Raw genomic sequence first — 53,859 nt, 5'->3', positions numbered from 1 at the left:
CGATACTAATTGCCCGTGCGGCTTGATCCTATAAGTCGAGACATTCGGCTGTGTGAGCGAGCGATACGCAAAATCTGACTTGAAGTTGTTGCTTCTTCTGTTTCTGGTTGTTGGGATAAGTCCCGGCGACCAACCTTTTACCCTGGCGGCCATAGCGAGCGGGAACCACCCCTTCCCATCCCGAACAGGACCGTGAAACTGCTTTGCGCCGATGATAGTGTGGCACTTGCCCATGCGAAAGTAGGTCACCGCCAGGTCCTATACTGAAGCCCTCGTACCCTGTACGAGGGCTTCTTTCATTGGTGCGTGGCGATCGTGACGGATACGCAAAGAAGCCCCCGTGCCATGCACGGGGGCTTCTTTCATGGCTCGCTGCCTGTCAGGATGAGATGAATGCCCAATACCGGTTAGCGGCTGCCGGGCATTCTCAGACCAGCCCGACGCCGGACAATTGCCGCGCCAGCCGCGCCGCATGGTTGTCGGTCATGCCGCCGATGAAATCGAGGATCTTCATGTAGGCCTGATACAGCGAATCATCCGCTTCCAGCCTTGGCGTCAGCAGCGCCAGGTGGGTCGCGTCGCGCGGGCTGAGTGTCCGCTGGGGATGGCTGATATACGCATGGGCGGACGGGACAAGAATATCCAGCAGGGTGGCCAGGCACGGGTAGGCGGCAATTTCGGTGACCAGTTTGCTCGGGTGGCGGTAGACCTTGCGGCTGGCCAGTTCCTTGGCTGCACTCAGCGCATCGCTGACCCGCCCGGTGCAGACCGCCAGCAGGTCCTTGGCCGCGAATTCACCGTCGAGCAGCGCATCGTGGTGGGCCATGAAGCGGTCGGCGACATTGCTGACGCACTTGCCGACGGCCATGCCGCGCAGCATCGCGCACTTCTGCCGCGGGTCGTCGGTGCTCCAGACACGGTCGATTTCGGCCAGTGGCGTCAGCAGCGCTTCGAATTCCCGCACATCGATGATGTCGATTTCGACGGCGTCTTCCAGGTCGAGAATCGCGTAGCAGATGTCGTCCGCCGCTTCCATCAGGTAGACCAGCGGATGGCGTGCCCAGTGATGCTGCCCGTGCCGGGGCAGCCCGAGTTCGGTGGCCACGGCCGCGAAGTAATCGAGTTCGGAGCGATACAGGTTGAACTTGCCGCGTGCCGGAAAGGTGTCCGAGGTCCACGGATACTTGGTCAGTGCGCCGAGTGAGGCCGAAGTCAGGCGCATGCCGCCTTCACGGCCGTACATCTCCAGTGACGACACCATGCGCAGGCTGTGCGCATTGCCCTCGAAGGTCTGGATGTCCTGGCGCTCGGCATCGCTGAGCCCGACCAGATAGCGCGCATGGTCCGGATGGCGGAACCAGACCCGCAGTGCATCCTCGCCGGTATGGCCGAATGGCGGATTGCCGATGTCGTGGGCGAGGCAGGCGACCTGGACGATGGCGCCGATATCGAAGGCCGAGTAGCCGGCCGGCAGCCGGTTGTCCATGGCCAGCATGGCGCCGACGCGGTTGCCGAGGCTGCGGCCGACGCAGGCGACTTCGACGCTGTGCGTCAGCCGGTTATGGGTATGGTCGTTCTGGGCCAGCGGGTGAACCTGGGTCTTGCGTCCCAGCCGGCGGAAGGCGCTCGAGAACACCACCCGGTCGTGGTCGACATGGAAGTCGCTGCGCAGCCCGGCATCCGGCTCGCCCGGCAGGGACCGGCTGGGCTCGATGCGACCGTCGACATGCTTGAAACGGCGGGTGGAGAGCAGTTGCTCCCATTGCATGACGGTTGCCATCTGATCGGGCCTGACAGGGAATGACGATGGTTCCGATCATAGGCGGTGCGTGACGAGCGGGCAAAAAAAGAGCGCCGCAGCAAGGGGGACTGCAACGCTCCAATGCAATGACGTCTGGAGATGGCGGATCCCGGTGCCGGCCGTGCCGGTGACGGGCAGGGCCGGGGCGGATCCGGATCCACCAGCATCAAAGTTAGACCATGGCGGACGGAAGTCGAGCGAAACGCCGCACCGTCCGTCGCGCCGATGCCGCTCAGGGGCGCGGCAGGGTCACGCCGTGCTGGCCCATGTACTTGCCGTCGCGGTCCTTGTACGACACTTCGCACTCTTCGTCGCTCTCGAAGAACAGCACCTGGGCGATGCCTTCGTTGGCGTAGATCTTGGCCGGCAGCGGCGTGGTGTTGGAGAACTCCAGCGTCACATAGCCTTCCCATTCCGGCTCGAACGGCGTCACGTTGACCACGATGCCGCAGCGCGCATAGGTCGATTTGCCGAGGCAGACCGTCAGCACCTTGCGCGGAATGCGGAAGTACTCGACCGTGCGCGCCAGCGCAAACGAGTTCGGCGGGATGATGCAGTAGTCGCCCTTGATGTCGACGAAGCATTTTTCGTCGAAGTTCTTCGGATCGACCACGGTCGAATTGATATTGGTGAAGACCTTGAATTCGTCGGCGCAGCGGATGTCGTAGCCGTAGCTGGACGTCCCGAAAGAGATGACCTTCTGCCCGTTCACCTGACGGACCAGGTCCGGCTCGAACGGGGAGATCATGTCGTGCTCTTCCGCCATCCGGCGAATCCACTTGTCCGATTTGATGCTCATGGCGGGCCTCTGGCTGAAAATTGTGCCGGATTTTACACCATTGCGGCTGGGGGATCATTGTCCGCACCCGGCCAGGGGTACCGGCGGCGTCGAATAGCTCCAAAGGAGTATATATAACTAGCCCGAATTCACTGTCTGTCACACCTTCCGGGGAATGGGGGCCGATCTGGTGCAGGCATAGACTCGCTCAGGTCAAAAACCCCATTCCCGGTAGGGAGAGGCCCAGAAATGGCTTCGCAACGATACAAGCAATATGCGGTACTGGCGTCGAGCACCTGGTCGTTTACCGTCTGTTTCATGGTGTGGATGATGCTGGGTGTGGTCGGCATTCCGTTGAAGCAGCAGCTCGGGCTCAACGAGACCGAGTTCGGCATTCTGGCGGCCACGCCGGTCCTGTCCGGTTCCCTGATCCGCGTGCCGCTCGGCATGTGGACCGACCGCTTTGGCGGTCGCATCGTCATGTTCATCCTGATGCTGTCCACGGTCATCCCCATCTACGTGATGGAGTATGCGACCGCCTACTGGCATTTCATCGTGATCGGCCTGTTCATCGGTCTGGCCGGCGGCACGTTCTCGGTTGGCACTCCGTATGTTGCGCGCTGGTTCCGCCGCGACCAGCAGGGGCTGGCCATGGGGGTGTTCGGGGCCGGCAACTCCGGTGCCGCCGTCAACAAATTCGTGGCACCGGCCCTGATCGCCGCTGCCGGCTGGACCCTGGTGCCGAAGGTGTACGCCGGCGTGATGCTGGTAACGGCGCTCCTGTTCTGGTGCTTCAGCTTCCATGATCCGAAGCACGTGGTCGGCAAGGGCGTAACGGTGGCCGAACAGCTGAAAGTGCTGAAGGACCCGCGCGTCTGGCGCTACAGCCAGTACTACTCGGTGGTGTTCGGCGGCTATGTCGGTCTGTCGCTGTGGATGACCAAGTACTACGTCGGCGAGTACGGCTTCGATATCAAGCACGCGGCCTTCCTCGCCGCCTGCTTCTCGCTGCCGGGCGGTGTGCTGCGTGCCATCGGCGGCTGGATGAGCGACCGCATCGGGGCCTACAAGACCACCTGGTGGGTGATGTGGGTGCTGCTGGCGTGCTTCTTCATCCTGTCCTATCCGCAGACGGAGATGGTGATCGCCACCATCAACGGCCCGCAGTCGCTGCATATCGGCCTGAATTCGTGGCTGTTCACCGGCGTGATGTTCGTGGCCGGGATCGCCATGGCCGTCGGCAAGGCGTCGGTGTTCAAGTTCATCTCCGATGATTTCACCGACAACATCGGCGCCGTTTCCGGCGTGGTCGGGCTGGCCGGCGGTCTCGGCGGCTTCATCCTGCCGATCCTGTTCGGTGCGCTGGTCGACCTGACCGGCATTCGCTCCAGCTGCTTCATGCTGCTGTACGGCACCGCTGCCGTGTCACTGGTCTGGATGCACTACTCGTTCAAACCGCTCGCCCGCGAGCTGGAAGCCGCCCGCGCCGCTGCCTGATCGCCCCATTGAAGAGAGATTTGCCATGGCTGAATACGTACTGAAGCGCTGGGAGCCGGAAAACACCGACTTCTGGCAGTCCACCGGCAAGGCGGTTGCCCGCCGCAATCTGTGGATCTCCATTCCCGCCCTGCTGCTGGCGTTCGCCATCTGGGTACTGTGGAGCATCCTGGTGGTCAACCTGCCGAATATCGGCTTCAACTACTCGCAGAACCAGCTGTTCTGGCTGGCGGCGCTGCCGTCGCTGTCCGGTGCCACACTGCGGATTTTCTACTCGTTCATGGTGCCGGTGTTCGGCGGCCGGCGCTGGACCGCGCTGTCCACCGCGACGCTGCTGATTCCGGCCATCGGCATCGGTTATGCGGTGCAGGATGCCAGCACCAGCTACACCACGATGCTGGTACTGGCGCTGCTGTGCGGCTTTGGCGGCGGCAACTTCAGCTCGTCGATGGCCAATATCAGCTTCTTCTTCCCCAAGGCGGAAAAGGGCACGGCGCTGGGCCTGAACGCCGGTCTCGGCAACCTTGGCGTGTCGGTGATGCAGTTCATCGTGCCGCTGGTGATGACCGTCGGTGTGTTCGGCGCCCTGGGCGGCGAAGGGCAGACCTGGATCAAGGGCGACGTCAGCAAGATGGTCTGGCTGCAGAATGCCGGCTTTATCTGGGTGCCGTTCATCGTGCTGTCGACGCTGGCATCGTGGTTCGGCATGAATGACATCGCCGACGCCAAGGCTTCGTTCTCCGACCAGGCTGTGATTTTCCGCCGCAAGCACAACTGGCTGATGTGCTGGCTGTATGTCGGTACCTTCGGCTCGTTCATCGGTTTCTCGGCCGGTTTCCCGCTGCTGATCAAGGGCCAGTTCCCTGATGTCGACCCGACCCGCTTCGCCTTCCTCGGCCCGCTGGTCGGCGCACTGGCCCGTCCGCTTGGCGGCTGGATCTCGGACAAGCTCGGCGGTGCGCGGGTCACGCAGTGGACCTTTGTGCTGATGATTGTTGCCGTGTTCGGTGTGCTGGCGGCGTTGCCTCAGCATGGTGCCGGCGGCAGCTTCAGCCTGTTCCTCGGCAGCTTCCTGGCGCTGTTCGCGCTGACCGGTGTCGGCAACGGTTCGACCTTCATGCAGGTGCCGGTGATCTTCCAGACCTTCCATGAGCGGCGGACGCCGTCGTCGGTTACCGCTGCCCGTGCCGAAGCCACTAAGGAATCGGCTGCGGTGCTGGGCTTCTCGGCAGCGGTTGGCGCCTATGGCGGCTTCTTCATCCCGAAGAGCTTTGGTACCTCGATCGCGATGACCGGCGGGGTCGATGCGGCGCTGTACGCGTTCATCGGCTTCTACCTGAGCTGCCTGCTGGTCAACTGGTGGTACTACGCGCGTCGCAATGCGGATGTGCCGTGCTGATGGCAGGAAACTGAAAATGCAAAAAGGGGGGAGGCTTGCGGGCCTCCCCCCTTTTTTGTCTGCAGGTGTCAGACGTCCTGCCCTTCACTGATGCCTTCGTGGCTTTTCGCCGACGGCAGGATCCAGTTCAGCAGGATGGCCAGGACCGAGCACAGGCCGACGCCGACCAGGGTGAAGCTGCCGAGCTTGAGTTCGAGCGCGCCGATACCGCAGGTCAGCACCACCGACACGATGACCAGGTTCTTCGGCGCCATCAGGTCGACCTTGGATTCGATCAGCGTCTTCAGGCCGATGCTGGCGATGGTGCCGAACAGCAGCACCATGATGCCGCCCATGACCGGCATCGGAATCGACTGCAGCAGCGCATTGAACTTGCCGAAGAAGGCCAGCACGATGGCGAACAGCGCCGCCCAGGTCATGATGACCGGATTGAAGTTGCGGGTGATCATCACCGCGCCGGTAACTTCGGCATAGGTGGTGACCGGCGGGCCGCCGATCAGACCGGCGAGACAGACGCCCAGCCCGTCGCCTGCCAGCGTGCGGTGCAGGCCCGGGGTCTTGGTGTAGTCGGTTCCGGTCACGCCGCCAATGGCCATGACGCCGCCGATATGCTCGATGGCCGGCGCGATGGCGACCGGCAGCATGAACAGCGCCGCGGCCCAGTTCACTTCCGGGGTGATGAAGTGCGGCATGGCGAACCACGGCGCATCGGCGATCTTGCCGAAGTCGACCAGTCCCATGAACGAGGCGACGACATAGCCGACGATCACGCCGGACAGGATCGGTACCAGACGGAAGATGCCGCGGGCGAAGATCGCCACGACAATGGTGGTGGCCAGCGACACGGCAGCCAGCAGCAGGGCGTCAGCGTACGGGATCACCTGCTCGCCACCGGCGCGACCCATGGCCATGTTGCTGGCCACGGTGGCGACCGACAGGCCGATGATCATGATGACCGGACCGATGACCACCGGCGGCAGCAGCTTGTTCACGGCGCCGACGCCGCGCCAGCGCACCAGCGCGGCGAACACGAAGTACATGAAGCCGGCAGCGAACAGGCCGAACATGGTCGACGGCAGGCCCCAGGTCTGGGTCGCATAGATGATGGGGGCAATAAAGGCGAACGAGGAACCGAGGAAGATCGGCACCTTGCGGCCGGTACACAGTTGGAACAGCAGGGTGCCAATGCCGCCGCCCAGCAGCGCCATGGCAGGGTTCAGGCCGGTCAGCAGCGGGACCAGCACCAGCGCCCCGAATGCGACGAACAGGATTTGTGCGCCTGCCACCGCTTGTTTCAGGTGTTGAATCATGGAATTCTCCGTGGAAGAGCAATCGTGGGGCCGAAAACAGGGCTCTCATAAAAAAGGCGACCTGTAGAGGTCGCCTTTTCGGGATTCATGTCACTCAGCCCTTGGTGCCGAAGATCTTGTCGCCAGCGTCGCCGAGGCCGGGGATGATGTAGCCATGTTCGTTCAGATGGCTGTCGAGCGACGCGGTGAAGATCTGCACGTCCGGATGCACGGCCGTGACGGCCTTGATGCCTTCGGGCGCGGCGACCATGACGATGGCCTTGATCGACTTGCAGCCCTTGCGCTTCAGCAGGTCGATGGTGGCGACCATCGAGCCGCCGGTAGCGAGCATCGGGTCGATGATCAGGGCGATGCGTTCGTCGAGGCCGTCGACGAACTTGTCGAAGTACGGCACCGGTTCGAGGGTTTCCTCGTTGCGGTACAGGCCGACGACGCTGATCTTGGCGCTGGGCACCAGGTCGAGCACGCCATCGAGCATGCCGAGACCGGCGCGCAGGATCGGTACGACCGTGACTTTCTTGCCCTTGATCTGTTCGACCTCGATCGGGCCGTTCCAGCCGTCGATGGTGATCGTTTCGAGCTCGAAATCGCGCGTGGCCTCATAAGCCAGCAGACGGGCGAGTTCGTGCGTCAGCGTGCGGAATTTGTTGGTACTGATATTGCCTTCGCGCAGCAAGCCGAGCTTGTGCTGCACCAGCGGATGTTTGACGATGGTCAGATTCATGATTTCCTTGCCCCGGATACAACACCGGCAGCGCGGTGCGCTGCCGGACGACAGGTGTATTTTGGCTTGGGGCAGGATTCTACAGCCAAACCCGGCTGCCTAGCGAGCTTGTAGTCAAACTCTGGTGGAATGGGGACGAAAGGTATTGACTCTCGCCCCTTCCGCCCGGGTCAGGCGGCGGCGCCGATCATTTTTTGCAGTTCGCCGGACTGGAACAGCTCGGTCATGATGTCCGAGCCGCCGACGAACTCGCCGTTCACGTACAGCTGCGGGATGGTCGGCCAGTTCGAGAAGTCCTTGATGCCCTGACGGACTTCCGGGTCTTCCAGCACGTTGACGGTGGCCGGGCGGTCGACACCACAGGCCTTGACGATCTGCACCGCCTTGGCGGAGAAGCCGCACTGCGGGAACTGGGCGGTGCCCTTCATGAACAGGACCACCGGATGTTCGGTGATGACCTGGCGGATTTCGGCTTGCACGTCGCGCATGGTGCGGTGTCCTGAAGAATGGTTGACTGATTCAGTCGGATTTTATCCGCAGCGGCTCGGCACGGTCAACGCATCCCCGTTTTTTCCTGGCCGGCATCAAGGCTTGTCGGCGGCGGCCTGCTGTTCGCGCCGCAGTGCGAGCAGCAGCAGCCTGGCCTGCGCGTCATACAGCCCCTGGCGACAGATCTGCCGCGACACCCCGGACGCCAGCAGCGCGGTGACCATCAGCGGGATCACCATCGACGACGAGTCGGTCATTTCCATCACTACTACCAGACCGGTCAGCGGCGAACGGCTGAGGCCGGCAAAGTAGCCGACCATGCCGAGCAGCACCATCGCCTGCGGCAGCACCTCGGGCAGGTAGCGGCCGATATCGTGGCCGAAGCCGGCGCCGATGGTCAGCGACGGTGCCAGCATGCCGCCGGTTACGCCGGACAGCTGCGACAGCACCAGCGTACACAACTTGGTAATGCCGAAGTAGTCCATTTCCTGGCCGCCGCCGCCTTCCAGCAGCAGCTTGGCCTGTTCATAGCCGGTACCGAAGCTCAGGCCGTGGGTCGACAGGCCGATCACGGCAATCGCCAGCCCGCAGCTGCCGGCAAACAGATAGGGGCGGTGGGTGCGCTGGCGGAAGATCCAGTGCGTGCTGCCGGACGAGATGGCGATCAGCATGCGCGCGGTCAGACCGCCAAAGCCGCCACAGATCAGGCCGGTCAGGATGACGGCGACGATCTGCTGGGTGCCGATGGCGCGGAAATGGATCGAGGCGACGCCGTAGTAGTCGTAGTTGCCGAAGACGGCCATGGTGACCAGACCGGACAGGATCACGGCGATCAGCATGACGCCGCTGGCTCGGTGCTCGAAGCCGCGATGCATTTCCTCGATGGCGAACACGATGCCGGCCAGCGGGGTGTTGAAGGCGGCGGCCACACCGGCGGCGCCGCCGGCGAGGATCAGGCTGCGGGCGACGCCCTCGCTGGTGATGTGGTTGAACTTGCCGATGGCGTAAGTCAGCGCGGCGCCGACGTGGACGATCGGGCCTTCATAGCCGAACGTGCCGCCGGCACCGATGCCGATCAGCGTGGCGACCAGTTTGACCCCGGCGGCCTTCAGCGTCAGCACCCGGTCGCGCAATGCCGCACCGCGGCGGTCCAGCGCGGCGATGGTCTGCGAGATGCCGCCGCCACCGGCGTCGGGACAGACGGTGCGGATCAGCCAGATCGACAGCACGAAGAAGGCCGGAGTCCAGGCCAGCGACAGCCACGGTGACACGGCGTACACCTGCAGGAACAGCGCATCGACCGCGCGCGAGCCGAGCATGAACAGGATGCCGGCCACACCGATCAGGATGGCGCTGGTCCACAGGGCAAGCCGGCGCCGGAACAGGGCCCACGACAGATAGTAGTAGCGGAGGCGGCGATTCATGCGTGTGGCTTCGTTGTACGGTGGCTTCCTCGGGGGAGGCGGGCGGAGCAGGTTCCGTTGCATGGCCGCGGCGGGACTATCTTCATATTAGTAATTACTGAATTTATATCGTCAGGGCGTCGGATGCAAATCGGATGCCGTTGCAGTGGGTGGTGCCCGGTGTCGTGACGGCAGAATGAAAAATGCCTCGCCGGCTGGCGAGGCATCGTGAGCGCTTGGTGAGCCGGCTTACTCTGCCGGGCTGTCTTCCGCTGCGTTCCCGGCCGGTTCGTCCAGTTCGGCGTCCTGCGGGTAGACCGGTTTGGGAATGCGGCGTTCCAGCACGGCGGCAAAGAAGCCGTCGCAGCCGTGGTCGCGCGGATTCAGCCGCAGGCGGGTGCCGGTATCGAGCTCGACCCGCTGTTCGGCCAGCAGCACATTGGCCGGCAGTTCGACGAAATCGGGGTGGGCGGCCAGGAAGGCGTCGATGATGGCGTCGTTCTCGGACGGCAGGATCGAGCAGGTTGCATAGACCAGGCGGCCGCCGTTCTTCAGCAGGCGGGCGGCGTGGGCAAGGATGCTGGCCTGGGTGACATTCAGCTGGGCGACCGATTCCGGCGACTGGCGGAATTTCAGATCCGGATTGCGGCGCAGCGTGCCGAGGCCGGAACACGGCGCGTCGACCAGAACCCGGTCGACCTTGCCGGCCAGACGCTTGATCTTGCTGTCGTTCTCGCCCTGGATCAGTTGCGGGTGGACATTGGACAGGCCGGAACGGGCCAGACGCGGCTTCAGGTTGGCCAGCCGCTTTTCCGACACGTCGAACGCGTACAGCCGGCCGGACGATGCCATCATCGCGCCGAGCATCAGCGTCTTGCCACCGGCGCCGGCGCAGAAGTCCACCACCATTTCACCGCGGCGCGGCGCCAGCAGCAGGCCGAGCAGCTGGCTGCCTTCGTCCTGGACCTCGAACGCCCCTTCGGTGAACAGCGGATGGCGGTTGACTGCCGGCTTGCCCTTGATGCGCAGACCGAACGGCGACATCGGGGTCGGCTGGGCGTCGATGCCGTCGCGGGCCAGCTGGACGGCCACGTCTTCGCGGCGGGCCTTGATGGTGTTGACGCGCAGGTCGAGCGGCGCGCTGTTCTGCATGCTCTGGCCCAGTGCGAGCAGTTCGTCGTCGGACAGGCCGGCGTCCTGGAGCTGGGTCGCGACCCAGTCCGGCAGCTCGGCGCGTTCGGCCAGCGTCAGTTCCGGCGTCGTGCCTTTCAGCTCGCCGGCCCATTTTTTCTCCGCCTCGGTCAGGATGCCTTCCAGCTCGCGCAGATTGAGGCCGCGCACCTTGACCAGGCTGGCAATGGCCAGCCGCTTCGGTGTCGGGTTCGGCTGGGTCAGCGCGGTCAGGAACGCGCGGCGGCGCAGGACGGCGAAGACGGTTTCGGCCACCAGGTGGCGATCGGTGGCGCCGAGACGGCGCTGGTCACGGAACCAGGCCGACAGCACGGTGTCGGCGGGGCGGTCGCAGGGCAGGACACGGCGAAGCGCGTCGACCACAGCGTCGAATTGAGCGGCACTAATTGGCATTGTGTGACTTGTCTTGTTTGGGGCGCTCCAGCCGGATTTCATTTCCGACCTTCAGCCTGATGAGTTTCATGTCGATTGTCTTCTCGCTGTCCTGCATGCGGATGCGGAGCGGGAAGTTGTGATAATCGGGCGCGATCCAGAATTCGACCGTGTCACCGTCGGACAGGCTGCGAACCAGCACGGCGGGAATTTTCCGGTCGACATCGACGTCGGCGTCTCCGACGACGGAAAGGGGGTAATGATAAACCTTCTTGCCGGTCGTCACCTGTACGTTCTTGTTCAACGACTTGCCGCCTTTCAGCGCAATCTGGAACGCGACGCTGAATACGTCCTGCGCGCCGTCTTCCAGCGGGGCCGTTTTCTTGTCGCCGCGGCCATAGGTCAGCACCTTCGCCTCCCAGTCGAAGTCGGCGGTCTCGCGCACCTGGTCGCCCCGGGTGGCCTCGAAATGCGACGGTCTCAGCCCGTTCGGGCCGATGCTTCCCTGGCTGCTGTAGCCGAGTCGCGGACCGAATACCGGGTGCAGGCGGACGTCCAGCCGGTAGCCGCCCGGGGTCTTGCTCCATTCGATATCGCCGCTGCCGGCCAGAAAGGCACCGTAGAACACCTCATAGGTCAGCGTGGCGTGGTCCGGGAAGCGGCGCGACATCGCATCGGTCTTTGCCGCCGGCGTGTCGTCGGCCGGCGGGGTGGCGTCCTTGCCGTCGCCGGAGTCGGCAAACGGCTTGTCGCGACGGCCGATGTCGCCCGGGTCTTCTGCCGGGGGGGCTTCGTCCGCTGGCGGGGAGGCATCGTCGGCGGGGGGCGCATCGGCCGGCGTGGCCGGCGCTTCTTCCGTCGTGCGGGGGGAGGTTGGCGGCAGCAGTTTCTTGCGTGGTTTCTTTTTCGGCGGCGGCAGCGTGGCGTCACCGACGGCAATGGCCGGTGGCGGCGGCGCGGCGGCAGCCAGACGCGGGGCGGCGGCGCTGTCGAGCACCTGCTGCGAATACAGCTCGATGGTCAGCGGCTTGACCAGGACCGGATCGGTCTCGGAAAACGGCCACTGCCAGCGCCAGCCTTCGGCCAGCAGAACGGAATGGACCAGCAGCGACAGCACCACGGCCAGAGCCCACTGTCCGCGTCGTGTCATGCCGGTCTCCGTCTCAGTCCAGCGCCACGAGGGCGCGGGCGGCCGGTTCGACGTCGCGGACTTCGACCCGGTGGCCGTTGATGTGCAGCCGGTCCTCGACGAACCAGCGCACGGCCTGCGGATACAGCCGGTGCTCGATGCGCAGTACGCGCTCGGCCAGCGAGGCGGCGCTGTCGTCCGGCAGCACCGGCACCACGCCCTGGGCCACGATCGGGCCGTGGTCGAGTTCGGCGGTCACGAAGTGCACGGTGGCGCCGGCAACGGCGCAGCCGGCATCGATGGCGCGCTGGTGGGTATGCAGGCCGGAGAAAGCCGGCAGCAGCGACGGATGGACGTTGATCATGCGGCCGGCGTAATGACTGGTGAAGTCCGGGGTCAGAATGCGCATGAAGCCGGCCAGTACCACCAGATCGGCCTGATGGCGGTCGATGACGGCGGCCAGGGCGCTGTCGAAGGCCGGGCGGTCGGGGTAGGCGGTGTGGTCCAGCGCCTCGGTGGCGATGCCGCGCGCGGCCGCCCAGGCCAGGCCGGCGGCGTCGGCGCGGTTGGAGATCACGGCGGCGATGCGCGCGCCGGGAATGCCGGCCTCGACGATGGCCTGCATGTTCGATCCGCGACCGGAAATCAGGATGACGATGTTTTTCATGTGGAACAGGGCGCCGGCAGCAGCGGAGGCCGCAATGACCTCCTCATACTAGCGTGATAAATGAAAAGCGCTGTTACCGTGCGGGCAACAGCGGCCAGATGAACACTCACCACGCAGAACGGACGAGCGAAACAGCCTCTCCCCGCCGGGGCGGGGGCGGAACGGGCGCCGGACCTGGCGCCCCGGGACGGGCTCAGGCCACCTGGGTCTGGTGCTCGTCGCCCTGACGGGCGCGGATCAGGCCAAGGCGGTGGACGGTTTCACCGGCGGCGGACAGCTGCGCCACGGCGGCGTCGGCGTGTTCGGCGGCAACGATCACCACCATGCCGATACCGCAGTTGAAGGTGCGGTACATTTCGTGCGATTCGACATTGCCGGCACTCTGCAGCCACTGGAACAGCTTCGGCAGCGCCCAGCTGGCGGCGTCGATCTGGGCGACGACATTGTCGGGCAGCACGCGCGGCACGTTCTCGGTGATGCCGCCGCCGGTGATGTGGGCCATGCCCTTGACCGGCAGCGACTGCATCAGCGCCAGCAGCGGCTTCACGTAGATGCGGGTCGGCGCGATCACCGCGTCGCGCAGCGAGCGCTCGCCATCGAACGGGGCGTCGAGATCGGGTTGCTTCAGGTCGAGGATCTTGCGCACCAGCGAATAGCCGTTCGAGTGCGCGCCGTTCGATGCCAGACCCAGCACCACGTCACCGGGGCCGATGCTGCGGCCGGTAATGACCTTGCTCTTTTCGACCACGCCGACGGCGAAGCCGGCCAGATCGTATTCGCCGGACGGGTACATGCCCGGCATTTCGGCGGTTTCGCCGCCGATCAGTGCGCAGCCGGCCTGTTCGCAGCCGGCGGCAATGCCCTTGATCACGTCAGTGGCTTGCAGCACGTCGAGCTTGCCGCAGGCGAAGTAGTCGAGGAAGAACAGCGGTTCCGCCCCCTGGACCAGGATGTCGTTGACGCTCATGGCGACCAGATCGATGCCGACCGTGTCGTGGCGGTTCCACTCGAAAGCCAGTTTCAGCTTGGTGCCGACGCCATCGGTGCCGGACACCAGCACGGGTTCCTGATATTTCTTGCTGATCTCGATCAGCGCGCCGAAGCCGCCGATGCCGCCCAGCACTTCCGGACGCAGGGTCCGCTTGGCGTACGGCTTGATGTTTTCGACCAGCTGGTCGCCGGCGTCGATGTCGACGCCCGCGTCGCGGTAGCTCAGGGACTGACTCACGAGAGACTCGCTTTCTTGCTCAATGACAATGTTGGGACTGCCTGTCGCCGGCCGGGCCGATGACAGATTCTTCGCGGCAACGGGGCGCAGTTCAGGTATATATCCCCCTGAGCCGCCCGCGACGCGCCGTGGCGCATGATCACGGCGGCAAGGCCGCCCGCACGAGCGGGCGACGCGCGTGATTCCGATTCCCGCCAATTTCCCCCGCATTTTACCGAACATGTCGCGCATCCGCCGCAAATCTTCCAGGCCCCCCGTCCGGGTGTGGCCCTATCTGCTCACCGCGCTGGTCCTGTGGCTGCTGTGGTCGCTGACCGAGGTGCTGGTTCCGTTCCTGGCCGCCGCTGCGCTGGCCTATATGGCGGTGCCGACCGTGGACGCGCTGGCGCGGCGCGGTCTCAACCGCGCGCTGGCGACCACGCTGGTGCTGGTGGCGGTGGCGCTGCTGCTGTCGCTGCTGTTGCTGCTGATCGTGCCGATGTTCATCCAGCAGGTGCAGGGGCTGTCCGAACGCATGCCGACGCTGGTCGACTGGCTGGAGCACACGGTGTCGCCGTGGCTGGCGGCAAAGCTCGACATTGCGGTCCATTTCAATGGCACCTCGCTGCGCGATGCCATCGTGCGCAATGTCGGCGGGCTGCGTCAGGCGCTGGAACGCACGCTGCCGGCGCTGACCAGCCAGGGGCTGGCGCTGATCGTGTTCCTGTCCAATCTGTTCCTGACCCCGATCCTGGCGTTCTATCTGCTGCGCGACTGGCATGGCATCGTCGCCCGCCTGGGCCAGTTGCTGCCGCCGCGCTGGCGTCCCGGTGTCGGCGAAGTCCTCGGCAAGGTCGATCACATGGTTGGCGAGTTCCTGCGCGGGCAACTGACGGTCATGGTGATCATGGCCGCGCTGTACGGACTTGGCTGGTGGCTGGTCGGGCTGGATTCCGGCTTCGCCATCGGCGTGGTCGCCGGGCTGCTGGTGTGCATTCCGTATGTGGGGGCCTTTATCGGCGTGCTGCTCGCCACGCTGGCCGCCATCCTGCAGTTCGGCTCGTTCGAGGGGCTGGCGATGGTGTGGGGCGTGTACGCGGTGGCGCAGACGCTGGAAAGTTTCATCATCACCCCGCAACTGGTCGGCGACCGCATCGGCCTGCATCCGGCGCTGGTGATCTTCGCCCTGATGGCGTTCGGCACACTGTTCGGCTTTGTCGGCGTGCTGCTGGCGCTGCCGGTATCGGCGGTGCTGCGGGTGCTGTGGCAGGAGGGCATGGTCCGCTACTACGCGTCGCGCTGGTATCAGCGTAGAATCACGCGTATCCCTGCCGGGCACGATTGAGCAGCGGACGGGCGAGCCGCCCGTCCCGAAACCGGCCCGCTAACCGCTTCGCTACCCAGATACTGCGTTGGATCAGCTCGTACTCGACCTCACCCCGCCCCCCGCGCCGGCCTTTGACCACTTCATCGCCGAGCACAACAGGCAGATCATCGCTGCGCTGACCGACCCGGCCGGCGAGCGATTCATATACCTGTGGGGCGCGCCCGGCGTCGGCAAGACCCACTTGCTGCAGCAGTGGGTCGAACACGCGAACGCGGTCGGTCGCGCGGCGATCTATCTCGATGCCCGGGCGGAGAAGCTGCCCGACTTTGCACGCGAGGCGCGCTGCGTGGCGGTCGACCATGTCGACGATCTCGAACCCGACGACCAGATCACCCTGTTTTCGATCTTCAATTCGCTGAAGGATGGCGGCGAGGGCCAGTTGCTGACCGCTGGCCGCGCCGCCCCGCTGCAACTGAAACTGCGCGACGACCTGCGCACGCGACTTGGCTGGGGGCTGGTGTTCCAGGTCCAGGCCATGAGTGACGCGGACAAGTTTGCCGCGCTGAAGCGCCATGCGCAGATGCGCCTGGTCGATGTGCCTGACGACGTGATCCGCTGGTTGCTGACCCACTGGCGGCGCGACATGTCTTCCCTGGTGGCGATGATCGATGCGCTGGACCACTATTCGCTGGCGCTGCGCAAGCCGATCACCGTTCCGTTCGTGAAAAATATCCTGCATGCAAAGCTGACACGATGAATCTTGCCCTGTTCGATCTCGACAATACCTTGCTGGCTGGCGATTCCGATGTGGAATGGCCGCGTTTCCTGATCGGAAAGGGCCTGCTCGATGCCGAGTACTACCATCGCGAGAACGACCGCTTCTACCAGCAGTATCGCGACGGCACCCTCGATATCGATGCTTTCCTCGACTTCCAGCTCAAGCCGCTCGCCGACCGCGACCGCGATGAACTGGATGCGCTGCATGCCGAATACCTGGACGTGCACATCAAGCCGATCATCACCCGCCTCGGCCGCGAACGTGTCGCCGCCCACCAGGCGCAGGGCGATCTGGTGGTGATCGTGACCGCCACCAACCGTTTCATCACCGAGCCGATCGCCCGCGAACTCGGGGTCGAACACCTGATCGCGACCGAACTGGAGCAGGGCGCCGACGGCCGCTTCACCGGCCGCCCGAGCGGCACGCCGAGCTTCAAGGACGGCAAGATCACCCGCCTGGACGAATGGCTGGCCGCGCGCGGCAGCCGGCTCGATGCGTTCGACAGCAGCTGGTTCTACAGCGACTCGCGCAATGACATCCCGCTGATGAGCCGGGTCAGCCACCCGGTGGCCGTCGATCCGGACGAATTCCTGCGTGCCCATGCCGAAGCGCATGACTGGCCCGTCATTTCCCTGCGCGACTGACCCGACCCGAAAGCCGCCATGCACAGACCGCAAATCGCCGTATTCAACCACCTGCTGGCCCAGCAACCGGCGCTGCGCGCCGATTTTGCCGCGCTGGCCGGCCGGCGGGTGCGGGTCGAGCTGACGCCGTTCGCCGTCAGCGGCGTGGTGTGCGAGGACGGCTACTGGGCAAAGACGAGCGGCGAGCCGGAGGCGGTGGTGCGGCTCGGCGCCGGCACGGCCTTGCGCCGCCTGTCCGGCAGCCCGCTCGGCCCGGCCGATGTCGAACTGCATGGCGATGCCGAACTGGCGGCGCAACTGGCGCGCCTGGCCGGGCGCCTGCAGTGGGATGCGGTCGAGGACCTGTCGCGGGTCATGGGCGACATGGCCGCCGCCCGGGTGGCGGGGGCCGCGCGTGGCCTGCTGGGCTTCAAGGGCGAGATCGCCGTCCGTCTCGGTCGCAGCCTGGTAGAGCACTGGCGCGACGAAGTGCCGCTGGTCGCCCGCCGGCATGATGTCGCGGGCTTCTGTCTCCAGGTCGACGATGCGCGTGATGCCGTCGAACGGCTGGACAAGCGCATCGAACGCCTGCTGGGCGCGAAGCCGCGCTGACGCTGTTCCTTTTTCCGCCGGACCGGGCCTGGCCTGCGCTCGCGCGGCCATTTCTCTTGCGCGCCAGTGGCGCACCGATATCGATTGCTCATGCCGCTCTTCCGCTCCACGAAAATCGCCTGCACCTTCTACCGCCATGGCCTGGATGAACTGTTCTTTGCCCATCCGCGCCTGCGCCTGCTGAAATGGCTGTCACGACTGATGCCGCTGCCGCGCGACCTGTCCGCGCCGCTGCCGGTGCGGGTGCGGCTGGCGCTGGAAAGCCTGGGGCCGATTTTCATCAAGTTTGGCCAGGTGCTGTCGACCCGCCGCGATCTGCTGCCGGCCGCTTATGCCGACGAGCTGGCCCGCCTGCAGGATCGCGTACCGCCGTTTGACGGCGCGATTTCGCGCCGGGTGATCGAGGCCAGCCTCGGCCAGCCGGTCGATGTGCTGTTCGCCCGCTTCGACGACGTGCCGGTCGCCAGCGCCTCGGTCGCCCAGGTCCACCGCGCCACGCTGCACGACGGGCGCGAAGTGGCGGTCAAGGTGCTGCGGCCGGACATCCTGCCGGTGATCGAGCAGGACCTGTCGCTGATGCGGATGCTGGCCGGCTGGGTCGAGCGGCTGTCGCGCGACGGCAAGCGGCTGCGGCCGCGCGAGGTCGTGGCCGAGTTCGATACCTATCTGCATGACGAACTCGATCTGATGCACGAGGCGGCCAATGCCAGCCAGTTGCGGCGCAATTTCACCGGGTCGGACATGCTGGTCGTGCCCGAGGTGTTCTGGGACTGGACCGCGCGCGATGTGCTGACCATGGAGTGGATGGACGGCATGCCGATCAGCCGGATCGACCTGCTGTGCGAGCGTGGCGTCGATCTCAAGCAGTTGTCGCGCTTTGGCGTCGAGATTTTCTTTACCCAGGTGTTTCGCGACGGTTTCTTCCATGCCGACATGCACCCGGGCAATATCTTCGTCGCCGATGACGGGCGCTATATCGCGCTGGACTTCGGCATCGTCGGTTCGCTGACCGAGTACGACAAGCACTATCTGGCAGTGAATTTTCTCGCCTTCTTCAACCGCGACTACCATCGCGTGGCGGCGGCGCACATCGAATCCGGCTGGGTGCCTGCGGACACCCGGGTGGAGGCGCTGGAGGCGGCGGTGCGCACGGTGTGCGAGCCGATCTTCGAGCGGCCGCTGTCGCAGATCTCGTTCGGCCTGGTGCTGCTGCGCCTGTTCGAGACCAGCCGCCGCTTCAATGTCGAGATCCAGCCGCAACTGGTGCTGCTGCAGAAGACGCTGCTCAATATCGAGGGACTGGGGCGCCAGCTCGATCCCGACCTCGATCTGTGGGCGACTGCCAAGCCGTTCCTGGTGCGCTGGATGAACGAGCAGGTCGGTGTGCGCGGGCTGTGGAAGCAGCTGAAGAAAGAGGCGCCGGCGTGGGCGACGCTGCTGCCGTCGATTCCGCGCAAGCTGGACGCCGCGCTGTCCGGCGATACCCAGCGTCTGCTGACCGACGGCTATCTGCTGCTGATGCGCGAACAGAAGAAGCAGAATGCCCTGCTGATCTGCCTGTCCGTCCTGGTGGCAGCACTGCTGGCGGTGATATTGCTCAGGCTGTAGGACAAAACCCTGTTGCGGAAGCGGTCTAAAACACGGGAAAATCCCGGCCGCCGACCGTGCGGCCCCCCGTCGCGGTCGATAGTTACTAAGTAGTACCGTCTCCGTCTTCCGACCGGCTCTCGCGGCCGGACCGGCCATCTACAATCCGGCTATATGCCCGCTTCGGAGCCCGTCATGCTGCAAGACCGCTTTGGACGCAGCATCGAATATGTCCGGCTATCGGTGACCGACCGCTGCGACCTTCGGTGCAGCTACTGTATCCCCAAAGGTTTCAAAGGGTTCGAGCAACCCGAACACTGGCTGACCTTCGACGAGATCGAACGGCTGGCGCGGTTGTTCGTTTCGCTCGGCACCCGCCGTATCCGCCTGACCGGCGGCGAGCCCTTGCTGCGTCATGGCATCGGCGAGCTGGCCGCAAGGCTGAAGTCCATCGACGGTCTGACCGATCTGTCGCTGTCGACCAATGCCACCCAGCTGGCCCGCCATGCGGCGCCGCTGAAGGCGGCCGGCCTCGACCGCATCAATGTCAGCCTCGACTCGCTGCGCCGCGACTGCGTGACCCAGGTCACCGGACGCGACAGCCTGCCGGCGGTGATGGCCGGTCTGATGGCCGCCAAGCAGGCCGGCCTCGCGCCGATCAAGCTCAATATGGTGGCGATGGATGGCGTCAACGATGCCGAAATCGAGGATATGGTGGCGTTTGCGATCGAGCACGGTTTCATCCTGCGCCTGATCGAAGCCATGCCGATGGGCGACACCGGCCGCAGCGCCCATTATCTGGACCTGCAACCGGTGCTCGGCCGGCTGGTTTCCCGCTTCGGCCTGGTGCCGCAGGTGGCGGAACTCGGCGGCGGGCCGGCACGCTACTGGTGTACGGCGGACGGTACTTTTACCCTCGGCGTGATAACGCCGATGTCACAGCACTTCTGTGCAACCTGTAACCGTGTCCGCCTGTCGGTCGACGGGACGCTCTACCTCTGTCTGGGGCAGGATGAGAAAGTCGAGTTTCGCCCGCTGCTTCGCGGCGGCGCCAGCGACGACGATCTGATTGCCGCCATCCGCCAGGGGATCGAGCTGAAGCCCGAACGGCACGAGTTTGACGGGAAACCGCAAAAACTCGTGCGCTTCATGTCGATGACCGGCGGTTGATTGGAGTATTGATGCAGCAAGGGCTCGATCGATTCCTGCAAGGCTTCCGCCGTTTCCAGGAAAACTATTTCGCGCCGAACGAAGCGCTGTTCGACGAACTCAAGTACGGACAGAACCCGGCCACCATGATCATCAGCTGTGCCGACAGCCGTGTCGACCCGATGATGCTGACCGGTTGCGAGCCGGGCGAACTGTTTGTCGTCCGCAATATCGCCAACCTGGTCCCGCCGTGTGAAGACCCGAGCCACGAGACCCACCACAGCGTGTCTGCCGCCCTCGAATACGCGGTCAACGTGCTCGGCATCGCACGCATCATCGTGCTCGGCCACGGCTGCTGCGGCGGCATCCGCGCACTGATGGACGGCATCACCGACAATCCGGGCAATGGCGGCTTCCTCGCCAAGTGGCTGTCGATCGCCGAGCCGGTCCGCGACTATGTGCACAGCCATTACGCCGAGTGCGACCCGGCGGCCCAGCTGGCGATCGCCGAGCGGCAGTCGATCCTGATCTCGCTCGACAACCTGATGTCCTATCCGTGGATCCGCGACCGGGTCGCGGCGCACACACTGAGCCTGCACGGCTGGTACTTCGACATTCGCGACGGTGCCCTGCACGGCTATGACCTGGACACGCGCCAGTTCATGCCGCTGGTCTGTCCGATCGAGAAGCGCTGAGCCTGCCGGGCGGCATGCCGGAGCGCCCCATGACATCGACCCCCGGGCTGGGCAGCGTACCGCTGTCCCGGCGCCTGACTTTCCGCATCGTGGCCATCCTCAGCGTGGTCATGTGTCTGGCGCTGGCCGCCATCGGCGCGACACTGCTGCTGTCCTGGCAACTGGAAGGCAGCGGTGCCGCCATCAATGACGCCGGCAGCCTGCGCATGCGCAGCTACCGGCTGGCATTCGAGCTGGAGAGCTACCGCCAGGGCCATCTGCCGCGTGCGGTGATCACCGGCCATATCGACGAATTCGACCATATCCTGGCGACCCTGCAGCGCGGCGACCGCAATCGCCCGCTGGCGGTGCCGAACGAAATCGGCATCCGCAACCAGCTGGTCGGCGTCAGCCTGTACTGGCGCGACCAGGTCCGGCCGGAGCTGCTGCGGGCGCTCGACATCAGCGGTGGCGCCGGCAGCCCGTTCTCGCAGGAGCACGGCACCCGGCTGGCCTCGCTGGTCGGCCAGATCGACCGCTTCGTCATGCAGCTGGAAATCGACAATGCGCGCAAGACCGAGTGGCTGCGGCTGTGCCAGGTGGCGCTGGGCCTGATGGCGATCGCCATGACCTGTGCCGTGATCTATCTGCTGTTCCTGATCGTCATCCGTCCGCTCGAGCAGCTGTCGTCGGCGATGCGCCGGCTGACGGTCGGTGATTATGCGGCCAAGGTCGCCATCGAGAGCGACGATGAGTTCGGCGAGGTGGCGCGCGGCTTCAACCGCATGGCGTCCAGTCTGGCCGGCGCGCACGCGACGCTGGAAGCGCGCGTGGCGGAAAAGACGGCGTCGCTGGAGCGGCGCAACCGCGAACTGTCGGCGATGTACGAAATGGCCGCGCTGCTGAACCGGGCCAGTACCGTGGACGAAATGACCGAGGGCTTCCTGCACCGGGTCATCGAAGTGGCCGGCGCCGACGGCGGCATCGTGCGTCTGGTCGACCCGGCGCACGACGTCATGCACATGGCGGCGCATCGCGGCGTTTCCAGCGGCATGACCCAGCGCGAGCGCTGCATTCACGTCAACTACTGTCTGTGCGGTGATGGCGCGCGCGGCGTGACCCGCATCGAGGCGCTGGACGGCAGCGTGCCGATTGCCAGCGGCTGTCACGACGAGGGCTACAACGTGGTGTCGGTGTTCCCGATCGGCAGCGGCGAGCCGTCGCTCGGGGTGTTCAACCTGTTCTTCCGTCGCGCGCACATCTTTACCCGCCAGGACATCCAGCTGTTCGAAGTGCTGGGGCAGCGGCTGGCGGTCGCGATCGAGAACCTGCGCCTGTCGACCAAGGCCCGCGAGCTGGCGGTGCTGGAAGAGCGCAACCTGTTCGCCCAGGGCCTGCACGACTCGATCGCCCAGGGCCTGTCCTACCTGAACCTGCAGGCGCAGATGCTGGAAGTCGCCATCAACGACCGTGACGACGAGTCGACGCGCGAGGCGCTGACGGCGATTCGGGCCGGCGTGCAGGAAAGCTACGAGGACGTGCGCGAACTGCTGAACAACTTCCGCGCCCGGCTTGGCGCCGAGGATCTGGGCGACGCCATCGGCAATCTGCTCGACAAGTTCCGTCGCCAGACCGGGGTGGCGGTCGTGTTCCATCGCGAGGGATTCGGCGCGCCGCTGTCGCCGGACCAGCAGCTGCAGCTGCTGTTTATCGTCCAGGAAGCGCTGTCCAATATTCGCAAGCATTCACAGGCGACGCACGTGGAAGTGAGACTGGAAGACGAAGCCCGGCTTATGCTGTCGATCCATGACGATGGCGTCGGCTTCGACCCGGCCATTCTCGATTCGTCGCCGGAAAACCACTATGGGTTGAATATCATGCGTGAACGCGCGCACCGGGCCGGCATGGAACTGGCCATCCGGCCGGAGCCCGGGCGGGGAACCCGGCTGGAGCTCAAGCTGGCCGAAGAAAATCGCCAGGTGGCATGAACGTTCAACTCTGCTTGCAAGGACACAGAAAATGACCGCACCCATCCGGGTTCTGCTGATCGACGACCACACCCTGTTCCGCAGCGGCGTCAAGGCGCTGCTGTCGCGGCAGTCCGAATTCGAAGTGGTCGGCGAGGCGGCGGACGGTGCCGAGGGTGTCAAGCGGGCGCTGGCGCTGCAGCCGGATGTGGTGTTGCTTGACCTGAACATGCCGGGACTGTCCGGCATCGAGGCGCTGGGACTGATACTGCAGGACCAGCCGGCGCTGGCGGTGGTCATGCTGACCGTGTCCGAGGACGCCGAGGATCTGACCGCCGCGTTGCAGAAGGGCGCTCGCGGTTATCTGCTGAAGAATATCGACGCCGAGTTCCTGAAGCGGGCCATTCTGCGCGCGGCGGCCGGCGAGTCGGTCATGAGCGAGGCGATGACCACCAAGCTGATGCAGCAGTTCCGTGCCGGCGACAAGCGACCGGCGGAAGCCGGCGAAAGCGGCCGGCTGACGCCGCGCGAACGCGAAATCCTCGGCCATCTCGCCTGTGGCGAGAGCAACAAGGAAATTGCGCGTGACCTCGATCTGGCCGAGAGCACGGTCAAGATCCATGTGCAGAACATTCTGAAGAAACTGAACCTGAGCAGCCGGGTGCAGGCAGCGGTGTACGCGGTCGAGCACGGGCTGGCCCCGCGCCATTCCTGAACGCGGTTACAGCTCCAGCGGGTCGACGTCCACGCTCCAGCGCAGATGGCGGCCATACGGTTTTGCCAGCACCGGCGCCTGCGCCGTCAGTTCGGCCAGCATGCGGCGCAGCGGCCCGCGCTGTGCCGACTGCACCAGTACCTGGGCGCGTTCGCGCCCTTCCAGCCGTACCATCGAAGCCGTGATCGGATCGTAGACGCACACACCGTCGATGGCCGGCAGCGCCGCGACCAGCGCGCCGAGGAAGGCGCGCGCGTCGGCCAGCTTTTCGCTGTCCGCCCGCACCACGAACTGGTGGCAGTACGGCGGCATGTCGGTCTGTTTCCGCTCGTCCAGCAGCGTGGCGGCAAAGCCCGGATAGTCATGCCGGCACAGCGCCTGGTACAGCGGGTGTTCCGGCAATTGCGTCTGCACCAGCACCGTGCCCGGCCGTTCGGCGCGACCGGCGCGGCCGGCCACCTGCATCAGCTGCGAGAACAGGGTTTCGCTGGCGCGGAAATCAGCGCTGTACAGGCCGCCGTCGGTATTCAGCGCCACCACCAGGCTCAGGGTCGGGAAGTCGTGGCCCTTGGCCAGCATCTGCGTGCCAACCAGCACATCGACCTCGCCGTCGTGGATGGCCTGATAGACCTCGGCCCAGGCATCGCGGTGGCTGACGGTGTCGCGGTCGATGCGGCGGATGCGCGCGCCGGGCAGCACGCGCGTCAGCGCGGCCTCGGCCCGCTGCGTGCCCTGGCCCAGTGGCTTCAGATCGGGATTGCCGCAGTCGGGACAGGCGTGCGGAACCGGCTGGTGATGGCCGCAGTGATGGCAGCGCAACTGGCGCTCGCGCAGGTGCAGCACCAGTTTGGCACTGCATGACGGGCAGCCGGCGATCCAGCCGCAATCAGTGCAGGACAGCGCCGGCGAGTAGCCGCGCCGGTTCAGGTAGACCAGGCTGACCTCGCCCTTGTCGCGACAGCGGGCCAGGGCCTCGATCGCCGGCACGGACAGGCCGTCGTCGAGCGGCAGGCGGCGGATGTCGATCAGGTGGATGGCCGGCAGCGCGGCGCCGGTTGCCCGTTCGGCCAGTTCGACCCGGCCATAGCGGCCGGCATCGGCATGGCGCCAGCTTTCCAGACTCGGCGTGGCCGAGCCGAGCAGGATCGGCACCCCGGCGCGGTGGGCGCGCCAGATTGCCAGATCTCGCGCCGAGTAGCGCAGGCCGTCCTGCTGCTTGAAGCTCGCGTCGTGCTCCTCGTCGACCACGATCAGGCCCAGTTCCGGCAGCGGAGCGAACACGCCGAGCCGGGTGCCGATCACCAGCCGGGCGCGGCCCTGCCAGGCGGCGACCCAGGCTTCGCTGCGCGCCCGTTCCGGCTGGCTGGAGTTCAGGCAGGCAATGACCGTGTTCGGGAAACGGGCGCGGAAGCGCGATTCCAGTTGCGGCGTCAGATTGATTTCCGGCACCAGTACCAGTGCCTGGCGGCCGGCCGCCAGGGTTTCGGCGATCCGGCGCAGGTAGATTTCGGTCTTGCCACTGCCGGTAATGCCAAACAGCAGCGTCGGCGAGAAGCCGTCGCGCGGCAACTGGTCCAGCGCCTGCTGCTGGGCCACAGTCAGCGCCGGCAGCGGCCCGAGGGTCAGCGCGGCCGGCTGATCGTCGATTTCCTCGATCCAGCCGGCAGCCAGCCAGTCGTCGAGACGGCGGCCGGCATCGGCGGCAATGGCGCGGGCGCTGGAGCGGGCCAGCGGTGACGCTGCCAGTGCCGCGTGCAGTTCGCACTGACGGGCGGCACGCCTGGGCGGCTGCCAGTCGCGGCCGGCCGGCGTCAGCCGGTACTGCGGGTCGCGGGCGGGGATGAACGGACGCGGCGCGCGCAGGGCCGGCGGCAGCGCGGTGAACAGGGCCGGTCCCGGCGCGCATGCATAGTAGTCGGCGGCGAAGCGCACCAGCGCCAGCCAGTCGTCGGGCAGCGGCGGCAGCCTGTCTTCGATCGGCCGTGCCGGTTTCAGGTCGAACTCGCTGTGCGTGGCGTGGCCAAGCACGATGCCGACCATCTGCCTCGGGCCAAAACCGACGCTGACCCGGCTGCCGATGGCGAGCGGACCCGGCGCGGCATAGTCGAACGTCCGGTCCAGCGGCACGTCGAGCGCGACCCGGATGATCGTGTTGCTGCTGGCATCAGTCATGGCAAAACCGCGTGCTGGCTGGGTTTGCGGCTGCTATGCACAGCTGCTGTGGATAAGTCTGTGCGTAAGCAGGGAATGACGTGGGGCAAGTCCCGTCCAATGCGCCTCTCATTATTTTGCGTAAAATTTGTGCAACATTTAAAGTCTTTTTAAATCAGCAGGTTGACGTTCGTCACTTCCTGGCGGGCACGGCCGGAGGGCTGAACGGCGCGAGCGCAAGTTATACACAAAAAAGAAGCGCCGATTGCAATTGTCAATCTTTTTCTGCGCCGGGATTGCGGAAAAACGCGACGGAACCGGCAGGGCACGGTTCCGTCGCAGTGCCGCCCGCAGGCGGCGGGAATCAGCTGTGGTACGGGCGTGAAAGCCGGTGCACGGCGTCGACGAAGGCCGCGGCGTGCTCCGGCGGCACGGTCTGGCCGATACCGTGGCCGAGGTTCATCACATGACCGTTGCCCTGGCCGTAGCTGGCCAGGATGCGGGCGACTTCGGCCTCGATGGCGGCCGGGCGTGCATGCAGCGCGACCGGGTCGAAGTTGCCCTGCAGCGCGACACGGTCACCGGCGAGGCGACGGGCATCGGCCAGATCGGTGGTCCAGTCGAGGCCGACGGCATCGCAGCCGATATCGGCAATCGCGTCCAGCCACTGGCCGCCGCCCTTGGTGAAGACGATGACCGGCACCTTGCGGCCTTCCGACTCGCGGGTCAGGCCGGCGATCACGCGGCGCATGTAGGCGAGCGAGAATTCGCGGTAGGCGGCATGGCCGAGTGCCCCCCCCCAGGTATCGAAGATCTGCACGGCCTGCGCGCCGGCGGCAATCTGCGCGTTCAGGTAGTCGGTCACGGTGTCGGCGGTGACGGCGAGCAGGTGATGCATCAGCTCGGGGCGGTCGTAGGCCAGCGTCTTGACGTGACGGAAGTCACTGGAGCCGCCGCCTTCGACCATATAGCAGGCCAGCGTCCACGGGCTGCCGGAGAAGCCGATCAGCGGCACGCGGCCGTCCAGGGCACGGCGGATGCTCGATACCGCATCCAGCACATACTGCAGCTCGGCGCCGATGTCCGGGCGCGGCAGGGCGAGGATAGCGGCCTCGTCGCGCAGCGGGCGCTCGAAGCGCGGGCCTTCGCCCTCGGCGAAGTACAGGCCCAGGCCCATGGCATCCGGTACGGTGAGGATGTCGGAGAACAGGATCGCCGCGTCGAGCGGGAAACGTTCCAGCGGTTGCAGCGTGACCTCGGTCGCCAGGTCGGGCGCCTTGCACAGCGACAGGAAATCGCCGGCCCGGGCGCGGGTGGCACGGTATTCCGGCAGGTAGCGGCCGGCCTGGCGCATCATCCAGACCGGGGTGTATTCGACAGGCTGGCGCGCGAGCGCTCGCAGGAAAGTATCGTTTTTCAGCGGGGACATGGCGTAGACCGGGTGGGAAATGACGCGATTATACGGTGCCGCGCCGGTCCCTGCCCCCGGCACGGTCAATTCATCCGGCATTGCCGTTGCCGGCCACTGCCGGCGGGGTCAGCCGGTAGAACAGATTCGGCTCGCTGACCACGTAGATGGTCCGGTCCGGGCCGATGGCCATGCCCTCGGCCTGCGGCACCCGTGCGTGCGGGAACGGCGTGCTGCGCAGGTCGAGGTAACTGACCGGCCGGCCGTCGCGGTCCAGCTCCATCAGCCGGTACGACTCGTCGCTGAGCAGCAGCAGGTGGTCGAGCCCGGGCACGAATTCGACGCTGGAGAGGTCGGTTGCCGGCAGCGAGCCGTCGATCCAGGCGCTGAGATCGGTCAGACGCAGGGTCATGGCCGCCGGATCGGCGTCGTGCAGGCCGTCGATGCGGTACAGCTTGCTTGGCGAGTGTTCCTTGACCAGATACAGCTGGTCGCGTCCGGCGTCGTAGCCGACGCCCTCGAAGCCGGCATTGCTGCCGGGGAACAGGTCGAGCCGCAGCGACTTCGACTTGTCCATGTCGATCGGCCCCGGCTGCGCCGGCAGGGTCACGATATGCAGGGTGTTCTTCCGTTCCTGCAGCAGGGCGACCCGGTTGTTGCCGAGGTAGGCGACGCCTTCGATATCAGGCCCGTGCCGCAGCGGGTAGCGGCCGGTCGGTTCGCCGTTGCGGTCCAGCGTGTACAGCGTCGCCGGCCGGTTGACGACGGCGATCAGCCGGTCGTGGTCGGTGTCGAAGGCCAGCCCGGACAGGTTCTTGTCGATGCCGGGGACGACGCGGGCGTCGATATCCATCCGGTAGCCGGTCAGACCGAGCGCGCCGCCCTGGCGGTCGGACCGGTTCCACTGCGTATCGCGCGCGTCCTCGCCCGACATCCAGCGATACATCTGGCTGTCCAGCTTGTAGTAGCGCACGCCGATGTAGGCGAAGAACACCGCAGCGGTCAGCAGGGCGGTGGCGAGCAGGCTGTAGCCGGCCAGGCGAAGGGCGAAGGGGCGCATGAACGGGGCCGTGGAAAGGGACGACGATCATTGGTGCAAACGGCGGCTTTGACCAGTTAAATTTTATCGTGCCGCCGCGCGCTTACGCCGCTTTCTGCTTTCGCCGGCCGCCCAGCTTGCCGGCGACCCAGGCACCGAGGCTGTCCAGGTAGAAGTAGACCACCGGTACCACGATCAGTGTCAGCAGGGTCGAAGTCACCATGCCGCCGATCACCGCATGCGCCATCGGTGCGCGCACTTCGCTGCCGGCGTCGACCGCCAGTGCCAGCGGCAGCATGCCGAAGATCATGGCGAAACTGGTCATCAGGATCGGGCGCAGCCGTACCCGGCCGGCCTCGCGGATCGCCGCGACCTTGTCCATGCCCTCGCGGCGCGCATGATTGATGAAGTCGACCAGCAGGATGCCGTTCTTGGCTGCCAGCCCCATCAGCATGATGACGCCGATGACCGAGAACATGTTCAGCGTGCTGCGCCACAGCAGCAGGGCGATGAACACGCCGACAAAGGCCAGCGGCAGCGACATCATGATCGCGACCGGCTGCAGGAAGCTGCGGAACTGCGCGCACAGGATCATGTAGATGAAGATCACGCCGATGGCCAGCGCCTGCAGTGCATAGCCGAACGAGTCGGCCATGTCCTGCTGGGTGCCGCCGAAGTCGGTGTAATAACCGGCCGGCAGCCGGGTATCGGCCAGGATGGCCTGGATGGCCGAGTAGGCGGCCTGCGCGTCGCCGCCGATGATGTTGGCGGTCACCGTGACCTCGCGCGCCTGGTCGTAGCGTTCCACCCGCTGCGGCGTGGTGCCCGGGACCCGCGTCGCCACCGCCGACAGCGGCACCATGTGGGCGTTGCCGTCGTCGCTGCGCCGGGTGGCGGCAACGGTCAGGGTGTCGAGCAGCGCCGTGTCGCGGCGGGCTTCGGGAATCTGCACCCGGACATCGTAGTTTTCCCCGTCCGGCGCCTCCCAGGTGGTGGCAACCTGGCCGGAGAACAGCACGGCCAGTGTATTGCCGATGCGGGCCGGATCGATGCCGAGCGTCGAAGCCGCCTGGCGGTCGACCTGATAGTTGTACGACGGGTTGCGGTCCTGGACGCTGCTTTCGACGTCGGTCACGTTCGGCACGGCGGCAATCCGTTCGGCCAGGTGGCCGGCCACGCGTTCGAGCACGCTGAAGTCGCCGCCGCGCACGCCGATGCGTACCGGTTTCTGCCCGCCGCCCGGCCCGCCTTCCTCGGCCACGTTCTCCAGCTGGACGCCACCGATCTGCTGCACATCGGCGCGGACCAGCGGGAACAGGTCGAAGATCGAGCGCTTGCGCTCGTGTTTCGGCGAGGTGTACACGCGCAGCGTGGCCTGGTTGCGTCCCTCGCCGAAGCCACCGCCGACATTGATGTAGACGTCGCGCACTTCCGGGTACTTGCGCAGCCGGGTCTCGATGTCGCGCGCCTTGGCCTCGGTGTATTCGAGCGTGGCGCCCGGTGCGGTCTTGATGCTGATGCTGAAGCGGTCGTTGTCGCTCTTCGGCACGAATTCGGCACCGATCACCGGCACCAGCAGGAAGCTGCCGACCAGCAGTCCCAGTGCGGCGGCCAGTGTGGTCTTGCGGTGTTCCAGCGACCAGCCGATGGCGGCGCCATAGCGGGCGGACAGCCGGTCGAGCGAGTTCTCGAACCAGTCCAGCATGCGGCCGATGATGCCGCCGCGATGCTTGTCGCCATGATGATGCGGATCGGGCCAGACCGACGACAGCATCGGGTCGAGGGTGAAGCTGACGAACAGCGAGATCATCACCGCCACGGCGACGGTCAGGCCGAACTGCTGGAAGAACTTGCCGATGATGCCGCTCATGAAACCGACCGGCAGGAACACGGCGACCACGGTCAGCGTGGTGGCCAGCACCGCCAGGCCGATTTCCTCGGTGCCTTCCAGCGCGGCGCGGTAGTGATCCTTGCCCATATTGGCGTGGCGGACGATGTTCTCGCGCACGACGATGGCGTCGTCGATCAGCAGGCCGATCGACAGCGACAGTGCCATCAGCGTCATGACGTTGAGGGTGAAGCCGGAGACGGCGACGGCGAACAGCGTGCCGATCAGCGAGATCGGCAGCGTCAGGCCGGTAATCACCGTGCTGCGCCAGGAGCCGAGGAACAGCCAGACGATGATCACGGTCAGGATCGCGCCCTCGATCAGCGTCGAGCGCACATTGGCCAGCGAGCGGCGCACCTGCTCGGCGGTGTTCGACAGCACCTTGATCTCGGTGCCGGGCGGCAGTTGCGGACGGAGCGCGGTCAGGGCCTTGTTGACGCCGTCCGCCGTGGCGACCACGTTGGCGCCGCGCGCGGCGGTCAGTTCGATCGACAGCGCGCGCTTGCCGTTGATCAGCGCCAGATTCTGGTAGTCGGCCGAGCCGTCGCGCACGGTGGCGACATCGCCGAGGGTGATGGCGCGGCCATTGCGGCTGGTGATGATCACGCGGTTGAAATCGTCGACCTGGCGCAGCTTGCCGTCGAGACGCACGCTGACGTCCTGGCCTCGTTCGGAGACCCGGCCGGCCGGGACATCCTTGTTGTCGCCGGCCAGCGCGTCGACTACGTCACTGGCGGCCAGGCCGAAGGTACGCAGCCGGTCCGGATCGATGTCGATGCGGATCTCGCGCTTGATCTGGCCGATCACGTTGACCGAACCGACGCCGATGACCTGCTGCAGCCGCTTCTTGATCAGCTGGTCGGCCAGCGTTGACAGCGTGGTGGCGTCGGCACTGGTCGACGAGACGGCCAGCGTCATGACCGGATTGTCGTTCGGATCGACCTGGCTGACCGTCGGCGGGTCGATCTCGCGGCGAAAGCGCCCGGCGATGCTCGACACCTTGTCGCGCACGTCCTGCAGCGCGGTGACCGGGTCGACCGACAGTTCGAACTCCACCACCACCGTCGAGCTGCCCTCGAACGAGTACGAGCGGATGTGCTTGACCCCGCTGACGGTGTTGACCACCTCCTCGATCGGCCGGGTGACTTCACTTTCGACCACCGTCGGCGACGCGCCGGTGTAGACCGTGCTGATGACCGCGATCGGGAAGCGGATGTCGGGAAACTCCTCGACCGACAGCCGGTTGTAGGCGAACAGGCCGAGCACGGTGATGGCCAGCATCACCATGGCGGCCAGATAGGGATTGCGGATGCTGACGCGGGTCAACCACATGGCGGGCGCTCGGCAAGAAAGGGGGAAGGGACCACTAGCGGATCAGGGCGACGGTGTCGCCTGGTCTGACGCCGAGCACGTGGTCGTAGATGGCGACCGCATTGGCCGGCAGGCCGCTGACGGCAGCCAGCCCGTCGATGGTGTCGATCAGGCCGATTGTTACCGGCCGCTTGACCGCGCGCTTGCCCTCCAGCGTCATCACCCATGGCGCCTTGCCGTCGCGGTCACGAATGGCGGTCAGCGGCAGGATGGCGGTGGCGTCGGCCGAGGCGATCACCAGCCGTCCGCGCGCATACTGGCCCGGATAGATGCGGCCGTCGCGGTTGTCGACGGCGATGAATACCGTATAGCTGCGGGTGCCGCTGTCGGCGACCGGGTTGATGCGGGTGACGCGGCCATCGAAGCGCAGCCCGCTGTCCAGCGTCAGCGACGCGCGCTGGCCCAGGCGGATGCGCTCGATATCGCGTGCCGGCACGCTGGCGGCGACTTCGAGATCGCGCAGCGCGGCCAGACCGAACAGCTCGCCGTTTTTCGGCAGGGTCTGGCCGACCTCGGCGCTGCGCTTGTAGATCACGCCGTCGAACGGCGCAACGATGCGGCTGTCGGCCAGTGACTTGCGCGCACGGGCCAGAATGCTTTCCTGTGCGGCGAGCTGGGTGGCGTTGACGCGGTAATCGCTCTCGAACTCATCGAGTGCGTTCGGAGAAATGAAACCCTGTGCCGCCAGTTCGCGCTGGCGCTGGAGTTTCTTGCGCGCCAGGTCGAGCCGGGCGCGGTTGGCGGCCAGTTGTGCGGTCTTTTCGTCCAGTTCCAGGCTGGCGGTGCGCGGGTCGATCTCGGCCAGCAACTGGCCCTTCTTCACCGCCTCGCCTTCGCGGACATGGATCGCGGTGACCGTGCCCTCCAGCTCGGCGGCCAGGGTGGTCTGCATGCGGGCGCTGATCGGGCCGGTAACCGGCACGGCATCGTCGACCCGACCGGACTGGGCGCGGCGGACATCGACGGCCGACAGGGTCAGTGCCGGTCGGGCCGCCGGTCTGGCATCGGGGGCCTTTTGCCCGCAGGCGGTCAGCGCGAGGGCCAGCGCCAGAACGGCGGACAGTCGTGTGGTGTGCGGACGCGAAATCATGTCGGGGGGATCAGTTCAGGTTTTTCCAGTAGGCGGCAAGACCGGACAGCAGCATCTCGATCGATACCGCGATCAGCACCAGGCCCATCAGCCGCTCTAGTGCGGTGATGACCGGCTTGCCGAGCCGGCGCTGCAACTGACCGGCGAACAGGAACACGACATAGGTGACGGCAATGCTGATGGCGACGGCAAGCGACCACTCCAGCATGCGCGACGGATCGTTGGTCGCCATCAGCATGACCGTGGCCATGGCCGACGGCCCGGCGATCAGCGGAATGGCGATCGGGACGATGAACGGCTCGCTGTCGCCGTCGGTGCGGCCGAACAGGCTGCCGGACGGCGACGGGAAGATCATGCGCAGCGCGATCAGGAACAGCACCACACCGCCGGCGATCTTCAGCGACTCGTCGGTCAGGTGCAGCACGCGCAGGAACGGTTTGCCGAAAAACAGGAACAGCAACAGCACGACAAAGGCGATGCCGCACTCGCGGGCGATGATGCGGTGGCGTCGCGCCGGCGACACCCGCTCCAGCGCGGCCAGAAACAGCGGGATGTTGCCGAGCGGATCAGTGATCAGGATCAGCAGGATGGTGGCGGAGACGAAAGTGGGTTCCACGGCGCGGCAGGACGGTGACGAAGGGCTGATTATGACATCGACCGCCGTTGTCCGCGCCGTGTTGCTTGTTACAGGCCCTTGATCTTGTCCAGCTCGGCCGGGGTGTACTTCAGCTCGGTGGACTTGGTCAGGTCGGTCATCAGCGTGTCGCGCAGTTCGCGCGCCTGGTCCAGCGCGTACAGGGCGGTGCCGTTGCCGAGTCGTTGCGCATAGTTGATCGCCAGCTCGCGGTTCTGGCCGTACAGCGATTTCAGCATCGCGTCGGTCGCGGGCTGGGCGGCGCGCAGGTTGGCCTCCAGCCGGTCGCGCCAGCCGGTGATCAGCGGGCGGTACTTGCCCGGATTGGCATTGGCCAGCGACGACACACTGCGGAAGGTCCACCAGGCCGAATGCGAGTCGAAGTCGTCATTGCCCTGACGGAACACCTGCGGCGTGCTCTGCATGGCGCCGAGGTAGAACGGCAGGAACACGGCATCGCGGACATTGCCCATCGACTGCCATGACAACACCTGCAGTTCCTTCGGCATGTCCGGCCGGACCTGGATGATGTGCGCCTCGACGTTGCGGTCGACGGCGATCGGGCGCTGGGTGCTGCCGGCCGCCGGCTTGCGCTTGTCCAGCGGTGTGCCGGCATAGTCGGCAGTGCGCAGGATGGAGGCCACGGTCGCGACGTCGATCTTGCGGTCGGCGCGGGTATAGAACGGATACTGGGCCTGACGCACCGGCTGTTTGCTCGACGGCGTCAGCCGCGATTGCACCAGCCATTCGCGGTCGACGTTATAGCTGTCGCCGATCTTGCCGAACGCTTTCGCGAAGTTGAAGCGCTGCGGGTCGACCCGGTCCAGCAGCTTGTGTTCGCTGACGAAGGCCGCCAGCCCCGGGCTGGCCAGCACGTTGCGGCTGTCGCCGAGGTCGACATCGTGGACGCGCATGCCATTGGCGATGGTCAGATAGCCGTCGTCCGGCACGCGGACGGCAATCCACTGGTGGCCGCCGCCGATCTCGAACAGCCAGGCCTCGCTGGCGTCGGCGATTTCGATGCCGTTGGTTTCGCCGGCACCGAGCGTTTCGACATAGCGGCCGAGCAGGGCGACCGCCTCGCGGGCGCTGCGCGCCTGCGGCAGGATCAGGTCGGGCAGGATGGCCTCGACCACGCCGCCGCCATCGGCGACCAGCGGTGCGGCTTTGGCCGCGCGCTCATTCTGTTCGGTGCTGTTGGTGGCGGACAGCACCACGCCGGCTTCGTTGCTGCCGAATTCGCTCCACTGGCCGCCGGCGCCGAACTGGGCACCGTTCCAGTCGCGCATCGCGGTATAGCGCTGCGATACGGCCGGCGCCGGCACGCGCACGCCATTGTCGAACGACAGCATGTCGCCGGCCTTGTGCTCGACCCGGGGCACCACCACGAAGTGCTTGGCGTGGTTGTTGAAGGTGTAGTCCTCGAGGCGGGCGACGAGGATTGAGCCGTCGGCCGTCGCGTTCTTGCCGGCGATGATGGTAGTGCAGGCCAGCGTGGCCTGCGCGAGACCGGCAAGCGCCAGTGCGGTGACGACAACGGTGCAGCTGAAACGGCGAACGGACATGGGGCGGCTCCTGATGCGGATCGATGGAAACGATCCTCATCGTCGACCACCCCGGGGGCAGAAGCAATGTCAGGCTTTGCTGATATTGATGCAGGACATGCTGCATGGGGGGGCGCTCAGGCCGGCCGGTTGCTGCCCGAGATCATGCGGAATTCGAACAGCCGGCAGTCGAGCGCGCCATTGCGCAGCGGCGTGCGCCGGGACGGCGACAGCCGGATCATCTTCGCCAGTCGCAGGTCGGCGGTCAGCAGATAGGCGGTCCAGCCGGCCATTTCGCGCTTCAGCCAGTGGCCGAGTTGCGGATAGAGCAGGGCCAGCCGGTCCATTTCATCCAGCCGCACGCCATACGGCGGATTGCTGACGATGACGCCGCCGGCGGCCGGCGCATGGCTGTCGAGGAAATCGCCGTCGCTGAGCGTGATGCAGTCGTCGAGCTGGATATGGGCCAGGTTCTGCCGGGCGGCGGCCAGTGCGGCCGGGTCGCGGTCGATGCCGAACAGCGGCAGCGGCCGGGCCTGCTTTTCGCGGGCGATGGCAGCATCGGTGATCTGCTGCCAGGCGGCCGGGCGGAAGCCGGACAGTTTTTCGAAGGCGAAGTGGCGGCAGGCGCCCGGCGCCCAGTCCAGTGCAATCATCGCCGCTTCGACCAGGAAGGTGCCGCTGCCGCACATCGGATCGAGCAGCGGGACGTCCGGGGTCCAGCCGGTCAGGCGCAGAATGCCGGCGGCCAGGTTCTCGCGCAGCGGGGCGTCACCGGTGGCGATGCGCCAGCCGCGCTTGAACAGCGGCTCGCCGGAGGTGTCCAGGTACAGCGCAGCGTCAGAGCCGGACAGGAAGACGTGGATGCGCATGTCCGGCGTGTGGGTGTCCACACTCGGCCGCTCGCCGCCGCGTTCGCGGAACACGTCACAGACGGCGTCCTTGATGGTCAGCGACACGAAGTCGATGCTCTTGACCGGGCTTTTCACCGCATCGGTCTTGACCTTGATGGTGCGCGACACGTCGAAGTACTGCGGCCAGTCGACCTGGCGCGCCAGCTGGTACAGGTCGCGTTCGTCACGGTAGCGGCCGCCACCGACGCGCCACAGCACGCGGCTGGCGATGCGCGAGTGCAGGTTGACCGTCATCATGGTGTCGAAACTGCCGCTGAAACCGACTCCGCCGTCGGTCGGCGCGACATCCTGCGCGCCCAGCGCGACCAGTTCGTCGGAGAGCACGGCCTCGAGCCCGCGCGGGCAAGGGGCGAAAAAGCGGTCGAGATGCATGACGGGAAAACCTTTCGGACATGAAAAAACGGCGCGAGATCGCACCGTTGACGGATTGTAGACTAAAGCCTCACAGGCAGGGACTTAGCGTCGGTCTGCGCCGGCGTACAGCACGAAGATCGCCGGGCGCTTCTTGAACTCGGCGGCGATCGCCGGCCACTCGGCCGCGCGGCGGCTGACGATGGTCTGCGTCGGCAGCGTCAGATCGCAGGCGACCGTCAGCTGTGTTGCCGGCGCCAGTGTCGCCAGCAACGCGTCGATCAGCTGCGGATTGCGGTACGGCGTCTCGATGAAGATTTCGGCGCTGTCGGCTTCGCGCGAGTGTTTCTCCAGCGCGCGGATCGCCGCCAGCCGTTCGGCCTCGCCGACCGGCAGATAGCCGTGAAAGGCGAAACGCTGACCCTGGCTGCCGGACGCCATCAGCGACAGCAGGATCGACGACGGGCCGACCAGCGGTTCGACGGTGTGGCCGCGGGCATGGGCGAGCCGGACCAGGTTCGCGCCCGGGTCGGCGACGGCCGGGCAGCCGGCCTCGGACAGCAGGCCGACGTCATGGCCGGCTTCCAGCGGTGCAATCAGCCGCTCCAGCGCGTCAGCCGGGGTGTGTTCGTTCAGCTCGTCCAGTGCCAGCGCCTGCAGTGGCGTGTCGAGTTCAAGCTGCTTCAGGTGCTTGCGCGCGGTCTTGGCCGCTTCGACCACGAAACGGGTCAGGTGGCGGATGCGCTCGCGCTGGGCCGGAATCACCCAGTTTTCCACCGGCAGGTCGCCAAGCGGGGTCGGAATCAGGAATAGCGTCGCCATCGTTACAGAACCTCGACACCTTCGTTCTTCAGCAGGGTGACCAGCGCGAACAGCGGCAGGCCGACCAGGGCGTTCGGGTCGGTCGACTCGATGCGCTCGATCAGGGCGCCGCCGAGCGCCTCGCTCATGCAGCCGCCGGCGCAATGGACCGCTTCCGGTTCGCGCGCCAGATAGGCGGCAATCTGGGCGTCGCTGGCGTCGCGCATGCGTACGGTCGTGATGTCGACCTGTTCCTGCACCCGGCCGCTGGCAGTGTTGATCAGCGACAGCGCGGTATGAAAGGTCAGCGCCCGGCCCCGGGTCTGCTTCAGCATGTCGACCGCATGGGCGACGGTACCCGGCTTGCCGAGCTGGCGACCGTCGAGCAGCGCGACCTGGTCCGAACCGATGATCAGTGCGTCCGGACAGGCGGCGCGCAGCGATTCGGCCTTCTGCCGTGCCAGCCGGCAGGCGGTCGCCACGGCGGTTTCGCCGGGCAGCGGCGTCTCGTCGCAATCGGGCGCGATGGCCTCGAACGGCAGACCGAGACGGGACAGGATCTCGCGGCGAAAACGCGAGGTGGAGGCAAGAACCAAACGCATGAATCGACGTCGTTTTCTTTTGACAGGGGAAGAGGTGGATAATATCATTCGCCGTTTATGTCTCAACCCATTTTGATCAATAGCCTCGACTTCGCCCGTGAACGGCGCGAAATCAGCACCCGCGATATCGCGGTGGCGGATCTGCCGCGTCTGGCCGATGCGCTGGCGAGCCGTGACGGCGTGCTGTCGTGGTCGGTGTCCGGTCATGTCGACCGGCTGCATCGCCCGACCTTGCGTCTGAAAGTCAGCGGAGACGTGATGCTGGCCTGCCAGCGTTGCCTGGAACCGCTGCCGCACCGGATCGACGCCGATACGCTGATTACCCAGTTTACCGACGAAGAACGGCTCGAAGCTGCTTGCGACGAGGATGAAGACCTCGACGGCATTCTGGCCGAGGAAGAACTCGACGTGCTGGCATTGATCGAAGATGAAGTTTTGCTGGGCTTGCCGCTCGCACCGCGCCACGACGACTGCCGTCCCGACGCGATCGAGAAGGCCAAGGCCGACAAACCCAACCCGTTTGCGGTGCTTGCTGCGCTGAAGCGCAAGCCCGACTGAACCCGAATCGAAGGAGTCACCATGGCTGTCCAACAGAACAAAAAATCCCCGTCCAAGCGCGGCATGCATCGCGCCCACGATTTCCTGACCGCGCCGAACACCGCGATCGAACCGTCGACCGGCGAAGTGCACCTGCGTCACCACATCAGCCCGAACGGCTTCTACCGTGGTCGCAAAGTGGTGAAGACCAAGGGCGAGTGATTCGCCCCGTGCGTCACGCCGGCTCCGCCGGTTCGTGGCGCCCGAGCTTCCTGACCGTGCGTTGCGCAGTCAGGATTGCAGACAGGAATGCGGCGCTTTCGCCGCATTCCCGTTTCCGTGCCGCGGAGGCGAACTCCGGCACCGCCTTTATGCCAGCGTTATGCCGGCAAGCCGGGTCGTGATGCCGCACGGCTTCAACTTTTCCCGGAACAGCATGACTCTCACCGTAGCTGTCGACGCGATGGGGGGGGACGTCGGGGTCGGCGTGACCGTACCCGCTTCGCTCGCCTTTCTTGACCGCCATCCCGACGTCAAGCTCATCCTGGTCGGACTCCCCGACCTTATCGAATCCGAACTGAAACGCCTTGGCCGAGCGCCGGGTGAGCAGTTGACCATCCATCCCGCCACGGAAGTGGTCGGCATGGACGATTCACCGCAATCCGCGCTGAAGAACAAGAAAGACTCGTCGATGCGGGTCGCCATCAACCTGGTCAAGGACGGGGTTGCCCAGGCGATCGTGTCGGCCGGCAATACCGGTGCCCTGATGGCCACCGCGCGTTTCGTCCTGAAAACCATCCCCGGCATTGATCGTCCGGCCATCGCCAAGATGCTGCCGTCGATGAACGGCACCACCTGCGTGCTGGACCTTGGCGCCAACGTCGACTGCACGCCGGAACAGCTGCTGCAGTTCGGCATCATGGGTGCGATGCTGGTCGAAGGCGTGATGAAGAAGCCGAATCCGACCGTCGGGCTGCTGAATATCGGCTCGGAAGAGATCAAGGGCAGCGACAACGTCAAACAGGCGGCGGAGCTGCTGCGACATTCCGGCCTCAACTTCGTCGGCAACGTCGAAGGCAACGATATCTATCACGGCAGTGTCGATGTGGTGGTGACCGACGGCTTTACCGGCAATGTCGCCCTGAAAACTTCCGAAGGACTCGCCCACATGGTGGCGACCTTCCTGAAGGAGGAATTCACCCGCAATCTGCTGACCCGCTTGTGTGCACTGGCCGCATTGCCGGTGCTCAACCGCTTCAAGAAACGGGTAGACTCCCGCCGATACAACGGGGCGAGCCTGGTCGGTTTGCGCGGCATTGTGGTCAAGAGCCACGGCGGGACCGACAGCCTCGGTTTTCGCTGCGCGCTGGAACAGGCGATCGACGAGGTGCGTGCCGACGTCGTGCGCCACACCAGCGAGCACGTGGGGCAGCAACTGGCCCGAATCGACGCTGCGGCGGCGGCCAGCCCCAAAATCTGAACAAGACGGAGAAACCCATTCTCATGCGCTACGCCCGGATTCTCGGCACTGGCGGCTACCTGCCCGATACGGTATTGACCAATGCCGATCTCGCCGCCCGCGTCGACACCACTGACGAGTGGATCGTCTCCCGTACCGGCATTCGTGAACGGCATCTGATCGCCCCGGAACAGGCCACCAGTGACCTGGCGCTGGAAGCGTCGCGTCGCGCGATTGCGTCGGCCGGCATCGAGGCGTCCGAACTGGACATGATCATTGTCGCTACCACCACGCCGGACATGATTTTCCCCGGCACGGCGGTGATCCTGCAGGAAAAGCTTGGTCTGCCGGGTATCCCGGCATTCGACGTGCAGGCCGTGTGCGCCGGCTTCATGTTCGCGTTCGCCACTGCGAATGCGTACATCCGTGCCGGCATGGCGCGCAAGGTGCTGGTGGTTGGCGCCGAGGCGATGACCCGGCTGCTCGACTGGAGCGATCGCCGCACCTGTGTGCTGTTCGGTGACGGTGCCGGTGCCGTGGTGCTTGGTGCCTCCGACGAGGCCGGTGTGCTGGCGACCCGTCTGCATTCCGATGGCCGCTACAAGGACATCCTGAAAGTGCCGGCGCATCCGGAGCAGGGGGCCCTGATCGGCAATGCCTACGTGCACATGGATGGCCAGGCAGTGTTCAAGTTCGCCGTCAAGGCGCTGTCCGAACTGGCGGTGCAGACGCTGGCCGAGGCCGGAAAGGCCAAGGAAGACCTCGACTGGCTGGTGCCGCACCAGGCCAACCTGCGCATCATCGAGTCCACCGCCAAGCACTTGCACATGAGCATGGACAAGGTCGTGGTCACGCTGCCGGGGCAGGCGAACACGTCGGCCGCTTCGGTACCGCTGGCACTGGACACGGCGATCCGTGACGGCCGCATCCAGCGCGGCCAGCTGCTGCTGCTGGAAGGCATCGGCGGCGGCTTTGCCTGGGGCTCGGCCCTGGTGCAGTACTGAGCATCGGGTGACGTCATCCCGATGACCATTCCCCGCCCGACGGCGCCGGAAGCCATGCGCTTCGGCGCCGTCGGGCGTTTGGGGGAAGTCCGTTCAAGCGTACGTTTGCACCCTGTTGCCGGCGTGCGGCGGATGATCCCCGTCAATCTGCTGATTTTGCAATGAGGAGACCCGTCATGGCCTTCGCGTTTGTCTTTCCCGGACAGGGCTCGCAGAGCCTGAAAATGATGGACGGCTTTGCCGGCCATCCCGTTGTGCGTACCACTTTCGACGAGGCGGGCGATGCGCTCGGACTCGATCTGTGGGCGATGCTGCAGGCCGAATCGGCCGAAGCGATCAACCAGACCGTCAATACCCAGCCGCTGATGCTGGCGGCCGGTGTCGCCATCTGGCGCGCCTGGCTGGCCGCCGGTGGTCAGCGTCCGGCTGCCGTGGCCGGGCACAGCCTTGGCGAATACTCGGCGCTGGTCGCCGCCGGCAGTCTGGCCTTTGCCGACGCGGTGCGCCTGGTGCGTCTGCGCGCCGAAGCCATGCAGGGCGCCGTGCCGGAAGGCAGCGGCGCCATGGCGGCCATTCTCGGCCTGGATGACGCTGACGTGGTGGCGGCCTGCGCGGAGGCCGCGCAGGGGCAGGTGGTCGAGGCGGTCAACTTCAACTCGCCGGGCCAGCTGGTGATTGCCGGCGACAAGGCGGCAGTCGAGCGCGCCTGCGCCGCGTGCAAGGACAAGGGCGCGAAGCGCGCGCTGCTGCTGCCGGTATCGGTGCCGTCGCACTGTGCGCTGATGGCGCCGGCCGCAGAGCGGCTGGCCGCGGCGCTGGCCGACATCGCCATCGCGGCGCCGGCAATCCGCGTGCTGCACAATGTCGACGTCGCCAGCCATGACGACGCCGACGGCATCCGCACCGCACTGACTCTTCAGCTGTACAAGCCGGTGCGCTGGACCGATACCGTGCGTGCGCTGGCCGAAGCCGGTCTGGTGCTGCAGGCCGAGTGCGGTCCGGGCAAGGTGCTGACCGGTCTGGGCAAGCGCATCGATGCACGGGTGAAGACGCTGGCGCTGACCGACGGCGCTGCGCTGGACGCCGCCCTGGCCGAACTGGCCTGATCCCCGATATTCCTCATGGAGACGAATGACATGACGCTGCAAGGCAAAATTGCGCTGGTGACCGGTGCGTCGCGCGGCATTGGCGCCGCCATCGCCGACACCCTGGCCCGTCAGGGCGCCATCGTGGTGGGGACCGCCACTTCCGAGTCCGGCGCGGCGGCGATCAGCGAGCGGCTGCAGGCGATCGGCCAGGGCCAGGGCTACGAGTTCAACAGCAATCAGGGCGGCGAAGCCGTCGACCGTCTGATCAAATTTGTTGAAGAAACGTATGGACCTCTGACGATTCTCGTCAATAATGCCGGGATTACGCGTGACCAGTTGCTGATGCGGATGAAGGACGACGACTGGGACGCGATCATGGATACCAACCTGAAGTCGGTTTACCGGCTCTCGAAAGCGGTGCTCAGGGGTATGATGAAGGCCCGCTGGGGCCGCATCATCAGCATCGCCTCGGTGGTGGGCTCGATGGGCAATGCCGGCCAGTGCAACTATGCGGCGGCCAAGGCGGCGATCATGGGCTTCTCGAAGTCGCTGGCGCGCGAAGTCGGCAGCCGCGGCATCACGGTCAACTGCGTGGCACCGGGCTTTATCGAGACCGACATGACCCGCGACCTGCCGCAGGCACAGCGTGAAGCGCTCGAGCAGCAGATCGCGCTGGGGCGCCTTGGCGGCGTGCAGGACATTGCCGATGCAGTCGAATTTCTGGCGTCGGACCGGGCCGGATACATCACCGGTCAGACGCTTCATGTGAACGGCGGAATGCTGATGCCGTAAGGCAATTGGCAGGATTTTGTCGAAATGGGTACCAGATCCCGGATGTTGTACTGAAGTTGTCGGAAGATGACAACATTTGACCTCTGTTGATTTAGGTATTTTGCTCTAAATTTTTTTTGGTAGAATGGCGCGGTTTTTGTTTACCACCCGCTCCGAAAGGCATAGGTAAGACCAAATGGAAAACATCGAACAGCGTGTCAAGAAAATCGTCGCTGAACAACTCGGCGTTAACGAAGCCGAAGTGAAGAACGATTCCTCGTTCGTTGACGATCTGGGCGCTGACTCGCTCGACACGGTGGAACTGGTGATGGCACTCGAAGAAGAATTCGAATGCGAGATCCCGGACGAAGACGCCGAAAAGATCACGACGGTTCAGCAAGCCATCGATTACGTGTCGGCACACCTGCCCAAGTAATTTGGCTTGATCCTGGAGACCTCTGCCGCGGATTGTCCGTCTGTGCAGGGGTCTTTTGCAGTTGGGGATCTGCAAACGGTCGTTTGACGGCGTGGCGACACGGCGGCGTCGGCGACCGGCAGGCCGGAAAACGTTTCCGGGCTGCTGCGGGTGCGCGGGCCTGTGCCTGCGCCCGGCATTCCTCTATTCAAGGAGTTCATCTTGGCTCGACGCAGAGTAGTCATCACCGGTCTGGGACATGTCAGTCCGCTCGGTAACGACGTCGCGACCGGCTGGGCCAACCTCGTGGCCGGCCGTTCGGGCATCACCCGCATCACGCGCTTCGACGCCAGCGACATGGCATGCCAGATCGCCGGCGAGGTGAAGGATTTCAACATCAGCGACTACATCACGCCGAAAGACGCGCGCCGCATGGATGTGTTCATCCATTACGGCATCGCCGCCGCTTTCCAGGCTGTCGCTGATGCCGGAATTGAAGACATCCCGGACCTCGACCGCACGCGCGTCGGGGTCAATATCGGTTCCGGCATCGGCGGCCTGCCGCTGATCGAGGAAACCGGTGTCGCACTGATGGAAGGCGGTCCGCGCAAGATCGGCCCGTTCTTCATTCCCGGCTCGCTGGTCAACCTGATTGCCGGCCACGTGTCGATCATCAAGGGTTTCCAGGGACCGTCATACGGCATCGTCTCCGCCTGCACGACCGGCGCTCACTGCATCGGTGATGCCTCGCGGCTGATCCAGTACGGCGACGCCGACATCATGGTGGCCGGTGGTGCCGAAGGGGCGATCACCCGCCTGGGCATCGGCGGCTTTGCCGCCATGAAGGCGCTGTCGACCCGCAACGACGACCCGGCGACCGCCTCGCGGCCGTGGGATACCGGCCGTGACGGTTTCGTCATGGGCGAGGGCGCCGGTGTCATCGTGCTGGAAGAGTACGAGCACGCAGTGCGCCGCGGCGCAAAGATCTATGCCGAGCTGAAGGGCTTCGGCATGAGCTCGGACGCGCATCACATCACCGCGCCGAGCGCCGAGGGCCCGGCCCGTGGCGTGAAGAACGCGCTGAAAGATGCCGGCCTGAACCCGGACGAAGTCGATTACGTGAACGCGCACGGCACGTCGACCCCGCTGGGGGATGCCAATGAAACCGAGGCGCTGAAGCTGGCGTTCGGCGATCACGCAAGCAAACTGGCCGTCAACTCGACCAAGTCGATGACCGGCCACCTGCTGGGTGGCGCCGGTGGCGTCGAGGCGGTGTATTCGATCCTGGCGCTGCATAACCAGATCGCCCCGCCGACCATCAACCTGTTCGAGCAGGATTACGAACACGGCTGCGACCTCGACTACGTGCCCAATGTCGCGCGCGACATGAAGATCGACGTGGCAATTTCGAACTCGTTCGGTTTTGGCGGCACCAACGGTACGCTGGTCTTCGGCAAAGTCTGACCGACGGGCAGCAGATCTGCAGAAACGGCGACCTCATGGTCGCCGTTTCCTTTTTCCTGCCTGTATAATCCGTCGCTTGCCGAGAAGCGCTGCAAGGCGGGGTGCCCCGTCCCAGGCTCGGTCATGATTCAACGGCGCTTGCCTAACCCCCGTGGCTGCGGGAGTGCGGGTGAGCCGCATCCTCCCGGTCGCACCGTACAGGAAACTGACATGAACGCTGTGGCTGACAAATTCACTGATTACCTGGTTGCTGACCTCTCCCTCGCGGCCTGGGGCCGCAAGGAACTGTCGATCGCCGAAACCGAAATGCCCGGCCTGATGGCTCTGCGCGCCGAATACGGCGACAGCAAGCCGCTGAAGGGCGCACGCATTGCCGGCTCGCTGCACATGACCATCCAGACCGGCGTGCTGATCGAAACGCTGATCGCGCTGGGCGCCGAAGTGCGCTGGGCCTCGTGCAACATCTTCTCGACCCAGGACCAGGCCGCAGCCGCCATCGCTGCCGCCGGCATCCCGGTGTTCGCCTTCAAGGGTGAATCGCTGGACGAGTACTGGGACTACGCGCACCGCATCTTCGAATGGCCGGAAGGTCAGCCGGCGAACATGATTCTCGACGACGGCGGCGACGCCACGCTGCTGCTGGTGCTCGGCGCCAAGGCCGAACAGGACCGCAGCGTGATCGCCAGGCCGGGCAACGAAGAGGAAACCTCGCTGTTCGCCTCGATCGCCGCTCACCTGGAAATCGACCCGGGCTGGTACTCGAAGCGCCTGGCCGCCATCCGCGGCGTGACCGAAGAAACCACCACCGGCGTGCATCGCCTGTACCAGATGGAAAAGGACGGCCGCCTGCCGTTCCCGGCCTTCAACGTCAACGACTCGGTGACCAAGTCCAAGTTCGACAACCTGTACGGCTGCCGCGAAAGCCTGGTCGACGGCATCAAGCGCGCCACCGACGTGATGATCGCCGGCAAGGTCGCCGTGGTGCTCGGCTACGGTGACGTGGGCAAGGGTTGCGCCCAGAGCCTGCGCGGTCTCGGCGCCACGGTGTGGGTCACGGAAATCGATCCGATCTGCGCGCTGCAGGCGGCGATGGAAGGCTACCGCGTCGTCACCATGGACGATGCCTGCGCCCAGGGCGACATTTTCGTCACCACCACCGGCAACGTCGGCGTGATCACCCACGATCACATGAAGCGGATGCGCAACAATGCCATCGTCTGCAACATCGGCCACTTCGACAGCGAAATCGAAGTCGCCAGCCTGCGCCAGTACACCTGGGACAACATCAAGCCGCAGGTCGACCATATCGTGTTCCCGGACGGCAAGCGCATCATCCTGCTGGCCGAAGGCCGCCTGGTGAACCTCGGTTGCGCGACCGGTCACCCGAGTTTCGTGATGAGCAACAGCTTCACCAACCAGGTGCTCGCGCAGATGGAAATCTTCCAGCACGGCGAACAGTACGGCAAGCAGGTCTATGTGCTGCCGAAGCACCTGGACGAAAAGGTCGCCCGCCTGCACCTGGAACGCATCGGCGCGAACCTGACCGTGCTGTCGGACGAGCAGGCTGCCTATATCGGTGTGGACAAGAGCGGCCCGTACAAGCCGGCTCACTACCGCTACTGATTGCGCTGCATCCCTGACCAGAACGCCTCCGCATTGCGGAGGCGTTTTTGCGTCAGGAAACGGATTGCAACACCCAGCGCGCCAGCCACAGCGTGGCCATGCCGGCGGCCAGCGTCGGCAGGATCTTGCGCGTTCTGGCGGCGACCAGTACGGCCACCACGCCGGCGACCAGTTTCGGTTCGGCCAGCGAGGTGATCAGCCGGCCGTCCTGCATGACGATTTCCGGCACGGTGATGGCAGTCAGGATGGCCAGCGGGACGAAGCGCAGCGCAATCTGCAGCGCCGGCGGAATCCTGCGCTGGCCGAGCAGACCGATAAACGACAGGCGCAGCAGGAAGGTGATGGCCCCCAGGGCGGCGAACAGCAGCAACATGTTCATCGCGCCGCCCTCCGTGTCATCCAGACCCCGCCGACAATGCCGAGCAGCGTGGCGACGATCAGCGCCAGCTTGAACGGCAGGGCATACAGCGTGACGGCGGCAATGCCGGCGATGATGACGGCGGTCCAGTCGGCACGGTCGTGCGCGGCCGGGACCACCAGCGCGATAAAGGTCAGCGGGATGGCAAAGTCCAGCCCCCATTCGGGCGGGATTTCGCTGCCCAGCGCCAGTCCGGCCAGCGTCGACAACTGCCAGGCGGTCCACAGCGTCAGCCCGGCACCGAACAGGAACCAGTGCCGGTGTGGTGACGACCGGGCGGCATTCATGCGGTTGACGGTGACCGCGTAGGCTTCATCCGTCAGCAGATAGGCGAGCAGCGCCTTCCAGCCGGGGCCGAGCGTGCGCAGGCCGGGCGCCAGCGAGGCGCTGTACAGCACATGGCGCAGGTTGACGATGGCGATGGTGACGAAGATCACCGCCAGCGGCGCCTGGCTGGCCAGCATCTGGCTGAGGACGATCTGCGAGCTGCCGGCAAAGACCAGGGCGCTCATTGCCTGTGCCTGCCAGGCAGTCAGACCGGACTCCAGCGCCAGCACGCCATAGATCATGCCGAATGGCCAGACGCCCAGCAACAAGGGCATGAGCGTCCTGGCGCCGGCAAGGAACTCGCTTCGTTTCGATGTCATCCGCGTATCTTGTCATGCGACAACAAAGTACGACAATGGACTTGCAGCGACGGCGCGCAAAAAAGCCCACCGGCGGTAACGCGGTGGGCCTGGGTCCGGCCGTGCGGTCGGAAAGGGGTCAGACGACCGGCGGCACGGTATCGATAAAGCTCTGCCGGGTTTCCAGCTTGTCGAACAGCAATTCCAGATTCGGGTAGCGCGTGCGCCATTCCAGTTCCGGCAGACGCAGGCTGAGCCAGCCGAGACAGGCGCCGACGGAGATGTCCGCCAGCGTCATCCCGTTGCCGTAACACCAGGGCCGGTCGGCCAGTTCGAGCGACAGGGCCTCGAGGCCGGATTCGATCTTGCCGTACTGGCGGCGTGCCGCACTGTCGCTCTGCTCGGTGGCGGGGCGCTTGCGTTCGTGGAACACCGCCGTGCCGGCATCGAGGATGCCGTCGGCCAGCGCCTGCCAGCGCTTGACCTGCATCAGCCCGCGCGTGTCGCCCGGCAGCAGTTTGCTGACCGGCGACAGGGCGTCCAGATACTCGACGATGACGCGCGAGTCGTACAGCACGGTGCCGTCGTCCAGCAGCAGCGTGGGCACCTTCCCCAACGGATTGATTCCCTTCAGCGCCACACTGTCGTCCCACGGATTGATGACTTCCAGTTGGCAGTCAATGCGTTTTTCCAGCAGGGCGATACGCACCTTGCGGGCATAGGGGCTGGTCAGCGAAGCAAAGAGTTTCATGGTTCTCGTCGAAGGATATAAAGGTACTGGCAATAAAACGTTGAGGCCATTGTAGAGCCAGAACCGCTCAGGCGCGACTTCGCGTGGTCTGCCGCGCGTCGGCGCGCCTGTCCGGGCCGCGTTTTACGGCAGCAATTCGATCTGGCCCTGGGCGCTGACGGTCAGCTCGCTTTCGCCGCTGGCCATCTCCGGGCCGGCCGCATCCGCCATGACGGCGGCCGACATCGCCTTGGCGCGATAGGCGACCGGGCGGAAGCCGCCGCCACTGTTCAGGCTGACTTCGACCACGCGGTAGTTGCGATAGCCCAGTGCCCGGGCGGCAATCTCGGCCCTGGCCTTGAAGGCGGTCAGCGCTTCCGGAATCAGGGCATTTTCGGCGCTGTCACGTGCCTGCGGCGAGACCGAGAAGCTCAGACCGGCGAACTGCAGTTCCGGCGACAGGGCCGAAATCAGCTTCGACAGCGCCGCGACGTCACGGCTTTCCAGCCGCAACTCGGCACGGCCGCGCCAGCCGGTCTGCTTGTTGTTCTTGTCATAGAGCGGCCAGCTGTTGCGGTTGCCGCTCTCGACCTTGACCTTGTCGTGGCGCTTGGCGGTTTTCAGTGCGGCGTCGGTTACCTGGTCGAGGTGGGCGGCGACCTTGCCGGCATCGCTGCCCGAGGTTTCGACATACAGGGTGGCCTGGGCGACATCGTTGGCCACCAGGCGCTGGGCACTGGTGGTCAGGCTGACGAGCGGCCCCCTGGCCGGTTCTGCGGCCAGGGCCGGTACGGTGAAGGCGGAAAGCAGCAAGACGGGCAGCAAGCGTCGCATGAATTGTCCTCTGGCGTTGTTGTTTGATCAGATTTTGATGATATACCGCTGTATTCACTACAGCGTAGCTCATGACCGGTAAAAGATGTTTCCGGATGTGAACGTGCGCATCATGCCTGCGAGGGCGCTGCGGCTTCGGCCAGCAGCCGGTCTGCAACCGCCATGACGCCGCTGCCGGGCGGATCGGCGGTCAGCAGATAGAAGCCGGCGTCGCTGTCCAGTGCGTACTGCTCGCCCAGTACCCGCACCAGCCGGCCATCGCGCAGCGCGCTGTCGACCAGTGGTGCCGGCACGATGGCGACGCCGAGGCCGCGTTCGGCTGCCTCGATGGCGTGCAGGGTCTGGGAAAAGCTCGGGCCGGTGACGGGCATGTCGGCCCGGCCGTGGCGGGCGAACCAGCGCGACCAGTGCCGGTGCGTGTCGGAGATCAGCGGGATGCCGGCCAGATCGTCTGCGTTTTGCCAGTCGGCATGGCCGGCCAGTGCCGGTGCGCAAACCAGAATGGCCCGGCCGGGCAGCAGGAAGCGGGCCGTGCCCTCGGCAAAGGGCGGTGTGCCCCAGCGGATGGCGATATCGACCCGGCCGTCGCCGTGCAGCGGCCGCAGCTGGTCCGAGGCGTCGATGACCACGCTGCCGGCCGGCACGGCGGCCGAAATGCGCTCCAGGCGCGGGATCAGCCAGCGGCTGGCGATCGACGGCGTGGTGCTGACCAGAACCTGTCCGGGCGGGTGCCGGTCGGGGCCGGCGGTGAATTCGCGTGTGGCGGCTTCGAGGATTTCCAGCGCGAAGCGGGTCCGGCTCGCGTACTCGTCGCCGCAGTCGGTCAACGCGAGACCGCGCGGCAGGCGGTGGAACAGCGGGCGGCCGAGCTCGGCTTCCAGTGCCCGCACCTGCTGGGCGACCGCGCCCTGGGTGACGTGCAGCGCATCGGCGGCGGCACGGAAGCTGCCCAGCCGCGCGGCGGTCTCGAAGGCGAGCAGGTGATTCAGTGTCGGCAGGTGGCCGGCGCGGGGACCCCATTTTTTCATGGCTGCAGTTTTTCTACTGTCAGGGTGTTTGAATTCTGGTTTGTCGCCATGGCATGGCGCCCGCCATATTAGGGTTTGTGCAGCGAAAGGAAAACATCATGGCGGAACAGAAAGTAGCAATCATCACGGCAGGTGGCAGCGGCATGGGAGCGGCGGCGGCACGGCGGCTGGCGGGCGAGGGCTTCCGGCTGGCCATCCTGTCGTCGTCGGGCAAGGGCGAGGCGCTGGCTGCCGAACTGGGCGGGATTGGCGTGACCGGATCGAACCAGTCGAATGAAGACCTGCAGCGGCTGGTGGATCTGACGCTGGCGCGCTGGGGGCGGATCGATGCGCTGGTCAACAGTGCCGGCCATGGTCCGCGCGGCGCGGTGCTGGCGCTCGGCGACGACGACTGGCATCGCGGACTGGACGTCTATCTGCTCAATGTGGTGCGCGCCGCGCGGCTGGTGGTGCCGGTCATGCAGCGCCAGCGCAGCGGGGCCATCGTCAATATCTCCAGCTTTGCCGCCTTTGAGCCGGATCCGGCGTTTCCGGTATCGAGCGTGTTCCGCGCGGGCCTGGCGTCGTGGACCAAGCTGGTTGCCGACCGCTACGCGGCCGACAATATCCGCATCAACAATGTGCTGCCCGGCTATATCGACAGCCTGCCGGTCCCCGAGGCCGTGCTCGGGCGCATTCCGATGGGACGCGGCGGGCGGGTCGAGGAGGTGGCGGCGCTGATCTCGCTGCTGGTGTCCGACGAGGCTGCCTATCTGACCGGGCAGAACCTGCGCATCGACGGCGGACTGACCCGCTCGGTCTAGACGACGGGCAGCAAAAATCCCCGGCGCCAGCAATGGCGCCGGGGATTGTCATCCGGGTGCGGGCTTAGTGCATGCCGGGACGGCGTTCGGCGATTTCCTTGCGGAACACGCCGAAGTAGCCGAGCGCCAGCCAGACGAACCACAGCGGGGTGGCCATCAGCGCCATCCGGGTGTCGGCTTCCAGGCTCAGCAGCACCAGCACGAAGGCGAAGAACGCCAGGCACACGTAGCACATGATGACGCCGCCGGGCATCTTGTACAGCGACTTCTCGTGCAGCGCCGGGCGCTTTTTCCGGTAGACGATGTACGAGGCCAGAATCATCGACCAGACGAACATGAACAGTACCGCCGAGACGGTAGTGATCAGCGTGAACGCTTCGATCAGGTCAGGCACCACATAGACCAGCAGGGCGCCGACCAGCAGACACAGGCACGAGAACAGCAGGCCGTTGGCCGGCACCGCGCTGGACGACAGCTGGCCGAAGGCTTTCGGTGCCAGCTTGCCGCGCGCCAGACCGAACAGCATGCGGCTGGTGGAGAACACGCCGCTGTTGGCCGACGACGAGGCCGAGGACAGTACGACGAAGTTGATCAGGGCAGCGGCGGCCGGAATGCCGGCCAGCATGAACAGCTCGACGAACGGGCTCTTGTTGGCCACCACCGAGCGCCACGGCGTGACCGACATGATGGCGATCAGCGAGAACACATAGAAGATGATGATGCGGACCGGGATCGAGTTGATGGCTCGCGGCAGGTTCTTTTCCGGGTCCTTGGTCTCGGCGGCGGTGGTACCGACCAGCTCGATGCCGACAAAGGCGAACACGGCGATCTGGAAGCCGGCGAAGAAACCGCTGATGCCCATCGGGAACATGCCGCCGTCGTCCCACAGGTGGTGCAGCGAGGCGACCGAACCGGACGGGGAGGTGAAGCCGGTGACGATCATGAACAGGCCGGTGCCGACCAGGGCGACAATGGCGATGATCTTGATCAGTGCGAACCAGAACTCGATTTCACCGAACAGCTTGACCGTCAGCAGGTTGAGTCCGAGCAGCAAGAGTACGCACAGGACGGAGGGAATCCAGGGCGCGAGTTCCGGGAACCAGAACTGCATGTAGGCGGAGATGGCGATCACGTCGGCCACGCCGGTGACGACCCAGCAGAACCAGTAAGTCCAGCCGGTGAAGAAGCCGGCCCACGGACCGAGCAGGTCCGCCGAGAAATCAATGAATGAGCGGTAGTTCAGATTGGACAGGAGCAATTCGCCCATGGCCCTCATCACGAAGAACAGCATCACGCCAATGATCATGTACACGAACAGGATGGAAGGTCCGGCCAGGCTGATGGTCTTGCCCGATCCCATGAACAGCCCGGTTCCGATCGCGCCGCCGATTGCAATCAACTGAATGTGCCGGTTACTCAGGTTTCTTTTCAGTTTCTCTTCAATCGCAACGTCAGGGCGGTCGATCGGATAGACCGCATCGTACTTCTGCATCTGATTACCCCTGGATAGAAAGCGAATCATTTTCTGGATGTGTCGCGGTCGTCTCTGTCGGGACGACGACCGGGTGAGCCGCATGCCGATACGAGTGTCGGCGCGTGCAAACACAGTCTCTAATGCTTACAAGACCGTCACCGACTGCAGCATACCTGCGCGCTGGCATGCCGGAAGCAAAAAAGAGCAAATTTCAGTGATTCTGAACTGCATTTTTATATAAGTGCAGCATTCGTGTGCTAGTTCTTCGTCATGCCGGGCGGTTTTCGGGATTCATTCTCAATTGCGGGCGGGGCGTGGTTTCCCCTTTTGCAACCCGGGCGGGATCCTGTCCGGCTGGCTTGAAGGCCTCGGGATGAGCCAGAGCGCTTTTGCCGCACACATCGGCATCAGCCGGGTGATGCTGTCCCGCATCCTGCACGGGCATGCGGCGCTGGCTGCCGACATGGACCTGCGCCTGGCCGAAGCACAGGGCACTTCTTCCGGTTTCTGGCTGCGGCTGCAAGTGCAGCGTGATCTGTGGGAGGCCGCGCAGCGCACCAGTCTGCGCCCGTCGATTCCCCTGCCGTCGACCCGCCCCTCCGCCGGGTCTGCGGCATCGTGTCGCAGGCCCGGCGCGCCTTCCTCGACGCATAATCCCGCCTCTTTCGTCATGCCTCACCGGCATGGCAGAAAAAAGTGTCCACGACGCTGACACTTTTATCCAGTAATTGGATATCCTTGTCTGCAATAGATAATGATTTGCATTACGCAAATTGTGCATTTTCACATTTTCGGGCGGTCGGGCCGCCGGGCGAGGGGACAGAACATGCTGGTGCCGTTTCTCATCATGCTGCGCGAGGGAATGGAGGCGGCGCTGATCGTCGGCATCATCGCCAGTTACCTGAGGCAGTCCGGCCAGCGCAAGCAGATGCCTGCGGTCTGGGCCGGCGTGGTTCTCGCCTGCGTGCTGAGTCTGGCGCTCGGCTTTCTGATCGAAGCCACCCAGAGCGAGTTTCCGCAGAAGCAGCAGGAGCTGTTCGAGGCGGTGGTCGCCCTGGTTGCCGTCGGCATCCTGACCTCGATGGTGTTCTGGATGAAGCAGGCGGCCCGCTCGATCAAGGCCCATCTGCACGATTCGATCGATGCCGCGCTGAACAAGGGCAATGGCCAGGCCTATGCGCTGGTCGGCATGGTGTTCTTTGCCGTCGCCCGCGAAGGGCTGGAGTCGGTGTTCTTCCTGCTGGCGGCATTCCAGCAACAGGAGGTTGGTCTGGCAGCACCGCTGGGCGCGATGCTGGGGCTGGCCGTCGCCGTGGCGCTGGGAATCGGCATCTATCAGGGCGGTATTCGCCTGGATCTGCGCCGTTTCTTCCGCTGGACCGGCGTGTTCATCCTGTTCGTGGCGGCCGGCCTGCTCGCCGGCGCCGTCAAGGCGCTGCATGAGGCTGGGGTCTGGAATCAGCTGCAGACCGTCGTGTTCGACCTGAGCCTGGCGTTGCCGGCCGACAGTCCGTTCGGCGTCATTCTCGCCGGCCTGTTCGGCTACAACGACACGCCGACCGTTGGCGAAGCCCTGGCCTGGCTGCTGTTCCTGCTGCCGTCGCTGTACCTGTTCCTGGCTGGCCGGGGACAGCCCGCGCTGGCCCCCCGTACCCATTGATCATTCTCCCGTTTATCCACAAAGGATCTGAAACCATGGCGCATCGCCACCTGATGAAACTGTCGGCCCTGTGCATGCTGGCCGCGCTGACCGCCTGCCAGAAAACCGAACCGCCAGCGGCAAGCCCTGCCGCCAGCACGGCTGCCCCGGCGGCACCGGACTTTGCCGAGCAACTGGTCGGCCCGGTCGCCGACTACAAGCTGTACGTGAGTGCGGAAGTGGATGAACTGGTCAAGCAGACACAGCGCTTTGCCGACGCGATCAAGGCCGGCAAGCTGGAGGAAGCCCGGGCGCTGTACGCGCCGACCCGTCGCCACTACGAGCGGATCGAACCGATTGCGGAACTGTTCTCTGACCTGGACACCGCCATTGACGTGCGCGAAGACGACTTCAAGGACAAGGCCAGCGACCCGAACTTCACCGGCTTCCACCGGCTGGAGAAAGCCCTGTTTGCCGACAACAGCACCAGGGGGCTGGACAAGCTGGCCGACAAGCTGGTGGCGGACACGGTGGAACTGCAGACGCGGATCAAGTCACTGAGCATTCCGCCGGCGAAGATGGTCGGCGGTGCGGCCGGTCTGATCGAAGAAGTGGCGGCGACCAAGATCAGTGGCGAGGAAGATCGCTACAGCCATACCGACCTGTGGGACTTCCACGCCAATGTCGAAGGCGCACGCAAGATCGTCGATCTGCTGCGACCGCTGCTGCAGAAGGCTGATGCCGCGCTGCTGGC

General features: G+C 65.4%; 50 protein-coding genes, 1 rRNA gene, 1 pseudogene and 1 riboswitch. Of the genes and pseudogenes, 26 read left to right on the top strand and 26 right to left on the bottom strand.

Annotated features, from left to right (window positions below; all coding sequences use genetic code 11):
* Positions 1 to 141: 141 nt before the first annotated feature.
* Positions 142 to 257: ribosomal RNA gene (gene rrf, locus Q352_RS0115475) — 5S ribosomal RNA — on the top strand.
* 170 nt (positions 258 to 427) lie between these two features.
* On the opposite strand, the gene Q352_RS0115470 is transcribed toward rrf, so the two are convergent.
* Both Q352_RS0115470 and dcd read right to left on the bottom strand, forming a co-directional pair.
* Entirely contained in the window at positions 428 to 1,780 is a 1,353-nt protein-coding gene (locus Q352_RS0115470) for a deoxyguanosinetriphosphate triphosphohydrolase (protein ID WP_028500121.1), read from the bottom strand.
* 253 nt (positions 1,781 to 2,033) lie between these two features.
* Positions 2,034 to 2,600: a dCTP deaminase gene (gene dcd, locus Q352_RS0115465; protein WP_028500120.1), complete on the bottom strand. Its 567-nt coding sequence runs from the start codon at positions 2,598 to 2,600 to the stop codon at positions 2,034 to 2,036.
* A gap of 228 nt (positions 2,601 to 2,828) precedes the next feature.
* Between dcd and Q352_RS0115460 the strand changes: the two genes are divergently transcribed.
* Positions 2,829 to 4,076, top strand: coding sequence for an MFS transporter (locus Q352_RS0115460; RefSeq protein ID WP_028500119.1), 1,248 nt, complete (start codon positions 2,829 to 2,831; stop codon positions 4,074 to 4,076).
* A gap of 25 nt (positions 4,077 to 4,101) precedes the next feature.
* Positions 4,102 to 5,475, top strand: coding sequence for a NarK family nitrate/nitrite MFS transporter (locus Q352_RS0115455; RefSeq protein ID WP_028500118.1), 1,374 nt, complete (start codon positions 4,102 to 4,104; stop codon positions 5,473 to 5,475).
* Between the two features lie 68 nt (positions 5,476 to 5,543).
* On the opposite strand, the gene Q352_RS0115450 is transcribed toward Q352_RS0115455, so the two are convergent.
* From Q352_RS0115450 to purM, 8 genes are all read right to left on the bottom strand, one after another.
* Positions 5,544 to 6,785 carry a uracil-xanthine permease family protein gene (locus tag Q352_RS0115450; protein WP_028500117.1) on the bottom strand — a complete coding sequence of 414 codons (1,242 nt, stop codon included), beginning with the start codon at positions 6,783 to 6,785 and terminating at the stop codon, positions 5,544 to 5,546.
* A 94-nt stretch (positions 6,786 to 6,879) separates the two neighbouring features.
* Entirely contained in the window at positions 6,880 to 7,509 is a 630-nt protein-coding gene (upp, locus tag Q352_RS0115445) for a uracil phosphoribosyltransferase (protein WP_028500116.1), read from the bottom strand.
* Between the two features lie 170 nt (positions 7,510 to 7,679).
* The gene (gene grxD / locus Q352_RS0115440) at positions 7,680 to 7,997 is read right to left on the bottom strand and encodes a Grx4 family monothiol glutaredoxin (RefSeq protein ID WP_028500115.1); all 318 of its coding nucleotides are present in this window, start codon (positions 7,995 to 7,997) and stop codon (positions 7,680 to 7,682) included.
* Between the two features lie 96 nt (positions 7,998 to 8,093).
* Positions 8,094 to 9,422 carry a chloride channel protein gene (locus Q352_RS21470; protein WP_036386614.1) on the bottom strand — a complete coding sequence of 443 codons (1,329 nt, stop codon included), beginning with the start codon at positions 9,420 to 9,422 and terminating at the stop codon, positions 8,094 to 8,096.
* A 228-nt stretch (positions 9,423 to 9,650) separates the two neighbouring features.
* Complete coding sequence (locus Q352_RS21465) at positions 9,651 to 10,979, bottom strand: RsmB/NOP family class I SAM-dependent RNA methyltransferase (RefSeq protein ID WP_373280123.1); 1,329 nt, start codon at positions 10,977 to 10,979, stop codon at positions 9,651 to 9,653.
* Complete coding sequence (locus Q352_RS0115425) at positions 10,975 to 12,114, bottom strand: DUF3108 domain-containing protein (protein ID WP_028500114.1); 1,140 nt, start codon at positions 12,112 to 12,114, stop codon at positions 10,975 to 10,977. The genes Q352_RS21465 and Q352_RS0115425 overlap by 5 nt, the downstream gene beginning before the upstream one ends.
* Positions 12,115 to 12,127: 13 nt before the next feature.
* On the bottom strand, positions 12,128 to 12,760 hold the full coding sequence (gene purN, locus Q352_RS0115420) for a phosphoribosylglycinamide formyltransferase (RefSeq protein WP_028500113.1): 633 nt from the start codon (positions 12,758 to 12,760) through the stop codon (positions 12,128 to 12,130).
* 193 nt (positions 12,761 to 12,953) lie between these two features.
* Entirely contained in the window at positions 12,954 to 13,988 is a 1,035-nt protein-coding gene (gene purM, locus Q352_RS0115415) for a phosphoribosylformylglycinamidine cyclo-ligase (protein ID WP_028500112.1), read from the bottom strand.
* 220 nt (positions 13,989 to 14,208) lie between these two features.
* Here purM and Q352_RS0115410 point away from each other — a divergent pair, with 220 nt between their 5' ends.
* From Q352_RS0115410 to Q352_RS0115370, 9 genes are all read left to right on the top strand, one after another.
* Positions 14,209 to 15,312 (top strand): AI-2E family transporter, encoded by a 1,104-nt coding sequence (locus tag Q352_RS0115410; RefSeq protein ID WP_028500111.1) that lies wholly within the window; start codon positions 14,209 to 14,211, stop codon positions 15,310 to 15,312.
* Between the two features lie 67 nt (positions 15,313 to 15,379).
* On the top strand, positions 15,380 to 16,051 hold the full coding sequence (gene hda / locus Q352_RS0115405; RefSeq protein ID WP_028500110.1) for a DnaA regulatory inactivator Hda: 672 nt from the start codon (positions 15,380 to 15,382) through the stop codon (positions 16,049 to 16,051).
* Positions 16,048 to 16,716, top strand: a complete 669-nt coding sequence (locus tag Q352_RS0115400) for a histidinol-phosphatase (protein ID WP_028500109.1) — start codon at positions 16,048 to 16,050, stop codon at positions 16,714 to 16,716. The genes hda and Q352_RS0115400 overlap by 4 nt, the downstream gene beginning before the upstream one ends.
* A gap of 18 nt (positions 16,717 to 16,734) precedes the next feature.
* Positions 16,735 to 17,307 (top strand): ubiquinone biosynthesis accessory factor UbiJ, encoded by a 573-nt coding sequence (locus Q352_RS0115395; protein WP_028500108.1) that lies wholly within the window; start codon positions 16,735 to 16,737, stop codon positions 17,305 to 17,307.
* Positions 17,308 to 17,397: 90 nt separating this feature from the next.
* Complete coding sequence (ubiB, locus tag Q352_RS0115390) at positions 17,398 to 18,915, top strand: ubiquinone biosynthesis regulatory protein kinase UbiB (protein WP_028500107.1); 1,518 nt, start codon at positions 17,398 to 17,400, stop codon at positions 18,913 to 18,915.
* A gap of 174 nt (positions 18,916 to 19,089) precedes the next feature.
* A complete protein-coding gene (gene moaA, locus Q352_RS0115385; RefSeq protein WP_028500106.1) occupies positions 19,090 to 20,064 on the top strand; it encodes a GTP 3',8-cyclase MoaA in 975 nt (324 codons plus the stop codon).
* Between the two features lie 11 nt (positions 20,065 to 20,075).
* Positions 20,076 to 20,738: a carbonic anhydrase gene (locus Q352_RS0115380; protein WP_028500105.1), complete on the top strand. Its 663-nt coding sequence runs from the start codon at positions 20,076 to 20,078 to the stop codon at positions 20,736 to 20,738.
* Between the two features lie 29 nt (positions 20,739 to 20,767).
* Positions 20,768 to 22,705, top strand: coding sequence for a type IV pili methyl-accepting chemotaxis transducer N-terminal domain-containing protein (locus Q352_RS0115375; protein ID WP_036386612.1), 1,938 nt, complete (start codon positions 20,768 to 20,770; stop codon positions 22,703 to 22,705).
* A gap of 31 nt (positions 22,706 to 22,736) precedes the next feature.
* The gene (locus Q352_RS0115370; protein ID WP_028500103.1) at positions 22,737 to 23,399 is read left to right on the top strand and encodes a response regulator; all 663 of its coding nucleotides are present in this window, start codon (positions 22,737 to 22,739) and stop codon (positions 23,397 to 23,399) included.
* 6 nt (positions 23,400 to 23,405) lie between these two features.
* On the opposite strand, the gene Q352_RS0115365 is transcribed toward Q352_RS0115370, so the two are convergent.
* The 10 genes from Q352_RS0115365 to Q352_RS0115320 all read right to left on the bottom strand — a co-directional run bounded on the left by Q352_RS0115365 (position 23,406) and on the right by Q352_RS0115320 (position 37,192).
* Positions 23,406 to 25,571: a primosomal protein N' gene (locus Q352_RS0115365; protein ID WP_028500102.1), complete on the bottom strand. Its 2,166-nt coding sequence runs from the start codon at positions 25,569 to 25,571 to the stop codon at positions 23,406 to 23,408.
* A gap of 343 nt (positions 25,572 to 25,914) precedes the next feature.
* Positions 25,915 to 26,979, bottom strand: a complete 1,065-nt coding sequence (gene hemE / locus Q352_RS0115360) for a uroporphyrinogen decarboxylase (protein WP_028500101.1) — start codon at positions 26,977 to 26,979, stop codon at positions 25,915 to 25,917.
* 70 nt (positions 26,980 to 27,049) lie between these two features.
* Complete coding sequence (locus Q352_RS21460; RefSeq protein WP_051529012.1) at positions 27,050 to 28,018, bottom strand: SdiA-regulated domain-containing protein; 969 nt, start codon at positions 28,016 to 28,018, stop codon at positions 27,050 to 27,052.
* A gap of 82 nt (positions 28,019 to 28,100) precedes the next feature.
* Positions 28,101 to 31,217, bottom strand: a complete 3,117-nt coding sequence (locus Q352_RS21455) for an efflux RND transporter permease subunit (protein WP_036386610.1) — start codon at positions 31,215 to 31,217, stop codon at positions 28,101 to 28,103.
* A gap of 34 nt (positions 31,218 to 31,251) precedes the next feature.
* Complete coding sequence (locus tag Q352_RS0115345; protein WP_051529011.1) at positions 31,252 to 32,346, bottom strand: efflux RND transporter periplasmic adaptor subunit; 1,095 nt, start codon at positions 32,344 to 32,346, stop codon at positions 31,252 to 31,254.
* Between the two features lie 10 nt (positions 32,347 to 32,356).
* Positions 32,357 to 32,962, bottom strand: coding sequence for a MarC family protein (locus Q352_RS0115340; protein ID WP_028500099.1), 606 nt, complete (start codon positions 32,960 to 32,962; stop codon positions 32,357 to 32,359).
* 68 nt (positions 32,963 to 33,030) lie between these two features.
* Positions 33,031 to 34,545, bottom strand: a complete 1,515-nt coding sequence (locus Q352_RS0115335; RefSeq protein ID WP_028500098.1) for a C69 family dipeptidase — start codon at positions 34,543 to 34,545, stop codon at positions 33,031 to 33,033.
* Positions 34,546 to 34,661: 116 nt separating this feature from the next.
* Positions 34,662 to 35,810 (bottom strand): THUMP domain-containing class I SAM-dependent RNA methyltransferase, encoded by a 1,149-nt coding sequence (locus Q352_RS0115330; RefSeq protein ID WP_028500097.1) that lies wholly within the window; start codon positions 35,808 to 35,810, stop codon positions 34,662 to 34,664.
* Positions 35,811 to 35,894: 84 nt separating this feature from the next.
* Positions 35,895 to 36,611 (bottom strand): SAM-dependent methyltransferase, encoded by a 717-nt coding sequence (locus tag Q352_RS0115325; protein WP_028500096.1) that lies wholly within the window; start codon positions 36,609 to 36,611, stop codon positions 35,895 to 35,897.
* Positions 36,612 to 36,613: 2 nt separating this feature from the next.
* Positions 36,614 to 37,192, bottom strand: a complete 579-nt coding sequence (locus tag Q352_RS0115320; RefSeq protein WP_028500095.1) for a Maf family protein — start codon at positions 37,190 to 37,192, stop codon at positions 36,614 to 36,616.
* 57 nt (positions 37,193 to 37,249) lie between these two features.
* Between Q352_RS0115320 and Q352_RS0115315 the strand changes: the two genes are divergently transcribed.
* From Q352_RS0115315 to ahcY, 10 genes are all read left to right on the top strand, one after another.
* Positions 37,250 to 37,750, top strand: coding sequence for a YceD family protein (locus tag Q352_RS0115315; protein WP_028500094.1), 501 nt, complete (start codon positions 37,250 to 37,252; stop codon positions 37,748 to 37,750).
* A 21-nt stretch (positions 37,751 to 37,771) separates the two neighbouring features.
* A complete protein-coding gene (rpmF, locus tag Q352_RS0115310) occupies positions 37,772 to 37,951 on the top strand; it encodes a 50S ribosomal protein L32 (protein ID WP_028500093.1) in 180 nt (59 codons plus the stop codon).
* Positions 37,952 to 38,165: 214 nt separating this feature from the next.
* Positions 38,166 to 39,209, top strand: coding sequence for a phosphate acyltransferase PlsX (plsX, locus tag Q352_RS0115305; RefSeq protein WP_028500092.1), 1,044 nt, complete (start codon positions 38,166 to 38,168; stop codon positions 39,207 to 39,209).
* Between the two features lie 23 nt (positions 39,210 to 39,232).
* Complete coding sequence (locus Q352_RS0115300; protein WP_028500091.1) at positions 39,233 to 40,192, top strand: beta-ketoacyl-ACP synthase III; 960 nt, start codon at positions 39,233 to 39,235, stop codon at positions 40,190 to 40,192.
* A gap of 21 nt (positions 40,193 to 40,213) precedes the next feature.
* Complete coding sequence (locus Q352_RS23500; protein ID WP_156952568.1) at positions 40,214 to 40,357, top strand: hypothetical protein; 144 nt, start codon at positions 40,214 to 40,216, stop codon at positions 40,355 to 40,357.
* Between the two features lie 11 nt (positions 40,358 to 40,368).
* Complete coding sequence (gene fabD / locus Q352_RS0115295; protein WP_028500090.1) at positions 40,369 to 41,298, top strand: ACP S-malonyltransferase; 930 nt, start codon at positions 40,369 to 40,371, stop codon at positions 41,296 to 41,298.
* 15 nt (positions 41,299 to 41,313) lie between these two features.
* Positions 41,314 to 42,072, top strand: coding sequence for a 3-oxoacyl-ACP reductase FabG (gene fabG / locus Q352_RS0115290; RefSeq protein ID WP_028500089.1), 759 nt, complete (start codon positions 41,314 to 41,316; stop codon positions 42,070 to 42,072).
* A 175-nt stretch (positions 42,073 to 42,247) separates the two neighbouring features.
* Positions 42,248 to 42,487: an acyl carrier protein gene (gene acpP / locus Q352_RS0115285; protein ID WP_028500088.1), complete on the top strand. Its 240-nt coding sequence runs from the start codon at positions 42,248 to 42,250 to the stop codon at positions 42,485 to 42,487.
* A gap of 201 nt (positions 42,488 to 42,688) precedes the next feature.
* Positions 42,689 to 43,930, top strand: coding sequence for a beta-ketoacyl-ACP synthase II (gene fabF, locus Q352_RS0115280; protein ID WP_028500087.1), 1,242 nt, complete (start codon positions 42,689 to 42,691; stop codon positions 43,928 to 43,930).
* Positions 43,931 to 44,005: 75 nt separating this feature from the next.
* Positions 44,006 to 44,077, top strand: a riboswitch (S-adenosyl-L-homocysteine riboswitch).
* A 63-nt stretch (positions 44,078 to 44,140) separates the two neighbouring features.
* The gene (gene ahcY, locus Q352_RS0115275) at positions 44,141 to 45,553 is read left to right on the top strand and encodes an adenosylhomocysteinase (protein ID WP_028500086.1); all 1,413 of its coding nucleotides are present in this window, start codon (positions 44,141 to 44,143) and stop codon (positions 45,551 to 45,553) included.
* 52 nt (positions 45,554 to 45,605) lie between these two features.
* Here ahcY and Q352_RS0115270 read toward each other — a convergent pair whose 3' ends face one another.
* The 5 genes from Q352_RS0115270 to Q352_RS21445 form a co-directional block, all read right to left on the bottom strand.
* On the bottom strand, positions 45,606 to 45,932 hold the full coding sequence (locus tag Q352_RS0115270) for an AzlD domain-containing protein (protein WP_036386608.1): 327 nt from the start codon (positions 45,930 to 45,932) through the stop codon (positions 45,606 to 45,608).
* Complete coding sequence (locus Q352_RS21450; protein ID WP_036386605.1) at positions 45,929 to 46,618, bottom strand: AzlC family ABC transporter permease; 690 nt, start codon at positions 46,616 to 46,618, stop codon at positions 45,929 to 45,931. Before Q352_RS21450 ends, Q352_RS0115270 begins: the two co-directional genes overlap by 4 nt.
* Positions 46,619 to 46,736: 118 nt before the next feature.
* Positions 46,737 to 47,348: a glutathione S-transferase family protein gene (locus tag Q352_RS0115255; RefSeq protein ID WP_028500085.1), complete on the bottom strand. Its 612-nt coding sequence runs from the start codon at positions 47,346 to 47,348 to the stop codon at positions 46,737 to 46,739.
* A gap of 123 nt (positions 47,349 to 47,471) precedes the next feature.
* The gene (locus Q352_RS0115250; protein WP_036386603.1) at positions 47,472 to 48,161 is read right to left on the bottom strand and encodes an SIMPL domain-containing protein; all 690 of its coding nucleotides are present in this window, start codon (positions 48,159 to 48,161) and stop codon (positions 47,472 to 47,474) included.
* A 110-nt stretch (positions 48,162 to 48,271) separates the two neighbouring features.
* Positions 48,272 to 49,189 carry a LysR substrate-binding domain-containing protein gene (locus Q352_RS21445; RefSeq protein WP_036386601.1) on the bottom strand — a complete coding sequence of 306 codons (918 nt, stop codon included), beginning with the start codon at positions 49,187 to 49,189 and terminating at the stop codon, positions 48,272 to 48,274.
* 98 nt (positions 49,190 to 49,287) lie between these two features.
* On the opposite strand from Q352_RS21445, the gene Q352_RS0115240 reads away from it, so the two are divergent.
* Positions 49,288 to 49,992, top strand: coding sequence for an SDR family oxidoreductase (locus tag Q352_RS0115240; RefSeq protein WP_028500083.1), 705 nt, complete (start codon positions 49,288 to 49,290; stop codon positions 49,990 to 49,992).
* A gap of 64 nt (positions 49,993 to 50,056) precedes the next feature.
* On the opposite strand, the gene cycA is transcribed toward Q352_RS0115240, so the two are convergent.
* A complete protein-coding gene (gene cycA, locus Q352_RS0115235) occupies positions 50,057 to 51,484 on the bottom strand; it encodes a D-serine/D-alanine/glycine transporter (protein ID WP_028500082.1) in 1,428 nt (475 codons plus the stop codon).
* A gap of 223 nt (positions 51,485 to 51,707) precedes the next feature.
* Between cycA and Q352_RS22920 the strand changes: the two genes are divergently transcribed.
* The 3 genes and pseudogenes from Q352_RS22920 to efeO form a co-directional block, all read left to right on the top strand.
* Positions 51,708 to 52,178, top strand: a complete 471-nt coding sequence (locus Q352_RS22920; protein WP_255420187.1) for a HigA family addiction module antitoxin — start codon at positions 51,708 to 51,710, stop codon at positions 52,176 to 52,178.
* A 114-nt stretch (positions 52,179 to 52,292) separates the two neighbouring features.
* A complete protein-coding gene (gene efeU / locus Q352_RS21435) occupies positions 52,293 to 53,126 on the top strand; it encodes an iron uptake transporter permease EfeU (RefSeq protein WP_036386599.1) in 834 nt (277 codons plus the stop codon).
* 167 nt (positions 53,127 to 53,293) lie between these two features.
* A pseudogene (gene efeO, locus Q352_RS21430) lies at positions 53,294 to 53,859 on the top strand (iron uptake system protein EfeO); the annotation flags it as partial.

Origin of the sequence: Microvirgula aerodenitrificans DSM 15089 (assembly GCF_000620105.1) — a bacterium.
Lineage (GTDB): Bacteria > Pseudomonadota > Gammaproteobacteria > Burkholderiales > Aquaspirillaceae > Microvirgula > Microvirgula aerodenitrificans.
This window is presented reverse-complemented; position numbering and strand designations above follow the sequence as displayed.

Coding starts and splice junctions, on each gene's coding strand:
- Q352_RS21470 (WP_036386614.1), bottom strand. CDS start 9,422: ATGAATCGCCGCCTCCGCTACTACTATCTGTCGTGGGCCCTGTTCCGG.
- Q352_RS0115395 (WP_028500108.1), top strand. CDS start 16,735: ATGCACAGACCGCAAATCGCCGTATTCAACCACCTGCTGGCCCAGCAA.
- Q352_RS0115470 (WP_028500121.1), bottom strand. CDS start 1,780: ATGGCAACCGTCATGCAATGGGAGCAACTGCTCTCCACCCGCCGTTTC.
- grxD (WP_028500115.1), bottom strand. CDS start 7,997: ATGCGCGACGTGCAAGCCGAAATCCGCCAGGTCATCACCGAACATCCG.
- Q352_RS0115370 (WP_028500103.1), top strand. CDS start 22,737: ATGACCGCACCCATCCGGGTTCTGCTGATCGACGACCACACCCTGTTC.
- dcd (WP_028500120.1), bottom strand. CDS start 2,600: ATGAGCATCAAATCGGACAAGTGGATTCGCCGGATGGCGGAAGAGCAC.
- efeU (WP_036386599.1), top strand. CDS start 52,293: ATGCTGGTGCCGTTTCTCATCATGCTGCGCGAGGGAATGGAGGCGGCG.
- Q352_RS0115410 (WP_028500111.1), top strand. CDS start 14,209: ATGTCGCGCATCCGCCGCAAATCTTCCAGGCCCCCCGTCCGGGTGTGG.
- Q352_RS0115345 (WP_051529011.1), bottom strand. CDS start 32,346: ATGATTTCGCGTCCGCACACCACACGACTGTCCGCCGTTCTGGCGCTG.
- plsX (WP_028500092.1), top strand. CDS start 38,166: ATGACTCTCACCGTAGCTGTCGACGCGATGGGGGGGGACGTCGGGGTC.
- Q352_RS0115270 (WP_036386608.1), bottom strand. CDS start 45,932: ATGAACATGTTGCTGCTGTTCGCCGCCCTGGGGGCCATCACCTTCCTG.
- moaA (WP_028500106.1), top strand. CDS start 19,090: ATGCTGCAAGACCGCTTTGGACGCAGCATCGAATATGTCCGGCTATCG.
- Q352_RS0115400 (WP_028500109.1), top strand. CDS start 16,048: ATGAATCTTGCCCTGTTCGATCTCGACAATACCTTGCTGGCTGGCGAT.
- Q352_RS0115335 (WP_028500098.1), bottom strand. CDS start 34,545: ATGTCCGTTCGCCGTTTCAGCTGCACCGTTGTCGTCACCGCACTGGCG.
- hemE (WP_028500101.1), bottom strand. CDS start 26,979: ATGTCCCCGCTGAAAAACGATACTTTCCTGCGAGCGCTCGCGCGCCAG.
- Q352_RS0115320 (WP_028500095.1), bottom strand. CDS start 37,192: ATGCGTTTGGTTCTTGCCTCCACCTCGCGTTTTCGCCGCGAGATCCTG.
- Q352_RS0115325 (WP_028500096.1), bottom strand. CDS start 36,611: ATGGCGACGCTATTCCTGATTCCGACCCCGCTTGGCGACCTGCCGGTG.
- Q352_RS23500 (WP_156952568.1), top strand. CDS start 40,214: ATGACCATTCCCCGCCCGACGGCGCCGGAAGCCATGCGCTTCGGCGCC.
- Q352_RS0115250 (WP_036386603.1), bottom strand. CDS start 48,161: ATGCGACGCTTGCTGCCCGTCTTGCTGCTTTCCGCCTTCACCGTACCG.
- Q352_RS21445 (WP_036386601.1), bottom strand. CDS start 49,189: ATGAAAAAATGGGGTCCCCGCGCCGGCCACCTGCCGACACTGAATCAC.
- Q352_RS0115375 (WP_036386612.1), top strand. CDS start 20,768: ATGACATCGACCCCCGGGCTGGGCAGCGTACCGCTGTCCCGGCGCCTG.
- acpP (WP_028500088.1), top strand. CDS start 42,248: ATGGAAAACATCGAACAGCGTGTCAAGAAAATCGTCGCTGAACAACTC.
- Q352_RS0115425 (WP_028500114.1), bottom strand. CDS start 12,114: ATGACACGACGCGGACAGTGGGCTCTGGCCGTGGTGCTGTCGCTGCTG.
- Q352_RS0115365 (WP_028500102.1), bottom strand. CDS start 25,571: ATGACTGATGCCAGCAGCAACACGATCATCCGGGTCGCGCTCGACGTG.
- Q352_RS0115330 (WP_028500097.1), bottom strand. CDS start 35,810: ATGCATCTCGACCGCTTTTTCGCCCCTTGCCCGCGCGGGCTCGAGGCC.
- Q352_RS0115450 (WP_028500117.1), bottom strand. CDS start 6,785: ATGATTCAACACCTGAAACAAGCGGTGGCAGGCGCACAAATCCTGTTC.
- fabD (WP_028500090.1), top strand. CDS start 40,369: ATGGCCTTCGCGTTTGTCTTTCCCGGACAGGGCTCGCAGAGCCTGAAA.
- rpmF (WP_028500093.1), top strand. CDS start 37,772: ATGGCTGTCCAACAGAACAAAAAATCCCCGTCCAAGCGCGGCATGCAT.
- Q352_RS0115300 (WP_028500091.1), top strand. CDS start 39,233: ATGCGCTACGCCCGGATTCTCGGCACTGGCGGCTACCTGCCCGATACG.
- ahcY (WP_028500086.1), top strand. CDS start 44,141: ATGAACGCTGTGGCTGACAAATTCACTGATTACCTGGTTGCTGACCTC.
- fabG (WP_028500089.1), top strand. CDS start 41,314: ATGGAGACGAATGACATGACGCTGCAAGGCAAAATTGCGCTGGTGACC.
- Q352_RS0115455 (WP_028500118.1), top strand. CDS start 4,102: ATGGCTGAATACGTACTGAAGCGCTGGGAGCCGGAAAACACCGACTTC.
- Q352_RS0115460 (WP_028500119.1), top strand. CDS start 2,829: ATGGCTTCGCAACGATACAAGCAATATGCGGTACTGGCGTCGAGCACC.
- Q352_RS21450 (WP_036386605.1), bottom strand. CDS start 46,618: ATGACATCGAAACGAAGCGAGTTCCTTGCCGGCGCCAGGACGCTCATG.
- Q352_RS21460 (WP_051529012.1), bottom strand. CDS start 28,018: ATGCGCCCCTTCGCCCTTCGCCTGGCCGGCTACAGCCTGCTCGCCACC.
- purN (WP_028500113.1), bottom strand. CDS start 12,760: ATGAAAAACATCGTCATCCTGATTTCCGGTCGCGGATCGAACATGCAG.
- ubiB (WP_028500107.1), top strand. CDS start 17,398: ATGCCGCTCTTCCGCTCCACGAAAATCGCCTGCACCTTCTACCGCCAT.
- cycA (WP_028500082.1), bottom strand. CDS start 51,484: ATGCAGAAGTACGATGCGGTCTATCCGATCGACCGCCCTGACGTTGCG.
- Q352_RS0115240 (WP_028500083.1), top strand. CDS start 49,288: ATGGCGGAACAGAAAGTAGCAATCATCACGGCAGGTGGCAGCGGCATG.
- upp (WP_028500116.1), bottom strand. CDS start 7,509: ATGAATCTGACCATCGTCAAACATCCGCTGGTGCAGCACAAGCTCGGC.
- Q352_RS0115380 (WP_028500105.1), top strand. CDS start 20,076: ATGCAGCAAGGGCTCGATCGATTCCTGCAAGGCTTCCGCCGTTTCCAG.
- Q352_RS0115255 (WP_028500085.1), bottom strand. CDS start 47,348: ATGAAACTCTTTGCTTCGCTGACCAGCCCCTATGCCCGCAAGGTGCGT.
- Q352_RS21455 (WP_036386610.1), bottom strand. CDS start 31,217: ATGTGGTTGACCCGCGTCAGCATCCGCAATCCCTATCTGGCCGCCATG.
- Q352_RS0115315 (WP_028500094.1), top strand. CDS start 37,250: ATGTCTCAACCCATTTTGATCAATAGCCTCGACTTCGCCCGTGAACGG.